Raw genomic sequence first — 42,819 nt, forward strand, 5'->3', positions numbered from 1 at the left:
AAAAAACCTATCTTTAAAATCTTATTTCAAATATTTGAATGCAAGTAGCAGCTATTATGCCTGTTTGCTAGAAAATCTCTTTTTTATCACAACAACTCTAACGAAACTAGAAGGGTCTTGGATATACAGAGAGAACGTCTGACATTTGTTACTTTTTATATTTTAAACGATTAATTTTTAATTACAAATTAATTTGTAAAAATTTCGCATGTGTATTTTTTTGTTTTTTTAAATAAATAATTTATAAATCATTCAACTAATTTGGATGGAAATTTTGAATAGCGTTAATCACAATCTTAATCCTACTACTCTCATAGCCTTTTCAGACAATCATGATTACCAACAATCCAACAAAACTTTAAAGTTTTCTAGCCGGATTCATTTATTATGCAAAACAATTTTTCAATCTTTGTTACATTTAATATTTGACTGTTTCGATAAAAATCAGCTTCGATCACAGTGGAGAAGGATTGTATGGGATCGAAAAAAAAGTGTCATTTCTAAGAATGTTATGATACGTCCAAGATCGGATGTAATTTTACCAAGTACAAATTTAATTCCCCCATTACCGCTTAGTTCTTTAATGAAAACGGATGCTTATCTAACGACCTTGGATAGCGAATTAGCACAATTTTGCAAAATTTTTGAAATTTACAATACAAGGATTATCAACCTAGCAGAAAAGAACCTTCACATATTGCCTAGTTCTTTTGGAAATTTAAATCAACTTAACCATCTAGATCTTACAAATAACCAACTTCAAATCCTACCCAATTCTTTCGGAAACTTAAAGAATCTTCGATCTCTTAATCTTTGTAATAATCAGTTCAACGAGATTCCAGATTGCCTTTTCCGTTTATCCCCCGCCTGTGACATTAATTTACAAGAAAATCCTTTAAGCCAAAATATACTCGACCAATTAAATCAAAGAGTGAATCAAACAAATTATCAGGGACCTAAATTTCAGGTATCCAGTCCTACACCTAACTTTTGCAGTGAACTTATGGATCAGATTATTCCGAGGTCGGAAACTATATTATTAGATGACGCACTAGCACAATTTTGTAGAATTTTTGAAATTCACGATACTAGTATGATCAGCCTAGCAGAAAAGAACATTCAATTATTGCCTAGTTCTTTTGGAAATCTAATAAATCTTTTTTTCCTAAATCTTATAAATAATCAACTTCAGTCACTGCCAGATTCTTTCGGAAACCTAACAAATCTTCAATGTCTGTATTTATACAATAACAAACTCGAATTGCTCCCTATTTCCTTTGGAAATTTAAACCAACTTAACAAACTAAATCTGGCAAACAACCAACTTCAGACATTACCTCATTCTTTTGGAAATCTAACAAACCTGACTAAACTTTACCTTAACAATAACAAACTCGAATTGCTCCCTACTTCTTTTGGAAAATTGGTCCAACTTAAAAAACTTCAAATTGCTTATAATCAACTTCAATCGTTACCCGAGTTGTTTACAAATCTGATCAATCTTCAAACGCTTGATCTAAATAATAACAATCTCCAAACATTGCCTGACTCTTTTGGAAATTTAAATCGGCTCCACGTCCTAAACCTTACAAATAATCAACTTCAAGTCCTACCCCATTCTCTTGGAAATTTAACTCAACTTAAAAAACTTCAAATTGCCTATAACCAGCTTCAATCTTTACCTGGGTCGCTTACAAATCTGATCGATCTTCAAACGCTTAATCTGAATAATAACAATCTTCAATCATTGCCTGATTCTTTTGGAAATTTAAATCAAATTAACTACCTAAATCTTGCAAATAATCAATTTCAGTCACTCCCAGCGTCTTTCGGAAACCTAACAAAACTTCAATGTCTTTATTTGTATAATAATCAAATTCAAATATTGCCTGAAACATTTTCAAATTTAATCAATCTTACCGAACTTCATCTTAACTACAATCAACTTCAAACATTACCTGAAACATTTATGAACTTAACAAACCTTCGAAATCTAAACCTAACTGGAAATAATTTTGAAACTATTCCTGAATGCCTTTTCCATCTATCATCCGAATGCGAAATTTATTTAGAATCCAATCCTTTAAGTCGAGAAATACTTAATCAATTAAATCGAAGGACAAGCCAATCAAACTATCAAGGGCCAAGATTTCATGTATCAGTCTATACCCATAGCTTTCATAATAATCAGGCTAATCAAATTTTTCTAAACTTTGAATCAATCTTAAAAGAATGGTGTAATAAAAACTGCCAAACCAAATTACTGTCTAATTTACCTCAAACAGCCAAAAACAATCTTTTAAATTGGTTTTCAAGGGTAAAAAGCACTCCTTTTTATATCTCCAATCCACAAGCCGCTAAAGAAAAAATTTCTTCTTTTCTCGATTGGATGGCAAACGAAAATAATTTAGATCATTTGCAAGTGGCTTATCAAATTTTGGCCGATGCGACAAGTACATGTGGAGATCGTATGGCAACAAGTGTGAATGAGCTGATGCTTCATATGCGATTATGCCAGAGTCAAAATTTAAGCCCTGAGGAATTAAAAACATTAATTATTGGTTTAGCCAGATTAAATAAACTATTTAAGATTGCGCAAAAAACATCTGCTTCCCAAAGAATGACCGATCCTATCGAGGTTCATCTGTGCTATCAAATTCATTTAAAAGGCGCTTTAGAATTACCGGTTGAAACAAATTCTATGCTTTATGAAAGGATGGCGTGCTTATCTGAGCAAAATATTCAAATAGCTAAAGAACGTATTTTAAGGAAAACGTCAACACTTGAACAACAAACAAACATTTTAATGGCTAGTCCATTTTGGATGAACGCAGTTAAATCACAACTCAGTACATCTCATATTGAAAAATTACGGGCCTTTTATAGCCTAAATTTAAACCCCAATGATTCGCAATTTATCACTATCGACTCTCATTTAAATAAAATTGAGTTTGAATCGCATCAATCCATTTATGAGCAACTTGCTGAACTTTGTGAGCAAGACAAGGCAAATAAAATGAATGAGATTGATAGTGAAGATGGGGAAGCAGTCTCTGCTTATTTTTCACAATTTCACATCAATGAAAAAACAATTTGGAATCCAGCATATATTGCGACCTTAGCTTTCCTAAGCTAATATTTTTTGTGAATATAAATAAAATCTAGGGAGCCTTTAAATGAGTTTATTTTATGTAAAATTATTCACTTAATTTTTTTCTTGTATGAGTGTTACCTACACACTAATGAAATTCTCATTTTAATAAAAATAACGCTTAATTATGCGGATTTGAAATTAAATATTTTAAAACTTACGAACTCATCGTTGGTATTTGAGGTGTGAATAAAACACCTACGTCTGACCAGGCTTGAAAAATGATACGTGACATTCCAAATTCACTAGCTTTCCTGATAGTTCTGTGAGCAAATGATGCAAAAGTTTCATCGCTTTTTAATGTCGTGTCCTGAGCAGCTTTAAACCAAATTTGGGCAATGATTCCCCATGTTCTACCACCTTCTAATTGGTTTGCTAGATAAAAAGCATAACTTGGAATACAGCTATTATTATGTACATAGCCATAATCATTTTCTTTTACATATATAGGAAAATTATGTTCATTAAGGGTTACTTTGTAATTTCGAGGTATTTTAGATGGAATAGATAAATCGCGAAGGCTTCCAATCCACCACGTTTTAGGACTTTGTAAATTTTTTTCATCGATCAACCAGTGTTTAAAAGCGATTCCAAATACATCCGCTAACGATTCATTCAATGCACCTGATTGCCCCTGATAATTAAGTTTGTTGTAAATGACAGCGTGAAAATATTCATGAGCGACAATTTCTTCTATTACTGCAAAGTTATCATTAAAATTAAACCGACATATTTCATTGATATTTAAAGTAGGGCAACTCCACAGAGCATTCTTTTCTTGCCAATTGATGTAAAGGTCTGTAATAGTACCTTGACCCTCAATTCCTCTTAATCCAAAAACATCCTCAAAAAATTCGTAAACTTTCTTTACGGTGCTATAAAGTTTTGCAGCGACAGGATCTATGGAAGTTGCACCTTGATTATTTTTACAAACTTCTCGCCCATAATACATTGTGTAAATTTTAATATTCGGCTCAGGATAATCCCATTCTATCCCGTAATGAGATTTTATGTGTTCAATGCTATCAGGATTTGAATAAGTTCGTTGTGGTGGATTAGAAGAATAATTTTGCCTAAAAGGAAATTCTGAAAAGTTCATATGTATTACTCCGTCATTTTATAATTATTTTTATAAAATGGAACTATATTTAATGAATCATTTTTATTAAATTTGCATATATGTTAATTTTAAAAAAATTTATTTTATTATTTAGTTTAAAACATTTTCACATATCAACAAAAATAAACTTTATCACTAATTAAGATATAAATCCACAACTCAAAGGAAAGGCATTCAGACCCTCTTTATTCCTCTTGTTCAAAAAATTAAGTTTATGAAATATACTTTTATAATTATAAATGCTTAGAAAGCGATATTTGAATATAAAAAAGTGCTAACAAAAAAGAATCAAAACATCTGTTTAAAAGCAATGATCTAAAAATGTTTTTTACCACATTTATTCTAAAGTTTTAGAACCGGTACCCCAAGGTTTTAAATTTAGGAAATTTTGCCACGGTCTGCCAAAATTAATCAATACCAAGTCTTATTAATTATATTAAAACGAGACAAATTTAATTATTTGTTTAGCCATAAAAAAGTTTTTCTCTAGTTTTAACTAGTTACACTTTAGTTTACTTCATACTTTTTTTAGCCCCATGCGCATATTAAAAATTACAAAACCGAGAAAAGTTTGTAAGACTAATGGGTAGTTTTCCACGATGCAGCTCATTACATTATTTTTAAATGAAGAGAAATTGCTACACTGTAAAATTTTTATTTGACATATTCGTATTTAGTAGGCAAAAAAAAGTTTTTATAAACGTGATCATTTGGGGGTTTTATGCACATCGCTTATTTTTCTAAGAAAATTTTTTATATTGGTTTACAACTAACCTTAGTAACGATAACTTCTCTTTACGGGAATTCTTTACCTTCCACGAATGTCCCTAACTCACAAAATTCTAATGCTTCTTCAGCGCCCCAAAACATTCCACGTTATGAGCGAGAAGAAATTGCTTTTGCAGATCGTAATGAAGATAAAACTCTTTATGAGAAAAATGTAAACTTAGGAAATTGGGATTATAAAGAAAACTGGCGTTATGATAAGCAAGCTTTTTATAATGGAGAAACACAATCGGACGCTTATGACCAAAGGCATCCAGGTCTACGTGGAATAGGCTATGATGCGACTGATCGTTCCACAGATCACCCTCAATATGAAAAAAATAGTAATTGCATAGCTCCTACTTATCGGGAAGGATATTATAAAAGGGCGCCTCAAGGAGATGGGAACAATTATTGTGCACAGCCTTCAAATAAAGGTTACTCAAACCAATCAGCTTACCCATATAGTACAACACAAAATTTTGACTCCCGAACCAATCAATACACCAATCCCTCAGATAATTTTTATCAGCAATAACCTTTATGACAACTGATGAGCATTTTAATGACTAGTCGATGTTGAACTAACATCGACTAGTCATGCTATAAATATGCATAGGCAGTCCATGAAAAATGATTTTCTTCCAAAAAGCTATCCCGCTCGCTTAGCAATTCCAAGGCTACGAAAGTTTTGAAAATCAATAATCGAGATTAATTTTTTAATTCCTAATTGATCAAATGCATATTGGCCCGCAGCCAATGCGGCTTCTGTTGCAAATCCTCTGCCCCAATAAGTAGGGTGAAAGCGATACCTTAGTTCTATTAATTGTTCTTGATCAATGGGATTGGTTAGTTAACCCCACAAATCCGACGAATTGACAATCTCTTTTCTCAACGGCATATAGACCATACCCATATTGAGTATCATGATCGAGTATTCGCTTTTGCAAATAAACTTGAGTCTTTTCTTTTGCTAGAGGGTCAATCAGCGAAAACTGCATAACTTCTAGATCTGCCACCAACCAGGCAAAAAAGGTAGAGATCATCAATTGTAAATTGCCTCAAAATAAGCTGTTTTGTTTTTAACTCCATTTCCCTAACAATAATTCCTCTGTTTGTAACAGCTTAATAGTTATACTCTGTTTAAAACGGCATATTTTGCCACAAGAGTTTTGACACTATTGTCTTTTGTAAAAAAAATTTTATATGTCAATCCCATCGAGCCTTCGTAAGCCTCCTTGATTTGCCCAATTCCAAAATCTTTATGAAAAATTGTATCGCTGGGAGCAAAAATTTCGCCGCTAGGAAGCGGTTTTTCCACATACGAAACACGTTCTTTTTGCTGATTTTGTAAAGCATGCTTAGAAATTATTTGGGATTGTTGACATTTTTCTAGATATTCTGAGGGCAGCTCTTTAAGAAATCGACTTGGCCTTTGAAAGCGAAGATTTCCCCATAAATATCTGGTATGGCAGAAGCTCAAATAAAGATATTCTTTTGCTCTTGTAATACCTACATAACAAAGACGCCGTTCTTCTTCCACATCTTCACGGTTATTTTTAGAATTCACATGAGGAAATAAATCTTCTTCTAGCCCAACTAAAAATGTAGTAGTAAATTCAAGACCTTTGCCATTGTGGATAGTCATCAAACTTAAACGTTCGACAGCTTGATTAGCTTCATCTAAACTAGATTTTAGAGAAAGTTCTTCTAAAAAGGCTTCTAATGAAGGATCTGTCGCAGAAATTTCCCATTCAACAGCTTTAGTAATCAATTCATCCAAGTTCTCTCTACGGTCTTCGTAGGACTCTTTATCTTCCATCAAATAGTTCAAATATTTTGTTTTTTCAATCGCTGCTAAAACAAGTTCTCGTACAGATCCAGCTTTACTTAAAGTACGTAGTTCTTGGACAATTGCTAAATACTCGGTTAAACCTTCTCTCTGCTTGGCTGTTAATCGAACAATAGATTTCATGGGAGTATTTTTTAATAATGCCTCGCAAAAAGCGTAAATCGTCATTCTTTCTTCATTAGCGCTCTGCCGAATTTTTTCAATTGTTGTTTCTCCTAGGCCTCTTTTAGGTAAATTAATTGTTCGAGCAAAGGCTACAAAATCTGCACCCGATTGAGCAAAACGCAAAAATGCCAAAATATCTTTAATTTCACGCCTTTGATAAAAAGAGATCCCACCCACAATGACATAGGGTATTCCACGATAAAGCAAGTAGTCTTCAAAAACCCTTGATTGGGCATTCGTTCGATAAAAAATAACCATTTCACTGAGTAAGATTTGATGTTCTTTGTGATGATAAGAAATCTGCGAAGCCACAAATTCAGCTTCAGCTCGATCATCATCTCCAATAAAGAGTTTAACTTTCTCACCAGCGCCCAGTTCACTCCATAATTCTTTCTCAAAACGATTCGTATTATGACTGATTAAAGCGTTAGCAGCATTTAAAATATTGGTACGGCTACGATAGTTTTGTTCTAATTGGATAACTTTAGCACCTGGATAATCTCGCTCAAAATTTAAAATATTTTGGACATTCGCTCCTCTCCAAGAGTAAATAGATTGATCAGGATCACCGACAACGAATAAATTACGTCTTTTTTCTACAAGTAAGGTCGTCATGGTGTATTGCACAGCATTAGTATCTTGATATTCATCAATTAAAACAAAGGGCCAGCGATCTTGGTAATAATTAAGAACTGAGGGATATTCACGCCAAATTTTAGCTGTTAAAAAAAGGAGATCATCAAAATCAACTGCTTGATACTCTTGAAGCTTTTTTTGATAAAGTGCATAGACATGAGGAAAGGCTTCATCAAAATCAGGAGTTACCTCTTTATCATAGTGTGGATTAGGTTGTTGCAACATATTTTTCGCTTGAGAGATCATTTGGCGAAAAGGCTTGGCATCTACTTTTTTGTCTTGCCAACTCAGTTCCATTAAACAGGCTTTGACTAATTTATTAACATCTTCTTCGTCATAAATTGTAAAATCACGTTGATATCCCAATACATGAATGCTTTCCCGTAAAATTTTTGCTCCTAAACTATGAAATGTACAAATGAGAACATGATGTTGAGTCAACTTACAAACGCGTTCTCTCATTTCTTGAGCGGCTTTGTTTGTAAATGTTACTCCTAAAATATTAGAAGGAGAAATTCCATTTTCTATCAAATTAACAATTCTAGAGGTAACAACGCGCGTTTTTCCAGATCCCGCCCCCGCTAATACTAATACCGGACCTTCTAAGGTTGTCACAGCGTCTTTTTGCTCTTTATTTAAATTAAATAAATTATCCATCACAACAACAAGCTCCACAAGGTAAACAGGTTTTTCCTTTATGACCGGGCAATGGATGTCTATATTCTTTTTCTCGCTCGGCAAGGTTTCCATACCTGTGATAATCAAAACTTAAACTTACTTCTCTTAAAAAATGAAGAAGTTCTAATCGTCCATTGGCCATTACTTCCCCTCTATTTAAATGACAAGCTGCATTCGCTAAAGTATTTTCTAAAGATTTAGAGAAAGGGCTTAACACACGCATTCTTTTGATCTCACCTCGCTCTAATCTTTCGATAAAGGTCGATTCAGGCTCCAATTTAAAAGAAATGAAAGGAGGTAAACGTAAAGACTGGAATTTTTGGTAAGTCTCTTGATTATCTGTACTCAACATTAAAGGGGTAGAACAAATAATAGAGGCTGCTATCAAACGTAATAAGTCTATTAAACGATCAGGTGATTGTACCCTAACCGAAATTTGATTATGCGGGCGATAAGTTTGTAAATTATCTTGCCCTCTAACTAAACAAGGATCATGGGATCGAGAAAAATATAAATCATAATAGAAAGCATAATTTTTCATACTTAAACTAAAAATTTCATATTCTTCGGAACTCAAATACTTTAGTCTCTGAACATTTTTTAGAAATGCCAGAGGTATTTCTTTTAATTCTTTTTGCTCTGTAGGTAAGTTTTTTTGAGAAGGTTGCATAAACTGCACTAGATAATTAGGACCTCCAGCTTTCGATCCTTTTCCAAAACCGCTTTCTTTACACCCTCCAAATGGTTGTCTTTCAACAATGGCTCCTGTCATAGTTCTATTAATATAGCAGTTCCCTGCCTCTATTTTTTGAAACCATTGCTTCTGCTCTCTTTCATCTAGGGTATGAATACCTGCAGTTAAACCGTAGCCTGTTTGATTCATCATGTGTAAGGCTTCATCGAAATTTTCTGCTCTTACAAGCCCCAAAACAGGCCCAAATAACTCTGTATTATAGGTAAAATTCCCTGGTTTCACACCAAGCTTAATTCCCGGACTCCAAAGATAAGGATTTTGAGAATCTTGCTTAGGCTGTACAAGCCATTCTTCCCCTTCCTCTAACTGCGTTAAACCACGTAACAGATTGGGGTTAGCTTCACGAATTAAAGGATTAACTTTAGATTTTAATTTCCACGGGGAACCGATCGATAAACTTTCTACAGAATCTTTTAACTGCTGACGAAAGTGAAGATTATCATAAATCTCTGCTTCTACAATAGCCAAACTACATGCGCTACATTTTTGTCCTGCATGACTAAACGCCGATTGAACCAAATCTTTAATCGCTAAATCACGATCAGCCATAGAGGTTATAATCATTGTGTTTTTACCACCCGTTTCAGCCATTAAATCCAAATTTGCCCTTAAGCGTAAAAAAAGTTTTGCAGTTTCCGTCGCACCAGTTAAGACAACTGCATTCACTCGAGAATCTTGAATTAAGGCGCTTCCCACAGGTTCATCTTCGCAAACAACAAATTGTAACACTTGCTGGCTAATTCCCGCCTCCCAAAAAATTTGAGCTAAATGCCAACAGACTAAAACAGACTCAACAGCAGGTTTTAAAATTACCGTATTATCAGTAACTAATGCTGCTAAAACACCGCCAGCTGCTATCGAACATGGAAAATTCCAAGGAGGAGCAATGACAACAACACCTTTAGCACTCCACTTGACATCCTCCAAAGACATCCATTCTAATAAATTGGAGCGATAATAATTAGCAAAATCGATTGCTTCGGAAACTTCTATATCTGCTTCAATCAATGTTTTAGCCGTATCAGCAATCATAGCTCCAATCAAATCAGCACGATGTAGCTCTAAACCTTGCGCTATTTTTATTAATAAATTGGCCCTTTCTTGCGGAGTTGTCGCAGACCATTTTAAATAAGCATTTTGAGCAGCGTTTAAAGCTTCTTTAATGTGTGCTTTGGAAGCTAACGCATAGCGGTACAAAATTTTTCCAGGAAAAGAGGGATCTTCTCCAATTCCCCAGCGATTTTCTGAAGTATAGTGGAAGCCATTAATGACTAAAGGAACATCTGGATGTTTTTTATTTTTCCATTGCTCAATAATTATTTTCGCCCATTGACGGTTGTGAGATAATGACCAGTCAGTATCTGCCACATTTTGGAAACATTTTCGTTGATTGAGCAAATGATCTTTATGCAATCTATTTTGTAAACGCCTAGGTTGATCGGAAACTTGTTCATAATTTTGACAAGCTTGTTTAAACAAATGAACTTGATTATTCCAATCATCAGTGCCAGGCCTTAAATCAAAAGCATGTCGTAAGAAGTTTTCAGGAGCTGTATTTTCATCTAAACGTCTGACAAGATAAGCAACGACGCTTTGAAATTCTTCTTTAGTGGCAGTTGGGCAGTAAAGAAGCATGTCATCTGCTAAAGTTTGAACAACTCGTCGAATATGATCAGCCATTCCCTCCAGCATTTCAAAGCAGACTTCTTTTTCAATTTGATTTTCAGAACGGAGTAATAAAGCATAAGCGATATCAAATAAATTATGACTAGCAATCCCTAAATGAGCTGCCTGAGCACGTTGAAACTTGCATCCATACGTGACCATTCGTTTATAATTTGCATCTACATCTGCTTTAGTTGTGTAAGGAGCCTGTGGCCATAAACGAACAGCGGATTCAAATTGCTCCATCGCTAAATTAGCACCTTTTACAAGGCGGATTTTGATAGGAGCTCCCATCCGATTAACTCTTTGCATCGCCCACTGCGTTAGCTCTTGTTGAATTAAATAAGAATCGGGTAAATAGCTTTGCAAAACAATTCCGGCTTGATATTGAAAAAACTCAGGCTCATCTAAAACTTTTTTAAAAAGCGCGACTGTTAGGTTTAAGTCTCGATATTCTTCCATATCTAAATTAACAAATTTCGATATGACTTCACCCGTTGCTCGTCTATATTTATTTTTAATTGCTGCTCGATACAATAAACGCAGTCTTTCAGATAAAATTTCTAACGTTTCTTCCCAAGCCAGTAAATGGATTTGGCTATAAATAGTAGAAATTTTAATAGAAATATACTCGATCAAAGGATTTGCTAAATCATCCAGATAAATTTGCAAACGACGCCTGGCTTCATCTTCTCCTAAAATGGCTTCACCTAGATGATTAAGATTAATTCTTACTCCCTCTTGACACCTCTTTTTCATGTGTTTAGCAAACGTTTGAGGCTCTCCTGGTAAAATAATATGCCTTGTTTCTTTCTGAATCAGTCGAATAGTAATAGGAACTGCTAAAGAAGAGAGAATTTTACCAACTAGGCTAAAAGCTTTTAAGGCTAGTCGTTTTTTATCCGATAAGTAGAGGGGGATTCCATATTTGTGAATGACTTGCGCAAGTTGATCAGCCACCCTACTATTTTGAAGACTTCTAAAACACTGGTCTGTTAAGGCGGTTGTAAAAATCTTACCACCGGGATCGTTCATCATTCCAGCAAGTTCTGCTTGTTGCCTTTTTTCAGCTTTTGTTTGAATATATTGCGCCTCTTTTAGCATTTTAGCTGCTAACGAAATCGCCAGATCTTGCCTTTCTTGTAATGAAAGTTTTTTTCCTTTGACTGAATGAATTTGAAATAAGGCATTTTCAATCAAAGAAGACTTTTTCATGTTCTAACTCAGGTTTGATAGAGGATTAATTGACCCTTTTGCAACGCAAAACCAAGCGCTCTTTATAACAAACTTATCTCTTTAAAAAAAGTGTTTCGTATACTGAACTATTTCTAATAGGCTTCTTAACCCATTACCTGAAAATTTGTAGTGAAACTGATGTATACAACCGACAAATATCAAGAATTTGATTGAGAATTTAAAATGGCAAATGTTAAATGTTCAAATTTGTATGTTTTTTCTTGAGATTTGCTATAATTTTGAGTTTTTTAATCAATAGATTGTTTACTTATGCAAATCCTACGAACTTTATTCCTTTTTTTTATATTTATTGTAATTCCGACTGTTGGATTTACACAAGTTACAGTAGGTATCGATTCTCTGTTTGATTCTTCTTACGTAGAATTAATCAAAGGTAAACGTATAGGATTAGTCACAAATCATACCGCAATCAATCATGAGGGTGAGACAACCATCAATTGTTTAAAAAAAAATGCCTGTTTTTTTGAATTTAAACTGCAAGCTCTGTTTGCTCCAGAGCATGGCTTACAAGGAATTCAATATGCAGATGAAATTGTTAAAGATTCTTATGAAACAGAGATTCCTATTTACAGTTTACACGGATCTACAAGACGGCCAACGCAAGAGTCTTTAAAAAATCTCGACGTTTTAATTTATGATATTCAAGACATCGGTTCGCGTTCATACACCTACATTTCCACCCTATTTTATGTGATGGAAGAAGCAGCTAAACTCAAAATTCCAGTCATTGTTCTCGATAGACCGAATCCCATTAATGGCTTAACAATTGATGGGCCCTTACTAGAAGAAAAATGGCGTTCGTTTGTGGGGTACGTTAATATTCCTTATTGTCACGGGCTGACAATCGGAGAATTAGCCTCTTATTTTAATGGAGAATATAAAATTAACTGTTTACTCAAAGTTATTCCCATGAAAGGGTGGAAAAGAGAGATGACATTTAATGAAACAGGACTCATCTGGATCCCAACTAGCCCTCATATTCCCGAAGCAGAAACTTCTCTTTACTATCCTATCACTGGGTTGCTTGGAGAACTTCAACTTGTTAATATTGGTGTAGGCTATACCCTACCCTTTAAAATTGTCGGAGCTCCGTGGATTGATGCAGAAAAATTTGCAAAAAAACTTAACGAACAAAAATTTCCAGGCGTCCGCTTCCATCCCTTTTACTATCGCCCTTTTTTTGGTCGCTTTGCTCATCAAAACTGTCAGGGTGTTTTAATAATCTTAACTAACCCTAAAAAATATTTACCTGTCTCTACCCAATATTTACTTATTGGCATGTTAAAAAGTTTATATCCCAAAGAGTTTCAAGCTGCATTAAATCAATCTTCTCATAGACAAGAAATGTTTAATAAAGTCAATGGGACGGCAGAAGTGTTTAGAATCATTAAAGAAGAGCAATATATCCTTTGGAAATTACGCTCTCTTCATGAAAAAGAACGGGCCTTATTTGTGAATAAAAGAGCTTCTTACCTCCTCTATTGAACCCTTCCATTTAGCAAAACTAGCAATTACAACAAGTAACTGCTAAAATTTTATTTCAGCTCCTTGACATAAATCGTTTTCAATCCTAAAATGCTTTTTTTCAGAGTCAATAAAACAGATGAAAATAACAGGAGAATAGACATGACAACTAAGACTAAAATTAAACCTTTAGGAGATCGCGTTGTAGTTCAACGAGCAAAAGCTGCTACTTCAAAAGGCGGCATTCTTCTTCCTGATTCAGCGCAAGAAAAACCAAGAGAAGGACATGTCATTGCCGCAGGTCCTGGTAAAATGAGTGAAAGCGGACAACTTGAACCTCTTTCTGTTAAAGTTGGTGATCGCATTCTTTTTGGAGCCTACGCTGGTACAGAGGTTAAAGATAATGATGAAGATTATTTAATCTTATCCGAAAACGATATTCTAGGAATTTTATCTTAATCTTTTTAATGCAAGGACCCGTTTATGGCAAAATTATTACAATTTAACGAAGAAGCCTTAAAATCAATTTTAAAAGGTGTAAAAACGCTTGCTAAAGCCGTTAAAGTCACTTTAGGCCCAAAAGGGCGCAACGTTGTCATTAACAAAGGATTTGGCTCTCCTCTTTCTACTAAAGATGGTGTCACAGTCGCCAAAGAAGTTGTTCTCAAAGACAAATTTGAAAACATGGGTGCTCAATTAGTTAATCAAGTTGCTGCTAAAACATCTGATGTAGCAGGGGATGGAACAACAACAGCCATTGTTTTAGCTGAAGCCATTTATTCTGCTGGTGTCAAAAACGTGGCAGCCGGTGCAAATCCAATGAGTTTAAAAAGGGGAATAGATCAAGCCGTTGAAACAATAACTCGCTCTCTAGATCAACTTTCTACGCCAGTAAATACAGCCCAAGAAGTTAGACAGATTGCCACAATTTCTGCCAATAATGATGGCGAGATCGGCCGTATTATTGGAGAAGCAATGGAAAGAGTGGGTAAAGATGGAATTATCACTGTTGCTGAAGCAAAAGGAATTGAAACACATGTAGATTATGTAGAAGGCATGCAATTTGATAAAGGATACGTTTCCCCTTACTTTATCACCAATGCAGAACAAATGAGCGTTGAGCTCTCAAACGCAGATATTCTAATTACAGACAAAAAATTATCCGCAGCTAAAGACATTATTCCTGCTTTAGAAAAAATTATGGAAAAAGGAACACGCCCTTTACTCATTATTGCTGAAGATATTGATGGAGAAGCTCTTGCAACTCTCGTCGTCAATAAACTAAAAGCAGGGATGACTGTTTGTGCAGTAAAAGCACCAGGTTTTGGGGATCGACGTAAAGCTATGTTGCAAGATATTGCCATTTTGACAGGAGGAAAAGTTGTTTCAGAAGAAGTAGGTCTAAAACTAGATGAAGTAGGACCAGAAGTTCTTGGAAGAGCAAAGACTATTAAGGTTTCAAAAGAAGAAACAACGATTATTGATGGAGCTGGACAACCAAATGAGGTGAAAAGCCGCCTTGCTCAAATTAAAGCTGAACTTGCGAATGCAAGCACTTCTAAATATGACAAAGAAAAATTAGAGGAACGACTAGCAAAAATGGTCGGCGGCGTTGCAGTTGTTAATGTCGGAGCAGCGACTGAAACAGAATTAAAAGAAAAGAAAGCGCGTGTGGAAGACGCATTACATGCCACACGGGCAGCTGTTGCGCAAGGAATCGTTCCTGGCGGTGGAGTCGCTCTTCTTCGCGCTGTTAAATCCCTTGAAAAATTGCAACTTACAGGCGATGAAGCGATAGGCTTAACTATTATTAAGCAAGCCGCTTTTGCGCCAGCAATAGCTATTGCTAATAACTGTGGGAAACAAGGAAATTTGATTGCTGAAAAAATTTATGAAGCAACAGGTTCTTATGGATATGATGGTTTAACTGACGAATTTAAAGATTTGTTAAAAGCAGGAGTAATAGATCCTGTTTTAGTCACCAAAAGCGCGCTAATCAATGCAGCTTCTATTGCAGGACTCTTACTTACAACAGCTGCAATGATTACTGATAAACCCCAACCTAAATCTCAACCTGCTGGCATGCCAGGCATGGATGGCATGGGTGGTATGGGAATGGGCGGCATGGGTGGTATGGGCGGCATGGGAATGATGTAAGCTTCTCACCCATTTAACTAATTCATCCCTTTGTATCTCAAAGGGATGAATTTTAAATATTCTTGTTAAAAAAATCCTTCAGAGATCACCAAAAAAATAAAGAAAGCTGATCACTTCGTGATCTAAATGCTTTAGATAAACTCTGAAGTTTAAACTAAGCATAAACTTAATCAATTTAGCAACAGGACTATTCAGTCAAAGGTTATTATGCCCCATTACGATTATTGTTGTACAAGCTGTGGCTATCAAGAAGAAGTTTTTCAAAAAATTAGCGAAGAGCCTTTAAAAATTTGTCCCTCATGTCGACAAAATAATTTTCAAAGACAGTTTGGAGGTGGAGTAGGACTTCATTTTAAAGGGACAGGATTTTATATTACGGATTATCCTTCATCATCAACTTCAGATCAGAGTTGCCCTTGCGGAAAAAATTCTTCTTGTTCTTCGGAACCTAAAAACTAAAAGCCAACGATCGCTTTTGATCTAATTATTTGGCTTATCTAGTTGTCGATCAAATACTTTGAATTATGTACGTCTATTTTTATTCTATCAAATAAAAAAGAAATAACTCTTAAATCTATTTTTAGTTTAGATATAATAAATAACAATTATATAATATAAAAATTGTTCATGACAAGAAATGTGACCCATGAATAATTTGGATAAAACTTTCAAACAGGAGAATAAATATGGGATTAGGAAGAATGGCTCTTCTTTGGATTTTAGGCGTGCCCGTAGGAGTAATCGCTATCCTTAAACTATTGGGTTTAATCTAAATCTGTGCCGCTCTGCGCTTATTAATTTCACACACTAGGCTGTCTTTCTATATGTGTAATGTCATCTCCTATCCTTGGAGTAGGTGGAGGAAATGAAGAGCCTGAGCGGCGAAAAAAAGAATTAAAAAGTAATAAAATTATTGTTACGCAAAAAAGCATCGAAATTCCTTTGACGCTATTTTGATTGGAACGATGATTGTTATTATTATTTTTTTGTATTGTCTCAGAAAATTTTGAAAAAATCTCTTTTGCGATTTGCTTCACACGGTTAGCTAAATCAAACTTGAAATAGTCTTTCGATCTGTTAACAAAATCAGATAAAAATTTTGGTTGATTCACTGAAAAATTTAAGAAAGTGCCTGTTAAGTGCATATAACCACCTTACTAGTTAATAAAAACTATATCAATATCTTTTATTTATTACAATAAAGACCCTGCTTTTTTTATTTACCAAAAATCTCATTCAATTGCTGCACATAAAAAATAATATTAATATAAAAACATTGAGCCATTTTTAAATAGATAAAGCTCTTGTTATCCTTATTTAGGTAGTGCTAAATAGGTAAGGCTCTCAATTGTACATTGGAATCACAAATAAAATATTTTATTATCCCAATGGGATTAGTTAGCTTTTTAGAAAATGAAAGTGTTTTCCTTACAAGTCTTGCCCACCTTTGTCTTAAGAGTGCAATTAAATCTTTCAATGTAGCTTGTCTGACCTGCTAACTGGCTGATGTTGGCTCCAAAGAATGGTTTCTAATAGATATTAAATTTATCATTGAAATAGAGGAATTTTTTTAATGATTCAGGCTGTTTTGCGAAAAGAAGCTCAGCGGTTTTTTTATCTCGAGGACCTTGCCTAGCAAGCACTTGGCGACTTTTTTTATGTAAGACGAGCCATAACTACTGATCTTTTTTCTTATTTTCTACAAACCGCCATCACTCATCTACTTCAAGTTTAGTCACTTCTAACTCATCTTGCTCATGACAAATGACTTGGGCATTTAAATCCTCAGGCAAATCATGGATAATGAAATCAATAAAATCTAGGCAAAGATGAGAACATTGCCACTGTCAATTTAAAAAGATTAAAATAATAATAGCGTAAATTAAAAACGATGTAGAGCACAAAATTTGACGATGTCTACTATTACGACGTTTCCACAAAGAAAGTGCTATTTTCAGTTAAACAGCAAAAAGAACTTAAAAATCTTTTAAAATGCCCTAAATTAAAATTGAAGTTTACCACTTCTTTAATTTAACACTCAAAAACAAAGCCTAACCATCCTTCTTTTTCTTTTTCTTCCTTTAATCTCCACCCCCAGTTTTTTGTTTGCTCAAAGTAGACGTCTCGCTCCTCTTGACGTATTCCGGAAATTAGACGTAAACCCGGTAAGCGATGCAAAGAGGAAAGGGTATTCCAGGCAATTTTTTGTTCAGAAAAAATCATATTCATCACAATCAAAGGAACTGTAATAGAATGAAATTGAAATTCTTCTGGTAGCATAAAAATACAGTGAGATTCCATTTGATTAAACTTAGCATTTTCTTGAGCGTGTTCAATAGCTGTTGGATCGATGTCCACCCCATATGCAAACGAAGCACCTAGAGCAAGGGCAGCTAAAGACAAAACACCACTTCCGCTTCCAATATCGATGACACTTTGTATTATTAAATATTGACTCATCAGTTCTAAAACAAGTAAAGTCGTTGGATGAGATAAATCTCCAAATCCCGGGCCAGGTTTGAGTAAAATGGGCTCAGCTTTCCTTCCAAATTTGTCAAAAGAAAGGTGGACCGACCCATTTTTAAAATCTAAACCATACAAAGCCCATTGTGATTCCCAATCAATTTTAGGTAATTGTACCTTTTCAATTTCTTTAATCCAAAGATAAGCGGAAACCTCATTCTCAGAGTTTAAATAAAGATAAAGAATTCCCCTACTCTCTTCTTCTTCCCCATAGGCTAATTCGAAAGCATTTTCTTCCAAAATTTCCCAGGCTTGTTCCAATGTTAGATCATTCTTCAAGGTAATTTTGTAAAGTTCCTTCATTCCGCTTCTCTTTTTATTTATTCATTTTTCATGCTTAGCAAAATTTTTAGCAAAGTAATGATTATAGAGAGAAAATAAATTCTTTAATATTTTCTTGAAGGGCATTTTTCACTGTTTTTGGTATTTAAATTAATTTTTAAGTTTTCTCCCCAAAGTTAATGAAAACTTGCAACAGAATGTAAATGTTTTTATAATGCTCTCATTATATTAATTAAAATTATATTAGATTTTTATGAATAATATCCGTTTTGTTATATTTTTTATTTTTTCTCTAATTTCATTATTAGAGGCTACTGATTCTTCCGTTCCAATACCTTTGGTTAACTCTATCAATGTCATAAGTGGACATTTAGAAGGGACAGAACCTACGAGAAACAAACATGAATTTTATACACAAGGAATTAATAGAGTAAACAATATAACAGTTAATCTCCCCAAAGGGGATTTCAGGATAGGTAGAGTTAAAGCTCAGGTTCTGGACGAGGAAAAAGGAACTTGTATTTACTTTTTTTACCAACCAGGTTTAACAGAAATTATTGACCAGCAAGCAAGAAAAACCATCTATCGTTATTCAAACAATTTGATTCAGAGTGTAGAGCAATATCAGGTTTCCTCTGGCTCATCTGATTTATATAGACAAGAGAAATTCTTTTGGAAAACTGACCTAAAAATTCCTTTGATTAGCAGTAGAGTCTTGGCGGACGAAAAGGGACAAGCTATACACTGCACCCAATTTAGCTATAATGATCAAGGTCAACTCATCCAAGAAACACTTTATGGAAATTTATCAGGCTCCTGCTCTATTCCATTGATCATCCAAGCAGACGGTATCCCCAGTTTTAATGGAATTGAAAGTTATTCCAGTGTTTACCGCTATTATCCTGCTCACCCAGATCTTATTTGGATGGTTCGAGAAGATAATGGAGCTACAACAACGTACCATTATGATTTTAAAACTAAACGGTGTGAAGCCAAACTCCAAGGAAACCAAGCAGGGCTAATTTCTCGAACATTTTATTGCTACGATGATTTAGGATTGCTTTGCCAAACTATCTTGGATGATGGACAAAACGAATCCGTTACTGACTTGAAAGGAGTGACTCACCGACGTATTATAAATATTCAATCTTGCCGAGATGGGATAGCCTTTTCTCAACCTTTAATGGTCGAAAATAAATATTTTGATCTCTTAGATGAGCAAGAAAAATTGTTAGATCGAATCTGCTACACCTATTCTTCCGAGGGAAAGCTTCTTCAACAAAATTTTTATGATGCTGACGACAATCTTCGTTATCATGTTAGTTATCATTACGATGAAGAGGGGCATCTAAAATCTACAGAAGATAGTCGAGGGGAAATTGTTGAAGCTCCTTCATCTCCTTTTCAAGATAAATTTGATGAAGAGGGACACTGCATCTCCTCTGTCGATAGCTACGGAAACGAAACCGCATTTGAATATGATTCTTTTGGACGATTAATCAAAACTCATCTTCCTACAGTTTTAGATGAATATGACAATCCGGTGCAGCTGAAGCTAGAACAATTTTATGACATTTCCGACCAAGTCATCGAAATGAAAGATGCGGAAGGAGGCATTACAAAAACAAGTTATACGGCAAGGGGAAAACCTTCCCGTATTCAATATCCCAATGGTTTAGAAGAAATTTACGTCTATCACTTAGATGGGGAATTGAAAGAAAAAACTAACAAAAGTCGCGTTAAAACCTCTTTTATAAGAGATTTGAGTGGAAGAATTAGCCGTGTAGAAGAAAAATTATCAGAGGGCTTTTTAATACGTGCTTTGAATTATTCCTACCTAGGTAATCTTGTTTCTACAATAACAGATGAAAAAAAAGATCATATCATTCGATTTGAATATGACGGAGCAGGTCGTCAAATTCGTTCCCTTCATGAAACAGCAGATGGAACAAAGCGAATTGAATGGTTTTACGACGCCTGTGGTCAGCGTACAGAAACGCGAGAATGGTTTAGTTCATTAGACTCAGATTTTGTCACTAAAATAGAAGAAAAAGATGCTTGGCAGCAAACCGTTGCGACAAGACTCGAAGACTCTCAGGGCTCTGTTCAGCAAAGAATAAAACATTCTTTTCCAAAAAAAGAAACTCTATTTTTGCAAGAATCAGTGACGCAGAACCAATTAGGTCAATATGTTAAATTAACTGAAACAATTGATGAAAATGGTGTTCGAGACATTAAAATATATGATGCTCTGAATAGATTGGAAAGTTGCTTACAACTTAATTCTCTTGGAGAAAAAATTAGAGGATATCAGGTCCGCTACAATAAAATTGGAAAAAAGGTTTTAGAAAAACATCAAATCATCGCAAATGGAAAAGATAGCGGTCAATATATCATTAAATGGGATTATGATGAAGATGGAAAGCTTGTAGCAATTCATGAAGCAGCTGGTTCGTTCCAACAAAAAATTACCCGTTATCAATATCATGAGAGTGGTAAACTCACAACAGTTATTAAACCTGATGGCAAACAAATTCACTACTATTATGATGAAAACAATCTTTTAAGCTTATATCAAGCCAGTGATAATTCATTTGCCTATCGTTATCAATATGACCAAAATAAGCGATTAATAGCCATCGAAGATTTGGTCCATCAAGGGATTCAAACACGTCAGTACAATACCTTTGATCAAATTATTGAGGAAAATTTAGGAAAACCTGAAACTACTCTCTCTTTTGATTATGATTTAGCCGGTAGAAAAATCAAAATCGATTTACCAGATAACTCAAGCATCCATTATCGTTATGAAGGATCTTTATTAACTTCTGTAGAAAGATATCAAGCAGATCAACAATTACACTATCATCACGATTATTTTTATGAGATCCCTTCTGGAAAAGTTCAAAAAAGTCATCTTATTAAAGACGTAGGGGTACTCTCTTACTACTATGACGAGCATGACCGTTTACAAAAAACCTTATCTCCTTGGTGGTCAGAAACATTTGAGCAATTAGACCAAAAAGGACGTTTAATGGCAGTAACCATTAAAGATTCTTTGAATACTTATTCTCAAACATATCAATATGGTGAAGATCATCAATTGATCGAAGAAACCGGAGATGGAGAACTTCATCATACTTATCAATATGACTCTTTATTTAATCGCTTAAAATTTAATTCGGAACAATGGAAAACCGACTCTCTAAATCAATTGATTGAAACCCCCTTAGCTTTTTATCGTTATGATTTAAATGGAAATTTGGTCGAAAAAAAAGGGAAAGAATCTGTTTATTATGAATATGATGCTCTAAATCGTCTTATTCGTGTCTCAACTCCGAATGATTTTGCTATTCACTTTATTTATGATTCGTTTGACAGGTGTTTACAAAAGCAAAATTACCACTGGGATGCAGACCATTCTAATTGGATATTAACGGATTCAAATTTCTATCTCTTTGATGGTCAAAAAGAAATTGGTTGTTTAAATACCGAGCGGCAGTTAACTCAATTAAGAGTTTTGGGAATAGGGAAAGGGGCTGAAATTAATGCTGCTGTAGCTCTTGAGCTAAATAACAAGATCTATGCTCCTATTCACGATCATCAGGGCTCGATTCGTTGCTTAATTGACACGGAAACTAAAGAAGTCGCGGAGTTTTATCGCTATTCTGCTTTTGGTTCAGAAAGTATTTATAATACCTACGGAGAAAAGTTTACTATTTCGCAAATTGAAAATCCCTGGCGATTTTCTAGTAAGCGAATTGAAGAAAAAACAGGGTTGATTGGATTTGGAAAACGTTATTATGACTCAACTATTGGAAGGTGGATAACCCCTGATCCTCTATTTTTTTACGATACACCTAACCTTTATACGTTCGTTCGCAATGATAGTATTAATCATTACGATCTATACGGACTTTTTTCTATTTCTGAAATTTGGGATTCTACTATTACTTTTTTCTTTGATGCGTTTAGACAAATTCAGACTTCGGCCCATCATTTCAAAATTAAACTCCATAGTGAATTGAAATTGCCTGAGTCTTTTGCCAATGCTTTTGAGAAAATTAACAGAAATATTTTTGGCAATACAACTTACATATTAATGGGCCATTCTTACGAAAAAACAGAGATAAACACCTATGGAGAAAATGAAATTAGCAATAAGGTACGAGTCACTTTTATTAATGGAATTTTAACCACTTATCAAGATATGTTGAGCAATTTAGAACTCATCTCAGAATCACATGGAGGGGTAAAAGTGCATTACATTTTTCGTCCTACTGAAGGATGGACCTGGGATGTGAGCCGCGCTATAATGGTTAAGCTAGCTTTTAACTTAGGCTTTCGCTCTATGCATGCGCATTTACTTGCTGCTCAATGGCGTTCCTTAATTCATGAAATGGGAGGTGTTAGTGGTGGAGGAACCATTATTCACTATGCCCATAGTTTAGGAGGAACAGAGACTGAACGTGCGCGAGATCTTTTAACACCTGAAGAACAAAAAATGATTCGAGTGATTTCATTTGGCTCGGCAACGCTTATTCCCAATAACGGTTTTCAAAGTGTCAAAAATATCGTCAGTGTCAATGATGGTGTCAGCACATTATTTGAACCATTTGGACATTTCCGTAATTATTTCGATCCAGATACGAATGTACAATTTCAAGGAGATTTTTCTCCTTTATTTTGGGGAGGCTGGCCTGGAGATCATTTTTTAAGCGGTCCAACTTATTCTCCGTTTATTCAATTTTATGGTAAACAATTTTTAGCAGAATTTGCCCCAACGTAAAATGAATGCGATTTTTTTGATTCAAAATTGACATAGACAAGGCAAATTTGAATAGCCATCATGGAAAGTTTCAGATAACATTGTCTAAAAGTTCTTGAAAAAAAGAAAGATCCTAATTATAATTTTGTCTTCTTTGCACTGGTAGCTCAATTGGATAGAGTACCCGGCTACGAACCGGGCGGTTAGAGGTTCGAATCCTCTCCGGTGCAATGTTTATACAACCTTTTCCTTCGGGGCCTTTTTCTACTAACGCCTATCTTATTGCTTGTTTGTCTACGCAAAAAGCGATTATTGTTGACCCTGCTCCAGAATCAGCAAATCTTCTTCTTGATTGTTTAAGGAAACATCATTTTATCCTACAATCTATTTTACTCACCCACTCCCATTGGGATCACATCGCTGATATCAATTCCATCAAAAAACTCTATGACATCCCCATTTATGTGCACCCTTTGGATCAACTGAATTTAGAAAAACCTGGTTCGGATGGTTTGCCTTGTTGGATTACTATTCAACCTGTTAAAGCCAATATTTTTCTAAATGATGAAGATCTAATCCCTGTTGGTCAATTAACTTTTAAAGTCATTCACACTCCAGGACATTCTCCGGGAAGTGTTTGCTTTTATGAAATTTCACAATCCAAATTATTATCAGGAGATACCTTATTTAAAGGATCCATTGGAAATATCTCTTTTCCTACCAGCCAACCAGATTTAATGTGGACCTCTTTGGACAAGCTAGCGCAATTACCCCCTTCTACATCTGTTTATCCAGGACATGGTCCCATGACAACAATTGGAAATGAGAATTGGCTTCCTAGAGCCAAACAATTATTTCAGTAAAATAAAAAATACTTAAAAAACCTTTTTAAAATTTAAAACTCCTTTTTTTGCAGGATTTTATTATTAAATTTTGAAGAAATGTGGGAACATAGGAACAGCATTTGATCAAATAAACTGAGTTTAAAGTTTTTAAAATCGGAATTTTTGATTAAATAAAGAGAACTCTAAAAGTGAGGTTATTATGGGATTATTAGTCGGCAAACATGCTCCAGATTTTAAAGCAAAAGCCGTCGTGAATGGTCAAATTGTAAACGATTTTTCTCTGTTGCACTTCAGAGGACAAAATGTCATTTTATTTTTTTACCCTTTAGATTTTACTTTTGTTTGCCCAACAGAACTACATGCCTTTCAAGAAAAACTTGAAGAATTTGAAAAAAGAAATGCACAAATAATTGGATGCTCTGTTGACAGCTGTTATAGCCATTTAGCGTGGTTGAATACCCCTAAAAGTAAAGGAGGAATTGAAGGTATCGATTACCCTCTAATTTCCGATCTAAACAAAACCATTGCACATGATTATGATGTGTTAATTCCTCACGAAGGCATTGCTTTCCGTGGCCTATTTTTAATTGATAAAGAAGGAATTGTCCGTCATCAAGTTATCAATGATTTACCCTTGGGACGCTCAGTTGATGAGGCGCTTCGTATTTTAGATGCTCTTCTTTATTTCGAAAAAAATGGAGAAGTCTGTCCAGCGAATTGGCAGCACGGCCAAAAGGCTTTTAAACCTTCTAATGAAGGATTAGAAGAATATTTTGCGACTGTTCCTGTTAGTCGTCCAAAAATCTAAAAATAATAACCTCTTTCTTTTACAACTCAGAAAAACCCAGCACTCAAGTTTTTCTGGGTTATTTTCAAAAAAATTGGACGCTTTAAAATTCAACTCTCTTTACAGAGTTTTGCATCCTTAAAATTTCTGAATGAGAGTTCCCATTTGCTGTCCCATCAAACAGCGTATTTCATAACCAGATTGGGTGGCATCTAATAAGTCTTGATCAAATCGAATCCTTCCTTTTTGAAATAATAAAATTAACGAAGATCCTCCAAATTCAAAGTATCCCTTTTCATCGCCTTTTAACGCAGGTTGAAATGGACAATAGGTTTGTTGAATGCTACCTACGTTTGTCGCTCCAATTTCTAAATAAAGAATTTTTCCAAAATGGGTGGTTGCTAACTCGCAAATAGTGCGTTTATTTTGTGTAAAAATATTGAGATTTTTTTTAATCGCTAAAGGGTTGACAGAGTAAAGATATCCATTAAGTAGTCGTGTTGCACCTGGGATACAGTCACAGGGGAAATGAAATCGATGATAATCTGAGGGACAAAGTCGGACAATCACCATACTTCCTCCCTGATATTCCTGAGCTAACTCTTTATTTTCTAATAGCGAAGCTAAACTAAACTTTTTGCCTTTTACAATAAATCCATCAACTTGATCTATATCTTGATAAAAGTAGTAGCGTCCGTCAGCAGGCATAGAAGCGATTTTCTCTCCTAGTGCAATAGGGCGGAACTCGGGCTTTAAACGACGAATAAAAAAGTCATTAAATGATTTAAAGTGTGTTAGAGGCATTAAAAATTCTGAAATATTCACATCAAAATTTTTGATAAAGGGTAAAATTTTTTTTACACTAGAAGGGTGTTTTTGTAAAAGTCCGTAACAATGAGAAATAAAAGGCCATTTTGCCAACGGAGGTAAAAGAAAAGGTTGTATTAGACGACTTAGTTTGCTATCTCCATAAAGAAAACGAATGACAGCTCCTTTGTAAACTTTTTCAATTTGTTTTTTTCCCGTTAAACGATCCACGTAAATAATGTCAGACATGGCGCTCACTCCTCAACTTATGCAAATAATTCGATGCTAATTGATAATCAAATAGATGCATCAAAAATAGATTTAATATAACATATTTCTCATTGTTATATCAAGAATCACAAATACAAATTTAAAGCATCATGGAATTTATTCATCAACCCTATTACCCAGGTGAAACAATTGCAGCAATTGCAACCCCTCCAGGTGAGGGAGGAGTAGCGATTATTCGCATTTCAGGTAATCAATCCCTTGAAGTAGCTGCTAAAATTTTTTCAGGCTCCATTTTCAGCTATCGTTCACATACTGCACATTACGGGCAAATTTATAATTCATCAGGCGAACATGTCGATGATGTTCTGGTCCTTATAATGCTTGGTAAACGCTCTTATACAGGAGAAAATACTGTAGAAATTCATTGTCACGGAGGAAGTTTAATTACTCGCAAAGTTTTAGAAGTCGTTTTAGCAGCCGGAGCTCGAGCAGCATTGCCTGGTGAATTCACTTTTAAAGCTTACATGAATGGTAAAATTGATTTAGCTCAAGCCGAAGCTGTTCAAGAACTCATTTGTGCAAAAAATGAAAAAGCCCTAGGCGCGGCAGAAAGCCAACTAAAAGGTTCTTTATCAAACCAGGTATTGGCCTTTCAATCGACCTTAACTCAAATTGCAGCGATTTTAGAAGCCTGGGTTGACTTTCCTGAAGAAGGATTAGAATTTGCCACCATGGATGAACTGGATCAAGACTTAGAAAGAACTGCTAAAGACATGGAAAAATTAGTGAATTCTTTTCACAATGGAAAAATTTTACATGATGGCCTTTCTATTTGCTTAATTGGATGCCCAAATGTAGGGAAGTCTTCTTTAATGAACGCTCTGCTAGATAAGGATCGAGCTATTGTTTCCCCCATTCCTGGCACGACTCGAGATGTTTTAGAAGACCATCTACGTCTGAATGGACTACACATCAAATTGAGTGATACGGCAGGGATTAGAGAAGCTAATGAAAGCGTTGAACAAGAAGGCATTCGTCGTTCTAAAAAAGCTATGCAAGAAGCCGATTTAATTTTACTCGTTTTAGATGCGCATAAAGGATTGGAAAAAGAAGATCAGGAATTGTTAAAACAAGTCCCTTTTCATAAAACAATCGTCATTTGGAATAAAATTGATCTCAATCCAAGAAATCTTCCTTGCTTAGAGGTTCCCTTTCTTGTTCATTTATCTGCTAAAGAAAAAATAGGATTAGAAGAGCTGCATCAAACAATTGATACCATTATTTGGCAAGATGGCCCTCCTTCCAAAGAAGAAATCCTTATTACAAATGTTAGACATAAAGAAGCTCTTATCGAATCGATTGAATCTTTAAGACGTGTACAAATAGGTCTTCGTCACCAAGTTTCACCTGAATTTCTAACTTTAGATATGCGCCAATCTTTATTAGAACTTGGGAAAATCATTGGAACTAACATCTCTGAAGATATTTTATCAGCAATTTTTTCTAAATTTTGTATAGGAAAATGAATAAGCATACCATAGCAAAAAATATTCAACGTATCCTCAATGAACTTTACCCAGCTCCTGCGGTTCCTTTAAGTCATCATGACAGCTATACCTTACTTATCGCTGTTCTTTTATCCGCTCATTGCACCGATGCACGAGTCAATAAAGTAACCCCTATTTTATTTAAAAAAGCAAGCACTCCCCAAGAAATGGTAAAACTATCCATTAATGAAATTGAATCTATTATTCATTCATGTGGACTCGGATTTCGTAAAGCGACAAATATCTGGGAACTTTCAGATCGGCTAATCAAAGATTATGAAGGAAAAGTTCCGGCTTCATTTGAAGCATTAGAGTCGCTACCTGGAGTCGGACATAAAACAGCTTCTGTCGTCATGTCTCAAGCATTTCAGGAAGCCGCTTTCCCTGTGGATACTCATATTCACCGTTGCGCTCAAAGATGGGGATTAAGCAATGGGAAAAATGTTAAACAAACAGAAAAAGATTTAAAATCTCTTTTTCCCAAAAAAGATTGGACTCGTCTTCATTTACAAATCATTTATTTTGCAAGAGAACATTGTCAAGCCCGCTCACATCAAACTCCCATTTGCCCTATTTGTTCTTGGATAATTGAAAATCCAATTTGATATCTTAGATAAAAGCTCCGATTCATACGTGTTTCAAAGCAACGGTAATTAATTGAGCTAAGTCAATTTCTTCTGGAAGTTCTTTCATCCCTTGTTTGATCGCTTTTTGAGCTGTGGTTTGATTATAACCAAGGTTTATAAGGGCCAACATAGCATCCTGAACAGATTTGGATTTGGGATCTTGCGTTAAAGGCTCTATATGATCAGACATATCTAAATGCCCAATGGCAGCTAACTTATCTTTTAATTCTACAATTAAACGCTCCGCAGTTTTCTTGCCAACACCTGGGACACGGCAGAGTGTAGATAAATCTTGTCGCATAACAGCTATTTGAAGCTCGCTCATTGAAAGATGTCCGATTAAGCTTAAAGCCATCTTAGGGCCAATACCTGTAACGTTCATTAAAATTTCAAAAATATCGCGTTCTTGGTAATTTAAAAATCCATAAAGCGTGTGAGAAAATTCTCTAACTACATACGTGGTATAAAATTGAACTGGCTCCCCAATTTGGGGAAGTTGCCCTAATAGGCGACAAGGAATAAAAAGTAAATATCCTACACCATGAACATCAACAATAGCTTGAGAAGGATTGAAAAAAGCTAATACTCCTTTTATATATGCAAACATAATATTTAATTTAGCTCCTCAAGTTTCATATTGACTTTGTTTTAAAATGGGCATTTGTGCATGGCAAATAGCTAATGCCAAAGCATCTGCAGCATCTTCTGGCGTTGGAGGAATTGATAGATTAAGTAACCTCTGAACCATACCTTGAACTTGATATTTGCTTGCTCTTCCTGTCCCAACAACAGCTAATTTAGCTTTTGAGGGAGCATATTCATAAATAGGAATTCCTCTTTTTTTAGCAGCAATCATGATAACACCTCTTGCCATTCCCAATTTCATAGCACTTTGAACATTTTTAGAAACGTATTGTGTTTCCACAACGACAGCATGAGGTTGATGTTGATCAATTAACTGTTCAACTCCTTGACAAATGACTAAATAACGTTCAGACAGTTTATAATGAGAAGGAGGGCGAATACAACCGTAATCGACAGGAACATACTGATGGCCTTCAATGCGAATGACTCCAAAACCAGTTATTTTTGTCCCGGGGTCTAATCCTAAAATAATAACTTGATTGCTCATGAAAGGGAATTTGGTTTTGGTTTATCTTGCCTAAATTTCATACCAAACAAATCATATTTTTCTTCGTCTTCTGGGCTTGAATGTTGAACGGACTCGGGCTGTTCTTCTTCACTATTTTTTTCTTGATTTGACTTATCTACTAATTCTTGCATAGTGTGTAAAAAATTCTGAGAGGAAGGTCCACCCATGAAATTCCCTAAATTGGCAATAAGGTTTTGCATTTGTTGGTGTTTCTCTTCAATTTTCTTCAATTTCTTAACGCAATTTTCACTTTCTTGCCATTTGTCATACATGCAAAAGTATTTTTCTTCCCATTTAGAAACTTGGCTTTCCGTGCTTTTTAAAGCATCATGTAATTGTTCTTGAAGTTTTTTCTCTTGTTTTTGAGAAATTTCTAAACTAGCCTGAAGCTGATTAATTTGAATTTTGAAGTTTTCGTTATTTTGAGAAATTTCTTCTAACACTCTTTGTTGACCTTCAACTTTTTCAGATAAAATAGCCGCTTCTTTCAATTTTTTTGCTAAATGTTGCTGAGCAATTTTAAAGCGCGTTTCGCTTTCATTCACTAAATGATTCATTTCATGTAGATGTGTTTCTTGGTTTTCTTTATCACGCAATAACTGAAAAATTTGCCCTTCTTTTTCCGACAATATTTGATTTTTTTCTTTCAAAAGCTCATTAAATCGTATGACTTCTTGTTCAGATTTTACACGAATATCTAACGCCTCTTCTAAACTTTCATTCAGTTGGTTCCATTCCTCTTTCAACAGCTCATATTTTTCTTGGATCTGCATTTTTTCTTGGGAAGAAAGTTCCATTTGAAATAAACGTTCTTTTAATTGATCCTGTTTTTCAAGTGTTTGATTTAATAAATTTTCTTTTTCCTTTAAACACTCCTCAAGCTCTTTTTTACTTTGGTTCAAGTCTGGAATCTGCATTTGAAAAGCCGCTAAATTAGAAGATTGATGCTCTAATTCTGTTTGCAGTTGTTTAATTTGATGTTCAAGTTTGACTTTTTCATTTAAAACTTCAACATAATGCGTCTCTAAAGCCTTTGTATCATAATTACCTTGCTTGAGAGTTTGTTTAATTTCTTCTAGTTCTAAGCGAAGTTGGTAGGAAGCAGTATGAGAAGCAATCACTTCTGTTTGATGTTCGGCAATTTCTCGTTGCGATAATAAGTACTTAAGATGTTGAATTTCTTGCTCATATTTTTGATAATTTTTTGAAGCTAGGGCTTGCATTTCTTGAGTTCTTAAATTCGACTCGCTTAATTCTTCGCGCAAGCGCTCCGTTTCTTTACCGCTAGCTTCCTCCTCTCTTTGATTCGAATGAATAATTTGCATTTTATTCGACGCATGAACAGCCTGATCATTTTGAAATCTTAATTCTTCTTGAGTTTGTTGAAGAAGATTTCTAAGAGAAATAAATTGGTCTCTTAAAGCATCTAATTCTTCATCATGATTACTTTGCAATTTTTTAAATTTTACACTAGATTGAAGTAATTGTTCTTTTAATGATTGACTTATTTTTTCCTGGCTAAACAATTGATTTTGAAGTTTTTTTATCTCTTTTTCACTTTGTTGTTTAAGCGTAACTAATAATCTTTTCAAATGCAAAATTTGTGCAGCCTCGTTTAAAGAGTTAACTTCATTAGAGGAGGAGTCAGAAGAATCATGATCTTTTGTTTGCATAAGTTTTGCCAAAGAGATATCTCTAAAATTAAAGTGAATTTAGCTGTAAAGATAAGAGTTTAGCCTTAGAAGATCAATGGTTTTTGTATGTTTAACCCATGATAAAAATAAATCTATAAATTCAAATTGCTAAATAAAAATTTTGATTTGAACAGCATAGCTGCAATGAAGTTTTTCACGTTTAATTGACTGATGGCCTTTTTGAAAATGTTTTATCATAGTCACATTTTAAAGCAGGTTTCGAAATTTATTTCTGTTTTTTGATATAAGTAAGACTTTAAAATTCGTCGCTCGAATTAAAAAGGAAAACCGCCTTGTCAAAAAAAACTTTTTTATCTTTAAATCCGCAAAACATCATTATTCGTATGCCTAATTGGCTAGGAGATCTGGTGATGGCAACACCTATCCTTGCCGACTTAAAAAACTATTGGCCCCATGCAAAATTAACAGTCGTCTGCCAAGGATTATTAGGAACTGTCATTGAACATGATCCCCATATCCATCACGTTATTTCCTTTGACCGTTCTAAAAGTTGGAAGCAAACACAAAAATGCAATGAAAATTTGTTAATTTCTTTGAAGAAAGGAAATTATGATTTAGGTGTTTTACTCACAAATTCATTTTCTTCTGCTTGGAAATTTTGGCAGGGAAACGTTAAAAATAAAATCGGATATTCTACACATTGGCGTAGTTGGTTGCTTGATCATGCAATCCCTTTTTCACCTAATTATACTCAACAACATCTTGTGGTAACCTATAAACAGTTATTAGAGCCTCTTGGTATTTCGCTCTCTAATAACTCCCCAACGCTTTACCTCACAAAAAAAGAATTAGAGAATACTCAACAACAATTGATTTCTCATAGGGTTGAACCTCAAGATCTAATCATTGGCATCAATCCTGGAGCTGCCTACGGGTCAGCAAAATGTTGGTTACCTGAAAGGTTTAAAGATCTCACAGAAAAATTGTTAACCAATCCTCGTACAAAAATTTTATTTTTTGGAGATAAAACAGGAACTCCTCTCGTCAATGAAATTTGCCAAGGGTTGCCAGACCGCGTCATTAATTTGGCTAGTAAAACTTCTATCAGAGAATTAATGGCCTATATCAAGCTTTGCCATGTCTTTTTAACAAATGACAGTGGACCTATGCATGTAGCTGCTGCTTTAAATACTCCTCTTGTTGCTTTATTTGGATCCACAAGTGATATCGCAACAGGCCCCTATCAAGGAGGAACGGTCATCCATAAGCATGTTCCTTGTTCACCCTGTTATCGAAGAGAATGCCCCATTGATTTTCGGTGTATGAAACGCATTGAAGTCGAGGAAGTTTATCAGTCAATTTGTTCTTATCTTCCTTTTTAATTCATCAGCGAAGTTAAATTTTACGAATCTAAACTTTTAATTTTTTTTTACAGATTTATCGATTAAATTGGCTAAAAAAATTAATTAAATTACAGTAATGAAGTATTCGTAATCTCAGTAAATAATTCGATTAAACTAGCAATCATTTTAGTCTAATTTTCCGCCATTTTCAAAAAAGGGTGTTCATACGTTTTGAAAAAAATTTGGATATTAAAAAAATATAGATAAATTTACAGAGTACAGTCAATAAAGTATAAACAAAACTGTCATTGGAAGCATTTAACTAAATATCCATTCGTTGAAATAAAATATTTAATAGAAATCTGGCATAGTTTTAATTTTCATCAATCTATGAAATAACCGGCAGTTTACAAATTTCTGTTTTAATTTTCTTAACAATTGGTATAACTATCTTGAGTTAAAAACTAGATCTTTTATTTCAATAAAATTTTCTTCAACCATGCTAGCAAAAAAAGCAAATGATCCTCTTCTAAAATTTTGGACTCTCTTATCAAAACAAGAACAACAAAATTTAACGCTTCAAATAAAACAAATTAATCGCACTCTTCTCGACCAACAAATAGCTTTAATTAAACCATCTAAATCAGTTGATTCTTTTATTGAACCATTTAAAGATTATGCGTTTGCAAGAAATGAAAAGCTGCAATTAAAAGGTAAACAACTCCTTCAAAACGGAAAGATGGGGTGTATTGTTCTCGCAGGCGGACAAGGAACCAGGCTTTGTTTTGAAGGCCCTAAAGGACTTTTTCCTGTTTCTGTCATTAAGCATAAGTCATTATTTCAACTTTTAGCAGAAAAAACTGTTGCCGCGAGTAAACAAGTTAACTTTCCTTTATCTCTCGCCATTATGACTTCACCAGAAAATGATCAAGCAACTAAACAGTTTTTTGTTGAAAATGACTATTGGGGTTTATCGAAAGATCAAATTTCATTTTTTTGCCAAAGTACTCTCCCTTTGCTAAATGCAGAAGGGTCTCTATTTTTAGAAACCAAAAACCGTATAGCCGAAGGACCTAATGGCAACGGGAATTGTCTACACGATTTTTATCAATCGGGCTTATACGATGTATGGAAACAACGCGGTATTGAATACATTAATATTATCTTAGTGGATAATCCTTTGGCAGATCCATTTGATGCAGAATTACTTGGTTTCCACCATCAACAAAAAGCTGAAATTACTATTAAATGTACTGAAAAGCACGAACCTCAAGAGAAAGTCGGGATTATCGTTAAAGAAAATCACCGAGTAAAAGTGATTGAATATTCTGAATTATCTGATCAGCATAAAAGTGCTAGCGAAGCTAACGGTCGTCTTCAATACTGTTGTGCAAATTTAAGCTTATTTTGTTTTTCCATGTCTTTTATTGAAAATACGCTCCCAAATCACCCCTTTTTGCCTCTTCATAAAGTTTGGAAAGCAGCAAAATTTGTGAACGAGCAAGGAATTACTACACTGTCTTCTCATCCCATCGCTTGGAAATTCGAAACTTTCATTTTTGATTGGTTACAATATTCTAAAAAAGTTTTCGCTTTATTATATCCACGTCACCAATGTTTTGCTCCTTTAAAAAACTTTCAAGGAAATGACTCATTGGAATCTGTTCAAAAAGCACTTATCTATCGTGAAAAAGAAATTTTAAAGTCGATTACAGGTTTAGAACCTTCTTCAAACTTAATAGAATTAGCAGCTGATTTTTACTATCCGACATCAGATTTATTAAATAAATGGAAAAATCGTTTAGCAAAAACCTTGTATGTAGAACCTTAAAAAAGGTGGCAAAATTAGTTTTTAGTGCACAATAATTTCATCTATACAAAGCAAAACTCTTGGCAAAACTCTTGCTAATAATCAACAGACTTGAATTGGAAGCTTGAAAGTACTGCATAGATAGAGAAATAGAAGTTTTTTTCTTTTCTGTGCTCTAACATCTAAAATATTAAATTTTATGTTATTTTTAACGCTTAGTATGCGTTCCCCATTTTTCATGCATGAAAACTTCTAAAGGGGAAAATACCACTTTATCAACAAGTAAGCCAACAGCAATAATTACAAACATCACTCCAATGACTGCATCCATAGCGTGAAGCTCTCGGCCATAGTGCAATAAATTACCCAATCCAAAACCAGTTAAAATTGTAATATAGATTTCTGCAGCCATTAAGGATCGCCAAGCAAAAGCCCATCCCTGCTTCATTCCGCTAATAATAAATGGCAACGCTGCGGGCACAATTACTTTAAACCAAGTATGAAAGCCTTGAGATCCTAATGTGCGTGCCGCTCTGACATAAAGAGGAGGAACATTTTTAACCCCTGCATCAGTTGCTAAAGCTATAGACCATACAGATCCCATAATAACAATAAAAAACATCGCTTTTTCTGTTTGACCAAACCACAATATGGCTAAAGGTGCCCAACAAACACTAGGAAGCGTTTGCAAGCCAAGTGCTAAAAAACCAATTGTATCTTCAAATAGTTGGAAACGAGCATTTAACAGCCCTATAGGAATTCCCACTAATAATCCGACAAGATATCCTTGAATAAGTCTTTTTAAAGTAACATAGCTCGCTGAAATTAATGTGCCATCTTGTAAGGAACTAATTAAATAGTGCAATACTTGAAGAGGCGAAGGAACCAAAACAGGTGACCAAATTCCAGCGTAAACGAGTAATTGCCATAGGACAGTTAAAGTTAAAAAAAATAAACTAGCATGAAAGATTCTTTGTAAATTCATATTCTTTCTATTAAAGGCATTTGATTTTTTAATATATGTGTAATTTCACTAGCAAATTGGACTACTTCTATACTTCGAATATCTCTAGAACGCGGTAATCGAATAAAAAATTCTTGTTGAATACGTCCAGGATGGGAAGAAAATAAAAATAACTTATCCCCTAGACAAACCGCCTCCGCAACGTTGTGTGTAACAAAAACAATTGTTTTCTTTTGTTGTTCCCAAATTCTTTGGATATCTTCGTAAAGTTGTTCTCTTGTAAATGCGTCTAAAGCAGCAAAAGGCTCATCCATTAAAAGGATATGGGGATCTGGGGCTAAAGAACGCGCTAAAGCAACGCGTTGTTTCATTCCTCCTGATAATTCATGTGTGTGTGCATAAGCAAACTTATCTAGGCCAACCAATTTTAAATAACTGTGAGCCAATTCTTTTCTTTCTTTTGCTGTCAGTCCGGGCTTTAATTTTAATCCAAATAAAACATTGTCAATCACATTTAACCACGGAAAAAGAGCTGACTCTTGAAACATCACTAATCGATCACTCCCAGGCCCAGTAATTTCTTTACCTTCACAATAAATCTTGCCTTGATCAGGAAATTCTAATCCTGCAATTAAATTTAATAACGTACTTTTACCGCAACCTGAAGGCCCTACTAAACAGACAAATTCTCCAACATTTACGCTTAATGAAACATGCGCAAGGGCTTGCACATTTCCCGATTTCGCTTTAAATGTTTTACTAACATCATTGATAATGATTTCTGCAAGGGTGAGTTCAACTTCTGTCATGAATTAAACCTTTGGAGTGATCAATTTCTTCCAATACCTCAGCAAGAAGGCGAAGATCATACAATCCTTTAAGTTGGGGCTGTTGCTTAAAAAAACCAATTTCATAAGCCCAGTTAGCATAGCGATATAGAGAGGCTTGAATAGGTGCATACGTTAATTCGATTTTTTCCCAAGCACGATCTATAATTTCTTTCGCTAAATTTCTAAATACTTCTTTTTTTAATTCTTGGTTAAAAAAAACTTTAGCTTGCTCATTGTTTTCCTGAATCCACTCCGTTAATTTAATATGAGCTAAAATCCACTTTTTGACTAAATCTGGCCGATTTTGTAAAAAATTTTCAGTACTAACTAAATGCGTCGTGACATACTTTCCGCCAGTTTGCTTCCAAAGAGAACTTTCTTCTAAAAAAACCTCTCCTTTAGCTTCTTCAACCAATCGGCTTGCCCAAGGTTCAACTGCCCAAGCAGCATCTAAATCTCCTTGGTGAAAAAGGGTAAATTGATCCACATTTTCCATTGGAATAACCGTGACCTGTCCCCCAAATAAGTTAAATTCAAAACCGTTAGAATAGAGCCAAGCCCTAGCTGCCACATCTTGAGTATTCCCTAACTGAGGAGTCGCAATTATTTTTCCTTGAAAATCTGAAATTTTTTTAATGCGATCCGATTGAATAATCAATGAAGCACCTCCGCTGCAAGAACCACAAACAACGCGAATCGTTTTTCCCTTTGCTTTTAGGTAAGCATTAATTGTTGGACTCGGGCCTACATATGTTAAATCTAATGAATCTGCAAACAGAGCTTCCATTGCACTCGATCCCGCTTGATAAACATACCATTGAATCTCTACATCCGGACCTAAAAAACTTTCAAACCATCCTCTTTGTTCTCGACTTAACCCGTGACCAATGACAGCTTGCGCATGAGTGATGGTCGCAAAATGTCCCACTCGTATGACTGTTTTTTCTTTTAAATGTTCCTGAGCAAAAAGCTTAAAATAACACATTAAGCAGAAGCAAAGAATGGAAACTACCTGCATGGCGAACAACCTACGTTTTATTCCAACAAAACAAATTTCCACGCTCGTTGGATGATGTGATCTAGTTCGTTACCATACTCAATTCAAGAATTTTTCCTCTAATTTTTATGAATCTGTCAACCATTAGCCTGAATGCAAAGGGTTTATATCTCAAAAAATCTTATTTTTTAAAAGTTTAAAACTAAAATTTCAGATTAATTAATTATTTTAAAGCATTTTGGCATGTTTTTTTCATTAAATTTAAAATAAAAACTATTTTTACAATTCAATTACAATTAAATAAATTTATTAGATTAATTTATTTTATAAATAAATAAACTATTTTTAATATATAATTATAATTAACAAATTAAACATGGTTATTATTATGCCAATTGAATTTGTTAGTACAAATCCTTTAGAAAAAATACAATCAAACCCTCAAATCACAGAAGGAATTAAATTAAAAAACAACAATTTTATATTACCTAATGGAAATCAATACTTTATTAGTAAATTTAAAATAGATGGAAAAGAAATTGAAGTTAGTAAACTTAGTTCTGAACAATTGCAAAGTATTGCTTTAATAGCAGATAAATTATTTAAATCTGTTTCTTCTTTAAATTTAAAAAGAAATGACTTGAATTCTATTGGGATTATGGCGACTCCTAATAAAACCACCGCAGTCACTGTTCATTATAAAGATTCAACCGACACTCAAAGTGTTAAAGAAGAAAAAGTCAATCGATTAATTCATCAAGAGTTCAAGAAAAAATTTCCTAGCTATTTAGCTGAAAATACTCAAAGAGTTAAAACAACTCAAACAATTGCGCAACATCAAATCCAATTTTCAAGAGCCTATGGAGACGGACAAGAATTAGATGGGATGCCAGGTAATGAAGAACCCCTTACTAAAACTTCAGCACGTTTAATTGGGCCAAAAACATTGCCTAGCGAACAAGTGATCACTCACACTTACTCTATCGATGGACAAGATTATGCGACTCAATACATCACAAGAGACACAACAGTCGATCAAACAATTGAATTCTGTAAAAATATGATTTCTCATTTAAGGGTAAAATTGGAGAAAGCTTCGGAAGAAGACAAAACAAAGCTTATGTCCAAACTTCGTCTGTATGAAAACTCTTTAAATAGTGCTAATAAATTTCGAGAAAATGAAGATTGGCTAAGCTCGGATTATTTTCGAGGACAGATCCGTGAATCAGGCTTTACTCAAGCTACGGAAACTTATGTCTCAGCCCCCGTCAATATGCGATATCAAGAACTGCAAGTTGATGGAAAAAAAGAGGTTGGATTTTATAGGGTGGGAATCATGTCTGATATGCGAAATGGTTTCTATAGTTTATCCGATTTAAAATCTTTTAAAGATGAACCAAAAAAGGTAGATGATTTAATTCAAAATTTATCAAAAAAATTGAATTCCAAGCTTACAAATGATCAACGAGTCTCTATTGAAAATGCTCTTAATAATTTAAAAATTATGAGAGGAAGCCCATCTTACATTGATATAGTTTATCAGGAACGTAAAATGATGATTGAACAACAAATGGTCCAACTCATTGCAGGTCAAGTCCGCCAAAATCCTCAAAAAGTTTTAGAAGCCTTTGAAGCAGGAAATAGTTTTGATTTGGTGCATGTCGCCCTTCTTAACCAAAGAAAAAGTGAAATGGGCTCTACGGGTTGGGTACATGATGAACGAGTAGAAATGGAAGATATGCAAGAAATTTTTGCAGAATTTAACGGAAAAAAACTGTGTTTTAATGGAACGGGACCTTTGATCGATGGGGATATGGTTTATCTTCCTCATCAAATCAAAGCTTCAGAAATTATAACAATTCCCTTAGCAACGGCCTTTTTTAATACATCTGTACAAGGCAACACACATAACAATAAAACACAATTAAAGATAAATACCGAACAACTTCGACAATTACTTATCTCCCATCCACATTTATTTGATAAATTTTCTGAGGTTAAAAAATCACTATTAGAAGATCCATCAACAAGTTATACACTTGCAGAAGAATTACTCATGGTTCTTTTATCCTCTAAAACTTTTTGCGTTTCTTTAGGTTGTTTAAGCGCTAAAGATCGAACTGGTCTAGTCGCTGAACGTTTAATGTTAAGACACCTTCACCCTCATCTTCCTTCAAAAAGAAAACATGATTTTGATAAATCCATTTTTGATCCTAATGGGCCAGCAGTTAGAGTTGTTACAGATAATACTCCTAAATTTAAAGTATTGAAAGTGGACCCTCGCGCCTCTCTTCCACAAGGGTTTAACTTCTTGGATCGAATAAAAATGGTATATAGTATGTTAAAAGCAAAAGCATCTTTTTAACCTCCTATTCCCTTGATACTGAATTTATCTTGCTGTTTTAGGAAAAGGTTATCCCTATTGTTGCTAAGACATAAAAAAAATAAAATAAGGTGCAAATTAAAGCAAATATTCCAAAAATTGCACCGTTTCGGGTTCTTTTAGTAGAGCGTTTATCAAAAAAAATAGCCCACAACATCAAACAAAAACCATATACATACATAGCAATATAAATATAGAAAGTTGCAATATCCACAAAAAAGCTCACTTTAATGATGTAGGTGTCTTACAAATATTTAGTTTATTAAAAAATCTCTAAAATAAACCACAAATAAAATCCAAAATCGATGTAATGAATTCATTTTCTCACACTTTAAGGCTTTTAAAAGAATATTTTTTATATTTAAAATGTATTTATAAACTTAATATTTAAAATTTAAAAATGGTAAAAGCATTCTTTAAAACTTTTCAATCACAAAAAATTTTTCTTGCCAGTCGTGGATAATTTATCGATGAGTGGAAAATTTTTCCTCAGCTTTGGGCATATTGGAAGTATTAAACAATGACATTAATGCTCTGATTAGAGGTGGATAATCCAAAGTCTAAATATATTTGTTAAACAAGCATTCCAGGCTTTGTTCCTTCAGCTATTTCATACCTCTCTATTCAATGGGGAGGCATTCTCCATGAAATATCCTTTAAAAAAATTCAAAAAGCCATTTAAGACTTTTGCTAAGACTACTTTGATACCAAAACAATTGGATTTGGCGACATCAAAATTCATGAGCTTATGATTACTTATCTAATGGCTTAATTCATCCCATAAAAAACTTTTTGATTCTCTTGGCTAATGCTGGATTAGTTATTTTTCATTGCAGCATAAGACGGGCAATTTTGGAAACCAGAATTTATAGATTTTCGATCTTAAATTAGCCAGTTGCGGAAAAGGAAGTGGAAATGTGACTGCCTATTTTAACTTAACGCCAGTTTAACGTAAGCTGTCTTCCGGCTATATTCTGAGGGATCTTTGTTGAAAAAAGGCCTCTCTTTTCTGTTAGAAGATTTTGTTTTTCAGAACAAAAACTAAGCAAAGAGGCCAAAATGAACGAGATAGAGAGGATCAAACTGTTTTGTCTTGTTGATGATTTTGCTAATAGATTTCACCAAATGTGTTTCCAAAAACAAATGGAGTATACGAAAAAAAAATCCGCAAAAGAACTTTTAGGATACCTTTAAGTGAAGTGCTAACGATTTTGCTTCTCTTTCATCGTTCCAATGACAAAATATTTAAATACTTCTACTTAAACCCTGTAAAAACAACTTTAAAATATTTATTCCTTCATCTTGTGGGGTACTCAAGATGTGTTCAGCTAACCTCTGAAGCATTTTTCCCTATATTTTGTTTGATCCAAGAGCATTAAGGGATCTGTGAAGGGATTTTATTGATAGACGCTACAAGTTTAACGATTTGCCACTTCAAACGTGCCTCTTCTCATCGTGTCTTTAAAGAGCCACGCTAAGTGGGGAAAAACAACCATCGGTTGGTTCTTTGGGTTTAAGCTCCCTCTTGATTAATCCTCATGCAGAAATTGTCGCATTTAAGTTGACAACTGGCAATATTGATGATCACAAACCCGTTCCTGAAATGATAGGAGGGATGAAAGGAAAAGCATTTGCAGATAGAGGATATATTTCAGAAAAACTGACTAATACTCTAATGCAAAAGGGAATTCAGCTTTTCACAAAAGTAAAGAAGAAGATGAAAAATAAATGGATCACGTTAGTGGATAAATTCATGCTAAAAAAGAGGGCTATGATTGAAAATGTGAATAATTTGTTGAAAAATAGCTGTCAGAGAGAACAGCATCGGCACCGAAGTCGATGGAACTTTCTTAGCAATCTGATAGCAGGACTTGCTAATTATTGCTTGAATTCATCCAAGCCTCGACTGTTCTTTTCAAATACAGAAATCGAAGCTGCTAGGCTCCTAGAATGTTTTTGAGAGTTTCTTACGTTAAACTGACGTTAACTTATTAATATTGCAATAAATTTTATCTATAAATAATACTGTTGAAACATCTATAAATTAAAATTTATTTTATTCATTGGGATGGCCATTTTGAATATTTCTAATTTTGGGTTTAATCCTAGTCAAATTGTCCATACAACGGCTCCTTCTTACTATTCCCTTCAAGACATTAATGACCCTCTTGTAGATGAAAATACCCTCTTAGACAATCCTTTGTCTAATACAGAGGAGACTAGTGCGTCAACGATTCAAGCTCTTGCTCTTTCACCTTCATCTGAAGAAGTTCAACTAAATTTTCAAGAGGGAACTTCTCTGACTATTTCTCATTCTCAACTAGTTTTGTTAAGGGAAAAATCACACTACTTTAAGAATCTGTGGTCGGGGCAATTTCAAGAAACTCTTCAACATCCTCTCGATTTAACACAAAAGGAGTTTACGCATCTGCTGAATTGTGTCATGAATGTTAACTTTAAAGTTCCCTTAGAAGAGATTACTTCTTCTATTCAACTCGCCGATTATTATGAATTGACAGAAGTGGTAAAAAGTTTAGAAGAACAACTGATTGAGGGATACAAATCACAGAAATTTGAACCCTTTAACTCTACTAAAGAAAGTTTAGTCAGATTAAAAGAACTTTTAAATTTTACACATCGCTATCAACTAAATATTTTGAAAAAATATTTAGAATTAACCGTTGTGAGCGGATTATTAAACCAGACTTTTTTTCGGTTAGTGAAGTTTGAAAAAATTTTAAGTCATTTCTCAAATGAGATAGAAGCACTCAATTTTTCCGACAATCCTTTTTTAACAAATGCCCGCCTTTTAGCATTAAAAGATTGTAAAAATGTAAAAATTCTTCATTTTAAGGAACGTCCGGGTCTCACTGATGCTGGATTAGCGCATTTGACACCCTTAACGGCTTTGCAGCATCTAGATTTAAGCGGTTGTCAGAAACTCAGCGATGAGGGATTAGCGCATTTGACAACTTTAACAGCTTTGCAGCATCTAGATTTAAGCGGTTGTCATAAACTCATCGATGCTGGAACAGCCCATTTGACACCTTTAACGGGTTTGCAGCATCTAGATTTAAGCGGTTGTCATAAACTCACCGGTGCAGGATTAGCGCATTTGGCACCCTTAAAGGGTTTGCAGCATCTAAATCTAAATAGGTGCAAGTATTTCACTGATGCAGAATTAGCGCATTTGGCACCCTTAACCGCTTTACAGTATCTAGCTCTAAGCAATTGCCGGAATCTTACTGATGAAGGATTAGCGCATTTGGCACCTTTGACGGCTTTGCAGTATTTAAATTTAAGTGACTGTGAAAATCTTACCGATGCCGGATTAGTGCATTTAACACCCTTAACGGCATTAAAGCATCTAGATTTAAGCGATTGTAAGAAACTCACCGATGATGGATTAGCGCATTTAACACCCTTAACGGCTTTGCAGAATCTAAATCTAAGCAGGTGCAATAATTTCAATCCAAGCAGGTACAATAATTTCAGCGATGCTGGATTAGCCCATTTGACATCTTTAACGGGTTTGCAGTATTTAAATCTGAGTGGATGCTATAAACTTACTGATGCTGGACTAGTCCATTTGACACCCTTAACC

The 42,819-nt window shown here is 34.5% G+C and carries 31 protein-coding genes, 1 tRNA gene and 1 pseudogene; 19 read left to right on the forward strand and 14 right to left on the reverse strand.

What is annotated here, in order from left to right:
- Positions 1 to 274 precede the first annotated feature (274 nt).
- Entirely contained in the window at positions 275 to 3,136 is a 2,862-nt protein-coding gene (locus BU804_RS08185) for a leucine-rich repeat domain-containing protein (RefSeq protein WP_158025042.1), read from the forward strand.
- A gap of 172 nt (positions 3,137 to 3,308) precedes the next feature.
- On the opposite strand, the gene BU804_RS08190 is transcribed toward BU804_RS08185, so the two are convergent.
- Positions 3,309 to 4,250 carry a M4 family metallopeptidase gene (locus tag BU804_RS08190; protein ID WP_075883683.1) on the reverse strand — a complete coding sequence of 314 codons (942 nt, stop codon included), beginning with the start codon at positions 4,248 to 4,250 and terminating at the stop codon, positions 3,309 to 3,311.
- 742 nt (positions 4,251 to 4,992) lie between these two features.
- Between BU804_RS08190 and BU804_RS08195 the strand changes: the two genes are divergently transcribed.
- On the forward strand, positions 4,993 to 5,574 hold the full coding sequence (locus tag BU804_RS08195) for a hypothetical protein (protein ID WP_075883684.1): 582 nt from the start codon (positions 4,993 to 4,995) through the stop codon (positions 5,572 to 5,574).
- A 114-nt stretch (positions 5,575 to 5,688) separates the two neighbouring features.
- Here the strand turns inward: BU804_RS08195 and BU804_RS17705 are convergent, their stop codons facing one another.
- From BU804_RS17705 to BU804_RS08215, 4 genes are all read right to left on the reverse strand, one after another.
- Positions 5,689 to 5,877 carry a GNAT family N-acetyltransferase gene (locus BU804_RS17705; RefSeq protein WP_079988670.1) on the reverse strand — a complete coding sequence of 63 codons (189 nt, stop codon included), beginning with the start codon at positions 5,875 to 5,877 and terminating at the stop codon, positions 5,689 to 5,691.
- Positions 5,873 to 6,085, reverse strand: a complete 213-nt coding sequence (locus BU804_RS08205; RefSeq protein WP_143298964.1) for a GNAT family N-acetyltransferase — start codon at positions 6,083 to 6,085, stop codon at positions 5,873 to 5,875. Before BU804_RS08205 ends, BU804_RS17705 begins: the two co-directional genes overlap by 5 nt.
- An 83-nt stretch (positions 6,086 to 6,168) precedes the next feature.
- Positions 6,169 to 8,346 (reverse strand): ATP-dependent helicase, encoded by a 2,178-nt coding sequence (locus BU804_RS08210; protein ID WP_075883686.1) that lies wholly within the window; start codon positions 8,344 to 8,346, stop codon positions 6,169 to 6,171.
- A complete protein-coding gene (locus BU804_RS08215; protein ID WP_075883687.1) occupies positions 8,339 to 12,001 on the reverse strand; it encodes a bifunctional proline dehydrogenase/L-glutamate gamma-semialdehyde dehydrogenase in 3,663 nt (1,220 codons plus the stop codon). The genes BU804_RS08210 and BU804_RS08215 overlap by 8 nt, the downstream gene beginning before the upstream one ends.
- A gap of 291 nt (positions 12,002 to 12,292) precedes the next feature.
- Here BU804_RS08215 and BU804_RS08220 point away from each other — a divergent pair, with 291 nt between their 5' ends.
- The 5 genes from BU804_RS08220 (at position 12,293) to BU804_RS15480 (ending at position 16,621) form a co-directional block, all read left to right on the forward strand.
- Positions 12,293 to 13,528: an exo-beta-N-acetylmuramidase NamZ family protein gene (locus tag BU804_RS08220; RefSeq protein ID WP_075883688.1), complete on the forward strand. Its 1,236-nt coding sequence runs from the start codon at positions 12,293 to 12,295 to the stop codon at positions 13,526 to 13,528.
- 141 nt (positions 13,529 to 13,669) lie between these two features.
- On the forward strand, positions 13,670 to 13,966 hold the full coding sequence (locus BU804_RS08225; RefSeq protein WP_039355744.1) for a co-chaperone GroES: 297 nt from the start codon (positions 13,670 to 13,672) through the stop codon (positions 13,964 to 13,966).
- 24 nt (positions 13,967 to 13,990) lie between these two features.
- Complete coding sequence (groL, locus tag BU804_RS08230; protein WP_075883689.1) at positions 13,991 to 15,664, forward strand: chaperonin GroEL; 1,674 nt, start codon at positions 13,991 to 13,993, stop codon at positions 15,662 to 15,664.
- A 207-nt stretch (positions 15,665 to 15,871) separates the two neighbouring features.
- On the forward strand, positions 15,872 to 16,123 hold the full coding sequence (locus tag BU804_RS08235; RefSeq protein ID WP_075883690.1) for an FmdB family zinc ribbon protein: 252 nt from the start codon (positions 15,872 to 15,874) through the stop codon (positions 16,121 to 16,123).
- Between the two features lie 372 nt (positions 16,124 to 16,495).
- The gene (locus tag BU804_RS15480; RefSeq protein WP_255346660.1) at positions 16,496 to 16,621 is read left to right on the forward strand and encodes a hypothetical protein; all 126 of its coding nucleotides are present in this window, start codon (positions 16,496 to 16,498) and stop codon (positions 16,619 to 16,621) included.
- Between the two features lie 370 nt (positions 16,622 to 16,991).
- Here the strand turns inward: BU804_RS15480 and BU804_RS11460 are convergent.
- A pseudogene (locus tag BU804_RS11460) lies at positions 16,992 to 17,487 on the reverse strand (IS1 family transposase); the annotation flags it as partial.
- Between the two features lie 208 nt (positions 17,488 to 17,695).
- Entirely contained in the window at positions 17,696 to 18,490 is a 795-nt protein-coding gene (locus BU804_RS08245) for a 50S ribosomal protein L11 methyltransferase (protein WP_075883692.1), read from the reverse strand.
- A 232-nt stretch (positions 18,491 to 18,722) separates the two neighbouring features.
- On the opposite strand from BU804_RS08245, the gene BU804_RS08250 reads away from it, so the two are divergent.
- From BU804_RS08250 to BU804_RS08265, 4 genes are all read left to right on the forward strand, one after another.
- Positions 18,723 to 23,258: an RHS repeat-associated core domain-containing protein gene (locus BU804_RS08250; RefSeq protein WP_075883693.1), complete on the forward strand. Its 4,536-nt coding sequence runs from the start codon at positions 18,723 to 18,725 to the stop codon at positions 23,256 to 23,258.
- Positions 23,259 to 23,393: 135 nt separating this feature from the next.
- Positions 23,394 to 23,467, forward strand: a tRNA-Arg gene (locus BU804_RS08255).
- Positions 23,468 to 24,100, forward strand: coding sequence for an MBL fold metallo-hydrolase (locus BU804_RS08260; protein WP_075883694.1), 633 nt, complete (start codon positions 23,468 to 23,470; stop codon positions 24,098 to 24,100).
- A gap of 181 nt (positions 24,101 to 24,281) precedes the next feature.
- Entirely contained in the window at positions 24,282 to 24,890 is a 609-nt protein-coding gene (locus BU804_RS08265) for a peroxiredoxin (protein ID WP_039355713.1), read from the forward strand.
- A gap of 117 nt (positions 24,891 to 25,007) precedes the next feature.
- On the opposite strand, the gene asd is transcribed toward BU804_RS08265, so the two are convergent.
- Positions 25,008 to 25,925 carry an archaetidylserine decarboxylase gene (gene asd, locus BU804_RS08270; protein ID WP_075883695.1) on the reverse strand — a complete coding sequence of 306 codons (918 nt, stop codon included), beginning with the start codon at positions 25,923 to 25,925 and terminating at the stop codon, positions 25,008 to 25,010.
- A gap of 131 nt (positions 25,926 to 26,056) precedes the next feature.
- On the opposite strand from asd, the gene mnmE reads away from it, so the two are divergent.
- Positions 26,057 to 27,433 carry a tRNA uridine-5-carboxymethylaminomethyl(34) synthesis GTPase MnmE gene (gene mnmE / locus BU804_RS08275; RefSeq protein WP_075883696.1) on the forward strand — a complete coding sequence of 459 codons (1,377 nt, stop codon included), beginning with the start codon at positions 26,057 to 26,059 and terminating at the stop codon, positions 27,431 to 27,433.
- On the forward strand, positions 27,430 to 28,059 hold the full coding sequence (gene nth / locus BU804_RS08280; RefSeq protein ID WP_075883697.1) for an endonuclease III: 630 nt from the start codon (positions 27,430 to 27,432) through the stop codon (positions 28,057 to 28,059). Before mnmE ends, nth begins: the two co-directional genes overlap by 4 nt.
- Positions 28,060 to 28,081: 22 nt before the next feature.
- Here nth and ruvA read toward each other — a convergent pair whose 3' ends face one another.
- The 3 genes from ruvA to BU804_RS08295 are packed head-to-tail and all read right to left on the reverse strand — an operon-like array spanning position 28,082 to position 30,906.
- On the reverse strand, positions 28,082 to 28,687 hold the full coding sequence (ruvA, locus tag BU804_RS08285; RefSeq protein ID WP_075883698.1) for a Holliday junction branch migration protein RuvA: 606 nt from the start codon (positions 28,685 to 28,687) through the stop codon (positions 28,082 to 28,084).
- 18 nt (positions 28,688 to 28,705) lie between these two features.
- Complete coding sequence (gene ruvC / locus BU804_RS08290) at positions 28,706 to 29,212, reverse strand: crossover junction endodeoxyribonuclease RuvC (protein ID WP_011174569.1); 507 nt, start codon at positions 29,210 to 29,212, stop codon at positions 28,706 to 28,708.
- A complete protein-coding gene (locus BU804_RS08295) occupies positions 29,209 to 30,906 on the reverse strand; it encodes a hypothetical protein (RefSeq protein ID WP_075883699.1) in 1,698 nt (565 codons plus the stop codon). The genes ruvC and BU804_RS08295 overlap by 4 nt, the downstream gene beginning before the upstream one ends.
- A 314-nt stretch (positions 30,907 to 31,220) precedes the next feature.
- On the opposite strand from BU804_RS08295, the gene waaF reads away from it, so the two are divergent.
- Entirely contained in the window at positions 31,221 to 32,270 is a 1,050-nt protein-coding gene (gene waaF, locus BU804_RS08300; RefSeq protein WP_193427244.1) for a lipopolysaccharide heptosyltransferase II, read from the forward strand.
- Between the two features lie 460 nt (positions 32,271 to 32,730).
- Positions 32,731 to 34,062 carry a UTP--glucose-1-phosphate uridylyltransferase gene (locus tag BU804_RS08305; protein ID WP_075883700.1) on the forward strand — a complete coding sequence of 444 codons (1,332 nt, stop codon included), beginning with the start codon at positions 32,731 to 32,733 and terminating at the stop codon, positions 34,060 to 34,062.
- Between the two features lie 187 nt (positions 34,063 to 34,249).
- Here BU804_RS08305 and BU804_RS08310 read toward each other — a convergent pair whose 3' ends face one another.
- From BU804_RS08310 to BU804_RS08320, 3 genes are read right to left on the reverse strand one after another with little or no spacing between them, the layout of a single operon-like run.
- Positions 34,250 to 35,026: an ABC transporter permease gene (locus tag BU804_RS08310; RefSeq protein WP_075883701.1), complete on the reverse strand. Its 777-nt coding sequence runs from the start codon at positions 35,024 to 35,026 to the stop codon at positions 34,250 to 34,252.
- Entirely contained in the window at positions 35,023 to 35,814 is a 792-nt protein-coding gene (locus BU804_RS08315) for an ABC transporter ATP-binding protein (RefSeq protein WP_075883702.1), read from the reverse strand. Before BU804_RS08315 ends, BU804_RS08310 begins: the two co-directional genes overlap by 4 nt.
- Positions 35,801 to 36,853, reverse strand: a complete 1,053-nt coding sequence (locus BU804_RS08320; protein WP_075883703.1) for an ABC transporter substrate-binding protein — start codon at positions 36,851 to 36,853, stop codon at positions 35,801 to 35,803. Before BU804_RS08320 ends, BU804_RS08315 begins: the two co-directional genes overlap by 14 nt.
- A 367-nt stretch (positions 36,854 to 37,220) precedes the next feature.
- Here BU804_RS08320 and BU804_RS08325 point away from each other — a divergent pair, with 367 nt between their 5' ends.
- The 4 genes from BU804_RS08325 to BU804_RS08335 all read left to right on the forward strand — a co-directional run.
- Positions 37,221 to 39,197, forward strand: coding sequence for a hypothetical protein (locus tag BU804_RS08325; protein ID WP_075883704.1), 1,977 nt, complete (start codon positions 37,221 to 37,223; stop codon positions 39,195 to 39,197).
- Between the two features lie 1,412 nt (positions 39,198 to 40,609).
- Positions 40,610 to 40,693, forward strand: a complete 84-nt coding sequence (locus tag BU804_RS17710) for a hypothetical protein (RefSeq protein WP_445082302.1) — start codon at positions 40,610 to 40,612, stop codon at positions 40,691 to 40,693.
- A 47-nt stretch (positions 40,694 to 40,740) separates the two neighbouring features.
- Positions 40,741 to 41,175: a transposase gene (locus BU804_RS11465; RefSeq protein ID WP_158025043.1), complete on the forward strand. Its 435-nt coding sequence runs from the start codon at positions 40,741 to 40,743 to the stop codon at positions 41,173 to 41,175.
- 117 nt (positions 41,176 to 41,292) lie between these two features.
- Positions 41,293 to 42,819, forward strand: a 1,527-nt coding sequence (locus BU804_RS08335; RefSeq protein ID WP_075883706.1) for a leucine-rich repeat domain-containing protein, incomplete at its 3' end; no start/stop codon positions are given.

The sequence above is a fragment of the Candidatus Protochlamydia sp. W-9 genome, from assembly GCF_001950615.1.
Taxonomy (GTDB): domain Bacteria; phylum Chlamydiota; class Chlamydiia; order Chlamydiales; family Parachlamydiaceae; genus Protochlamydia; species Protochlamydia amoebophila.

Excerpts from the sequence above, each read along its gene's own strand:
- BU804_RS08190 (WP_075883683.1), bottom strand. The coding sequence starts at position 4,250 with ATGAACTTTTCAGAATTTCCTTTTAGGCAAAATTATTCTTCTAATCCA.
- BU804_RS08195 (WP_075883684.1), top strand. The coding sequence starts at position 4,993 with ATGCACATCGCTTATTTTTCTAAGAAAATTTTTTATATTGGTTTACAA.
- BU804_RS08210 (WP_075883686.1), bottom strand. The coding sequence starts at position 8,346 with ATGGATAATTTATTTAATTTAAATAAAGAGCAAAAAGACGCTGTGACA.
- BU804_RS08215 (WP_075883687.1), bottom strand. The coding sequence starts at position 12,001 with ATGAAAAAGTCTTCTTTGATTGAAAATGCCTTATTTCAAATTCATTCA.
- BU804_RS08220 (WP_075883688.1), top strand. The coding sequence starts at position 12,293 with ATGCAAATCCTACGAACTTTATTCCTTTTTTTTATATTTATTGTAATT.
- BU804_RS08225 (WP_039355744.1), top strand. The coding sequence starts at position 13,670 with ATGACAACTAAGACTAAAATTAAACCTTTAGGAGATCGCGTTGTAGTT.
- groL (WP_075883689.1), top strand. The coding sequence starts at position 13,991 with ATGGCAAAATTATTACAATTTAACGAAGAAGCCTTAAAATCAATTTTA.
- BU804_RS08235 (WP_075883690.1), top strand. The coding sequence starts at position 15,872 with ATGCCCCATTACGATTATTGTTGTACAAGCTGTGGCTATCAAGAAGAA.
- BU804_RS15480 (WP_255346660.1), top strand. The coding sequence starts at position 16,496 with ATGTCATCTCCTATCCTTGGAGTAGGTGGAGGAAATGAAGAGCCTGAG.
- BU804_RS08245 (WP_075883692.1), bottom strand. The coding sequence starts at position 18,490 with ATGAAGGAACTTTACAAAATTACCTTGAAGAATGATCTAACATTGGAA.
- BU804_RS08250 (WP_075883693.1), top strand. The coding sequence starts at position 18,723 with ATGAATAATATCCGTTTTGTTATATTTTTTATTTTTTCTCTAATTTCA.
- BU804_RS08260 (WP_075883694.1), top strand. The coding sequence starts at position 23,468 with ATGTTTATACAACCTTTTCCTTCGGGGCCTTTTTCTACTAACGCCTAT.
- BU804_RS08265 (WP_039355713.1), top strand. The coding sequence starts at position 24,282 with ATGGGATTATTAGTCGGCAAACATGCTCCAGATTTTAAAGCAAAAGCC.
- asd (WP_075883695.1), bottom strand. The coding sequence starts at position 25,925 with ATGTCTGACATTATTTACGTGGATCGTTTAACGGGAAAAAAACAAATT.
- mnmE (WP_075883696.1), top strand. The coding sequence starts at position 26,057 with ATGGAATTTATTCATCAACCCTATTACCCAGGTGAAACAATTGCAGCA.
- nth (WP_075883697.1), top strand. The coding sequence starts at position 27,430 with ATGAATAAGCATACCATAGCAAAAAATATTCAACGTATCCTCAATGAA.
- ruvA (WP_075883698.1), bottom strand. The coding sequence starts at position 28,687 with ATGTTTGCATATATAAAAGGAGTATTAGCTTTTTTCAATCCTTCTCAA.
- ruvC (WP_011174569.1), bottom strand. The coding sequence starts at position 29,212 with ATGAGCAATCAAGTTATTATTTTAGGATTAGACCCCGGGACAAAAATA.
- BU804_RS08295 (WP_075883699.1), bottom strand. The coding sequence starts at position 30,906 with ATGCAAACAAAAGATCATGATTCTTCTGACTCCTCCTCTAATGAAGTT.
- BU804_RS08305 (WP_075883700.1), top strand. The coding sequence starts at position 32,731 with ATGCTAGCAAAAAAAGCAAATGATCCTCTTCTAAAATTTTGGACTCTC.
- BU804_RS08310 (WP_075883701.1), bottom strand. The coding sequence starts at position 35,026 with ATGAATTTACAAAGAATCTTTCATGCTAGTTTATTTTTTTTAACTTTA.
- BU804_RS08315 (WP_075883702.1), bottom strand. The coding sequence starts at position 35,814 with ATGACAGAAGTTGAACTCACCCTTGCAGAAATCATTATCAATGATGTT.
- BU804_RS08320 (WP_075883703.1), bottom strand. The coding sequence starts at position 36,853 with ATGCAGGTAGTTTCCATTCTTTGCTTCTGCTTAATGTGTTATTTTAAG.
- BU804_RS08325 (WP_075883704.1), top strand. The coding sequence starts at position 37,221 with ATGCCAATTGAATTTGTTAGTACAAATCCTTTAGAAAAAATACAATCA.